General features: G+C 40.2%; 34 protein-coding genes and 2 pseudogenes (2 of these 36 running past the window's edge). 23 read left to right on the forward strand and 13 right to left on the reverse strand.

All coding sequences use genetic code 11. The features are described from left to right. Positions 1-904, forward strand: partial view of a LysR family transcriptional regulator gene (locus C2M33_RS06265; RefSeq protein ID WP_063705758.1) — the 3' portion only. 47 nt of this gene lie to the left of the window's left edge; only the last 904 of its 951 coding nucleotides appear in the window; its start codon lies beyond the left edge, outside the window; it ends in the stop codon at positions 902-904. Positions 905-921: 17 nt separating this feature from the next. On the opposite strand, the gene C2M33_RS06270 is transcribed toward C2M33_RS06265, so the two are convergent. From C2M33_RS06270 to C2M33_RS06280, 3 genes are all read right to left on the reverse strand, one after another. Further along, positions 922-2064, reverse strand: a complete 1143-nt coding sequence (locus tag C2M33_RS06270; protein WP_063705756.1) for a GGDEF domain-containing protein — start codon at positions 2062-2064, stop codon at positions 922-924. An 81-nt stretch (positions 2065-2145) separates the two neighbouring features. Then, positions 2146-3039: a TIGR01777 family oxidoreductase gene (locus C2M33_RS06275; protein ID WP_105174015.1), complete on the reverse strand. Its 894-nt coding sequence runs from the start codon at positions 3037-3039 to the stop codon at positions 2146-2148. A gap of 90 nt (positions 3040-3129) precedes the next feature. Then, entirely contained in the window at positions 3130-4428 is a 1299-nt protein-coding gene (locus C2M33_RS06280; protein ID WP_105174016.1) for a diguanylate cyclase domain-containing protein, read from the reverse strand. A 199-nt stretch (positions 4429-4627) separates the two neighbouring features. On the opposite strand from C2M33_RS06280, the gene C2M33_RS06285 reads away from it, so the two are divergent. From C2M33_RS06285 to C2M33_RS06300, 4 genes are all read left to right on the forward strand, one after another. Then, positions 4628-10942 (forward strand): M4 family metallopeptidase, encoded by a 6315-nt coding sequence (locus tag C2M33_RS06285; RefSeq protein ID WP_105174017.1) that lies wholly within the window; start codon positions 4628-4630, stop codon positions 10940-10942. Positions 10943-11103: 161 nt separating this feature from the next. Next, positions 11104-13122: a hybrid sensor histidine kinase/response regulator gene (locus C2M33_RS06290; RefSeq protein ID WP_063705747.1), complete on the forward strand. Its 2019-nt coding sequence runs from the start codon at positions 11104-11106 to the stop codon at positions 13120-13122. A gap of 121 nt (positions 13123-13243) precedes the next feature. After that, positions 13244-14512 (forward strand): ABC transporter substrate-binding protein, encoded by a 1269-nt coding sequence (locus C2M33_RS06295; protein ID WP_105174018.1) that lies wholly within the window; start codon positions 13244-13246, stop codon positions 14510-14512. A 9-nt stretch (positions 14513-14521) separates the two neighbouring features. Beyond that, complete coding sequence (locus tag C2M33_RS06300; protein WP_158685566.1) at positions 14522-16798, forward strand: ATP-binding protein; 2277 nt, start codon at positions 14522-14524, stop codon at positions 16796-16798. A 196-nt stretch (positions 16799-16994) separates the two neighbouring features. Here the strand turns inward: C2M33_RS06300 and C2M33_RS06305 are convergent, their stop codons facing one another. Further along, positions 16995-19217 (reverse strand): NADP-dependent isocitrate dehydrogenase, encoded by a 2223-nt coding sequence (locus C2M33_RS06305; protein ID WP_105174020.1) that lies wholly within the window; start codon positions 19215-19217, stop codon positions 16995-16997. A gap of 436 nt (positions 19218-19653) precedes the next feature. Further along, positions 19654-19869: a cold shock domain-containing protein CspD gene (cspD, locus tag C2M33_RS06310; RefSeq protein WP_036968098.1), complete on the reverse strand. Its 216-nt coding sequence runs from the start codon at positions 19867-19869 to the stop codon at positions 19654-19656. A 209-nt stretch (positions 19870-20078) separates the two neighbouring features. Between cspD and clpS the strand changes: the two genes are divergently transcribed. Together clpS and clpA are read left to right on the forward strand one after the other, a co-directional pair. After that, positions 20079-20387: an ATP-dependent Clp protease adapter ClpS gene (gene clpS / locus C2M33_RS06315; protein WP_161804337.1), complete on the forward strand. Its 309-nt coding sequence runs from the start codon at positions 20079-20081 to the stop codon at positions 20385-20387. Between the two features lie 71 nt (positions 20388-20458). Further along, positions 20459-22723 (forward strand): ATP-dependent Clp protease ATP-binding subunit ClpA, encoded by a 2265-nt coding sequence (gene clpA / locus C2M33_RS06320; protein ID WP_063705738.1) that lies wholly within the window; start codon positions 20459-20461, stop codon positions 22721-22723. 173 nt (positions 22724-22896) lie between these two features. Here the strand turns inward: clpA and infA are convergent, their stop codons facing one another. From infA to trxB, 4 genes and pseudogenes are all read right to left on the reverse strand, one after another. Next, positions 22897-23115: a translation initiation factor IF-1 gene (infA, locus tag C2M33_RS06325; protein WP_002962494.1), complete on the reverse strand. Its 219-nt coding sequence runs from the start codon at positions 23113-23115 to the stop codon at positions 22897-22899. 90 nt (positions 23116-23205) lie between these two features. After that, a pseudogene (locus C2M33_RS06330) lies at positions 23206-23909 on the reverse strand (arginyltransferase). Then, complete coding sequence (aat, locus tag C2M33_RS06335; protein WP_105174021.1) at positions 23902-24618, reverse strand: leucyl/phenylalanyl-tRNA--protein transferase; 717 nt, start codon at positions 24616-24618, stop codon at positions 23902-23904. Before aat ends, C2M33_RS06330 begins: the two are co-directional and overlap by 8 nt. Positions 24619-24723: 105 nt before the next feature. Further along, positions 24724-25674, reverse strand: a complete 951-nt coding sequence (trxB, locus tag C2M33_RS06340; RefSeq protein ID WP_105174022.1) for a thioredoxin-disulfide reductase — start codon at positions 25672-25674, stop codon at positions 24724-24726. 288 nt (positions 25675-25962) lie between these two features. Here trxB and pssA point away from each other — a divergent pair, with 288 nt between their 5' ends. Continuing rightward, positions 25963-27288 carry a CDP-diacylglycerol--serine O-phosphatidyltransferase gene (gene pssA, locus C2M33_RS06345; protein WP_105174023.1) on the forward strand — a complete coding sequence of 442 codons (1326 nt, stop codon included), beginning with the start codon at positions 25963-25965 and terminating at the stop codon, positions 27286-27288. Positions 27289-27348: 60 nt separating this feature from the next. Here pssA and C2M33_RS06350 read toward each other — a convergent pair whose 3' ends face one another. Continuing rightward, the gene (locus C2M33_RS06350; protein ID WP_063706185.1) at positions 27349-28092 is read right to left on the reverse strand and encodes a YciK family oxidoreductase; all 744 of its coding nucleotides are present in this window, start codon (positions 28090-28092) and stop codon (positions 27349-27351) included. A 228-nt stretch (positions 28093-28320) separates the two neighbouring features. On the opposite strand from C2M33_RS06350, the gene C2M33_RS06355 reads away from it, so the two are divergent. Next, positions 28321-30753: a VolA/Pla-1 family phospholipase gene (locus tag C2M33_RS06355; RefSeq protein WP_105174024.1), complete on the forward strand. Its 2433-nt coding sequence runs from the start codon at positions 28321-28323 to the stop codon at positions 30751-30753. Positions 30754-30867: 114 nt separating this feature from the next. Beyond that, positions 30868-31884 (forward strand): protease SohB, encoded by a 1017-nt coding sequence (gene sohB, locus C2M33_RS06360; RefSeq protein WP_105174025.1) that lies wholly within the window; start codon positions 30868-30870, stop codon positions 31882-31884. Between the two features lie 74 nt (positions 31885-31958). Here the strand turns inward: sohB and C2M33_RS06365 are convergent, their stop codons facing one another. After that, a complete protein-coding gene (locus C2M33_RS06365; protein WP_105174026.1) occupies positions 31959-33290 on the reverse strand; it encodes a dicarboxylate/amino acid:cation symporter in 1332 nt (443 codons plus the stop codon). A 192-nt stretch (positions 33291-33482) separates the two neighbouring features. Here C2M33_RS06365 and C2M33_RS06370 point away from each other — a divergent pair, with 192 nt between their 5' ends. From C2M33_RS06370 to C2M33_RS06385, 4 genes are all read left to right on the forward strand, one after another. Next, a complete protein-coding gene (locus C2M33_RS06370; RefSeq protein WP_105174027.1) occupies positions 33483-36908 on the forward strand; it encodes a hypothetical protein in 3426 nt (1141 codons plus the stop codon). A 308-nt stretch (positions 36909-37216) separates the two neighbouring features. After that, entirely contained in the window at positions 37217-39877 is a 2661-nt protein-coding gene (gene topA / locus C2M33_RS06375) for a type I DNA topoisomerase (protein WP_105174028.1), read from the forward strand. Positions 39878-40012: 135 nt separating this feature from the next. Next, positions 40013-40468, forward strand: a complete 456-nt coding sequence (locus C2M33_RS06380) for a carboxymuconolactone decarboxylase family protein (RefSeq protein ID WP_063705713.1) — start codon at positions 40013-40015, stop codon at positions 40466-40468. Positions 40469-40478: 10 nt separating this feature from the next. After that, positions 40479-40664, forward strand: a complete 186-nt coding sequence (locus C2M33_RS06385) for a YrhK family protein (RefSeq protein ID WP_063705710.1) — start codon at positions 40479-40481, stop codon at positions 40662-40664. Positions 40665-40729: 65 nt separating this feature from the next. Here C2M33_RS06385 and C2M33_RS06390 read toward each other — a convergent pair whose 3' ends face one another. Beyond that, complete coding sequence (locus C2M33_RS06390) at positions 40730-40972, reverse strand: hypothetical protein (RefSeq protein WP_063705707.1); 243 nt, start codon at positions 40970-40972, stop codon at positions 40730-40732. A 238-nt stretch (positions 40973-41210) separates the two neighbouring features. Between C2M33_RS06390 and C2M33_RS06395 the strand changes: the two genes are divergently transcribed. After that, positions 41211-41759: a TIGR00645 family protein gene (locus C2M33_RS06395; protein WP_063705705.1), complete on the forward strand. Its 549-nt coding sequence runs from the start codon at positions 41211-41213 to the stop codon at positions 41757-41759. Positions 41760-41982: 223 nt separating this feature from the next. Here the strand turns inward: C2M33_RS06395 and C2M33_RS06400 are convergent, their stop codons facing one another. Beyond that, complete coding sequence (locus C2M33_RS06400) at positions 41983-43608, reverse strand: alpha-glucosidase family protein (protein WP_105174029.1); 1626 nt, start codon at positions 43606-43608, stop codon at positions 41983-41985. 682 nt (positions 43609-44290) lie between these two features. On the opposite strand from C2M33_RS06400, the gene C2M33_RS06405 reads away from it, so the two are divergent. The 8 genes and pseudogenes from C2M33_RS06405 to C2M33_RS06440 all read left to right on the forward strand — a co-directional run. Then, positions 44291-47080: a TonB-dependent receptor gene (locus C2M33_RS06405; RefSeq protein ID WP_105174030.1), complete on the forward strand. Its 2790-nt coding sequence runs from the start codon at positions 44291-44293 to the stop codon at positions 47078-47080. Between the two features lie 105 nt (positions 47081-47185). Beyond that, complete coding sequence (locus C2M33_RS06410) at positions 47186-48682, forward strand: tryptophan halogenase family protein (protein ID WP_063705697.1); 1497 nt, start codon at positions 47186-47188, stop codon at positions 48680-48682. Between the two features lie 2 nt (positions 48683-48684). Then, on the forward strand, positions 48685-50535 hold the full coding sequence (locus C2M33_RS06415) for a glycoside hydrolase family 13 protein (protein ID WP_105174031.1): 1851 nt from the start codon (positions 48685-48687) through the stop codon (positions 50533-50535). 94 nt (positions 50536-50629) lie between these two features. Then, complete coding sequence (locus C2M33_RS06420) at positions 50630-52504, forward strand: alpha-amylase family glycosyl hydrolase (RefSeq protein WP_442793146.1); 1875 nt, start codon at positions 50630-50632, stop codon at positions 52502-52504. Further along, positions 52497-53981 (forward strand): MFS transporter, encoded by a 1485-nt coding sequence (locus C2M33_RS06425; RefSeq protein ID WP_105174033.1) that lies wholly within the window; start codon positions 52497-52499, stop codon positions 53979-53981. The genes C2M33_RS06420 and C2M33_RS06425 overlap by 8 nt, the downstream gene beginning before the upstream one ends. Before the next feature lie 12 nt (positions 53982-53993). Further along, positions 53994-56392: pseudogene (locus C2M33_RS06430) on the forward strand (glucan 1,4-alpha-glucosidase). Between the two features lie 56 nt (positions 56393-56448). Further along, a complete protein-coding gene (locus tag C2M33_RS06435) occupies positions 56449-57345 on the forward strand; it encodes a sialate O-acetylesterase (RefSeq protein ID WP_158685567.1) in 897 nt (298 codons plus the stop codon). 199 nt (positions 57346-57544) lie between these two features. Continuing rightward, positions 57545-57671, forward strand: partial view of a hypothetical protein gene (locus C2M33_RS06440; RefSeq protein ID WP_063705687.1) — the start only. Its footprint extends 278 nt past the window's final position; 127 of the gene's 405 nt are visible here — the first part of the coding sequence; its start codon is at positions 57545-57547; its stop codon lies off the right edge, out of view.

The raw sequence follows: 57671 nt of genomic DNA on the forward strand, positions 1-57671 counted from the left end.
TGTGGTAAAAACACGCTCAATTAGTGAGACAGCAAGGCAGTTACACTTAACGCAACCAACGGTTTCACAACAAATTAAACGCTTGCAAGAAACAGTGAATGAGCCATTAGTGATGGTTAACCAGCAGCGTATTCATATTACAGAAGCGGGTTTTGCGTTGTTTCAAACTTGTCAGCAGGTGTTTGGTCATTTTGATGATTATCAGGATTACTTAGCTGAGCTTAGAGGCGGGGAGCGCGGGCGCTGTAAAATTGCCATGGTTAACACCGCACAATATATCTTGCCCAAATTGCTTGGGCCGTACAGTAATTTACATCCTCATGTTGAGCTGCCGCTTGAAATAGGTAATCGTGCCGAGGTGCTTGCTCGATTTGAACGAGGCGAAGATGATATTTATGTATTTAGTCATCCCCCTTCATTAGAGCACGCAAAAGCAGGGCGGTTTTTGCAAAACCCATTAGTGTTTATTGCGCCAATAAACCATCTACTTGCGAGTAAAAGCCATGTCACTTTGCACGACATAGTGAGTGAACGTTTTTTACTTCGAGAGCCAGGCTCTGCTACGCGAATGCTTTTTGAAAGTGAATTACAAAGTAGAGGTTTTGTTTTAAGCAACACAGTACAAATGGCGAGTAACGAGGCAATACGTGTTGCAGTTGGCTCAGGAATGGGGCTCGGTGTTGTTTCTCGCCATGTATTGCCACCCCATGATACGAGCTTTTGCATGCTAGATGTAGAGGATGTGAATTTAGCCAGTCATTGGTATTTTGTGGTTCGCACCGATCGCCATTTGTCACATGCGGCGCGCAATTTTTTAAAATTTGCCCAACTTAACTTAGAGCAATGCTTAGATAAACAGTGGGTGACCAATGAGTTAAGTCAGCTAAATAAAAGTTTAAATTAAACTAACAAGCTGTCACGTTAAAATGCCATAGTAACAACTTGATTTCGGCCATTTAATTTTGCTTTGTATAAGCCTTTGTCGGCTTCTGCCAGTAATTCGTTAACATTATTTGTGCCCGATTTATGAGTTATGATGCCAACACTAATTGAGAGCTTTATTGAATGTTGCTGATATTGAAAGCTATCGTTGTGTATTGCTAAACGGATCCGTTCGGATAGGCTTTCGCCTTGGGTCTGACTGGTGCTTGGTAGTATGACTGCAAATTCTTCACCGCCGATTCTGGCGACTAAATCGTGTTCGCGAAGCTGGCTTTTAATCTTTTTAGCAACCCATTTGAGTGCTTCATCTCCGGTTTCATGACCATATTGATCATTTACTTTTTTAAAGAAATCGATATCAATCATCAAAGCACAGAGCTCTGTAAGATTACTATTAGCTTGCTCTAAGTAATTGTTGCTAATCATTATAAATGATCTGCGATTCAATAATCCTGTAAGCGGGTCACGATTGGCAAGATCGCTTAGTATCTGCTCTGATTCTAAAAACATCATTAATGGCCAAATCATAGCAGTTAGGGTGGTAATTATAATATGGCTTATCAAAATGACCGCGAGAATGTGGCTTAAATCAGTATTAATATCGCCCTTATAATCAGAAACTAAAAGCAAAAATTGTACTAACATAATCAAAGCATGAATTACAAAGCACAGTTTTAGTAAAGCCAGGTGTATGATGCGCTCAACTTGCAGCTTTCTGAGCGCAAATGCAGCGTAGCTAAAGCAAATAGCAATAATGGCCGTGCTGATTATTTGGTTTAATGGGGAGTCATGCACTGGCAGTAATATCAGCATGGATAGGATCAGCACAAAGGCGCAGGCTTTATGGTATTTCCTATCTGACTGACTATAAGCATGGATCCCTAAAATTGCAGCCAAAGGCGCTGAAATAATGAGTAAAGCTGCCAGATAATGGGTAATTAAAGGTAAGTCGATAAAAACACGAAGAGAAGCGGTGATTTGCGCAAATACAAAAAATAAACACGAACTACCCCAATATAAATAGCTCGGCTGTTGCCTTAAAAAATACAAAGACAGTAGAAACGCCCCAATAATCACATTCAATAAAATTGAAATGCTGATTATGGTGGGTAAATGCATCATGATTTTCCCTGAATAATCACTCGACTAAAATCAGATTAATTATTATGTATTAGTTGAGTATTATCAACCCGCACATTGTAACTATAATTTTAGACTTTCTAATGCTGGTTTTAACGTTGGGTAATGGAAGCGGTAATTATGACTAAGTAGTTTATTGGGAAGCACAAATTGACCATGAAGGAGTAGATCTGACATCTCGCCCATCATCAATTTTAAAACCCAGCTAGGCATACGTAACATGGCAGGACGCGATATCACATGTGCAAGAGTTTGACTAAACTCATTATTATCAACAGGATTTGGCGCAGTGGCATTGACAGGCCCGTGTATCTCTTGATGTGAAAGCACAAAAAGGATGAGTTGGATCATGTCGTCAATATGGATCCACGACATTCCTTGTTGACCATGGCCTACTGGTCCACCCAAGCCAAATTTAAAAGCAGGCAGCATTTTACCTAAAGCACCACCTTGCTTAGCTAATACGATACCTGTACGAAGTAGGCATACTCGAGTTTGGTCAGATTGTGCTTTCGTCGCTGCATGCTCCCAATCACGGCAAAGCACATGGCTAAATTCAGGATAAATATCATTAAAGCTTTCATCAATTGGCTGGTTTTCTTGGCGGCCATAAAAGCCAATCGCACTGCCAGAAATAAAGGTATGAGGTGGTGATTCACAGCGGCTAATCGCTTTAGATATCTGTAGGGTAAGATTAATTCTGCTATTTAACAAAGTGCGCTTTTGCGACTCGCTCCAACGTTTGTTGACAATTGGCTCTCCAGCTAGATTAATTACAGCGTCAACCTCTTCAAAATTCACCTCATCGAGTGACTTAACAGTGTGCACTTGATGAGTCAGAATAACAGCAGCTTGAATTGGGTTTCGTGTAAGTACAGTCACCTTGTGATGGTTTAATAAAAAAGGGCACAAATGCCTACCAATAAGACCCGTTCCGCCTGTCAATAAAAGATGCATAGTGTTGCCTTAAGTTAAAAGTGCTGTGTAAATTTTATACATAGTGATGAGGGTTTTTGCAAATATATACGGATAAAGCAGTAATTTAGATTAGTCTTCTTGAGTACTATTCTGGTAAAGATGATAACCATTTTTTGACGCTTGTTTAGCTTGGTACATTGCTTGATCAGCAAGCTTGAGCAGTTTTTGAGGATCTTGACTGTGATCAGGTGCTAGGGCTACACCAATACTAAGTGACACCGTAACTGTGTGTTGTTCGAATATAAAAGGGCTATCAAATCGTTCCATTAGATGGTTGAGCATGGCATTTATGTAGCAACGCTTGGCAATGTTGTGGGCAACAATAACGAATTCATCCCCTCCATAACGGTAAACATCATCATCAGCTCTAACTGATGAAGTAACCCGTTTTGCTGTTTCTTTAAGTACTAGGTCACCGATTAAATGACCATAGTTATCGTTGAGTTGCTTGAATTTATTAATATCAATAAAGATTACAGCCAGTTTATTATCTTCAGAACAAAGACTAGTAGCGTGTTTTAATGCAGGCTCTAGTTCCGTTCGATTTAAAACACCCGTCAAATGATCGTGACTTACTTGAAAATTTAATTTACTTGCTCGCTTATTAATTATGTTGCTCATACGTATGAAGCGTTTGAAAAGGTAACCTATTTCATCATGAGAATTAATCGTCATCATTTTTGCAGGAATGCCTTTTTCAAGCTGTTTGGTATTTTTTATTAATATTTTCATTGGCTTGAAAAGTTTAGAATTGATATAAAAAGCACAAAATACTAATAAGATAACAATTAATGGGATTTGCAAAGTGACGAACCGGGTAATAAACAACCTATTTCTTTGGTACTCAGCATTTTGCTGTTCTAGCTTGGCTTTCTCAGTATTTTGAAACTGTAGAATATGCCAACGGATTTGGTCCATATACTGTTTACCCTCATCAGTTAACACAATCGCTTTAGCTTCTTCAAGGGCATAAGGTGTGCCTTGCATTACAAGTGTCACTGTTAATGCCAACTCAGCTAATTTTTTGTTAACTAGTTCATCAATTAAAGCAAGCGTATTTTGTTGTTCGGGGTTGCTTAGGGTAAGTCTATTAACAGCCAAGAAATGTTTTTTTACTTGTTCAAGAGCCGAATAGTAGGGTTCTAAATAGTTGAGGTCTTGTGTTAATAAATAACCCCGCTGTCCAGTTTCGGCGTTCGTTATTTGATTGTAGAGCTTTTCTGATTCATCGAGCACATTATGAGTATGGATCACTGCTTCAAGCTTAGCCTGACCTTGTTTATCTAATGCATAGATAATGAAAGTATTGGCTACCACCACACAAAAAATTGTGGATAGCAGAAGGATAAATTTAGCTCTTAGCGACATTGAATGGGTAGGGGACTGTTTCAGTTATTAATAATAAAGTATTGATGGGTATTGAGTATTTTTCCAGTGTGAGTTTTAAGATATGTAGTCGAAATTTTGGTTAAATTATTAATGTGAGCTTAACAAATTGGTGCAGATTGTGTTTATTTTTGGTAATTTAGTCCCGATAATAAGTAAATAATGTATTTAAGGAACTATTATGCATAAGGGATTAATTGCAGGTGCTGCAGTTTTTAGTATGTTTAACGCATACTCTCTTCAAGCTGCAACAGTCGAAAGGGTCAGTCCCCTCAACCAACCACAACTTCAAAACCTGCTGTTAATAAATCAGAATCTTCAAAATAATCAAAAAAAAGGTTCTTATTTTGAAGAGGTAACTTTGCCTCACTTTAACTCGAGTAGTGTGTTAAGAAAAAACTCATCAAATAAAATTTTACAGCAATATTATTCTGGCATTCCAATTTGGGGCCAACAAATTCGTGTTCAAGCGCAGTCACAGCATATGAGTGGCTTTTTTGCGACTGATATCAATGAAACACAATTGCAATTAAGAGCGAATAATCAATTTGATTTAGAGACCGCTGTTTTAGCAGTACTTAAAGCCTCTAAACTGTCACTAGATTCTTCTTATAAGCTCGTAAAATCAGAGCGCTACATTTATGTTAAAAACGATCAAGCTCATTACGCATATTTAATTGAACTTGAAATTTTAAATGCAAAACATGAATCAAGGCCTTCAGCTATTATCAGTGAAAAGACTTATGAAGTGTTTAAAGCGTGGAATAATATCAAGCACACACAGGCGATGGGACCTGGTGGTAATGAGAAAGTTGGCCGTTATGAATATGGCGATGATTATCCCGCATTTGCTGTTTCCCAAGTAGGAGAAACATGTTTTTTAGAAAATGATAAAGTAAAAACTGTTTCGATGGAGTCAGGGAGCGAGCCTTCATCTGCGTTTTCATTCCCATGTGCTCGAAATACTCACAAAGAGGTTAATGGTGCCTATTCGCCTTTAAACGATGCCCATGCATTTGGTACCTCAGTGTTTGATATGTATGAGCAATGGTATAACACGGCACCACTGACTTTTAAGTTATTGTTGCGTGTTCACCAAGGTGATGGTTGGGAAAACGCGACTTGGAATGGCTCTGCGATGAGCTTTGGTGATGGTGCTGATAGTTTTTACCCGCTAGTTTCTTTAGATATCGTATCTCATGAAGTAAGTCATGGTGTTACTGAGCAAAATTCCAATTTATTTTATTATGACCAATCGGGAGGGATCAATGAATCTTTCTCAGACATGGCTGGTGAAACTGCTGAATACTTTGTCAGAGGTACTACAGATTGGTTGTCTGGTGCCGACATCACAAAAAATAGAACTGCATTGCGTTATTTTGAAACGCCGTCAAATGATGGTATTTCAATAGACCACGCATCACAGTTTTATTCTGGAATTGATGTTCATTACAGTAGTGGTGTATTCAACAGAGCATTTTATTTACTAGCAAATAAGCCAGAGTGGGATCCACGTAAAGCTTTTCAAATTATACTCTACGCAAACCAAAATTATTGGGTAAATTCGACGGACTTTATCGATGGTGCATGTGGTGCAATAAACAGTGCCATTGATTTAGGTTATGCGGCAAATGATGTTGTTGATGCATTCAATACGGTAGGTGTTGTATGTAATAATATTCAATTCATTGATAATGATAACGATGGAATGGATGACAATTGGGAGTTGTTATATTCACTCGATTCATCCGACCCTACAGATGCCTCAGGTGATCTAGATGAAGATGGATTGACCAACCTAGAAGAATACAGTTTAAATTCTTTGCCAAATGATTCTGATTCAGATGACGATGGTCTAACTGATTACCAAGAACATCATGTGTATCAAACGAGCTTAACTAACCCTGATTCTGATAACGATAAAATGACGGATGGTTGGGAAGTCAATTTCGCCTTAGATCCACTTGATAGTTCAGATGCACAAAGTGACTTAGATAATGATAGCTTCACTAACCTAATTGAATTTTTATTAGGTTCAGACCCAAGTGATGCTGATTCTACGCCAACAATACCTGCAACAATCTCATTTAACTTTAATGACAATCTTGTTCCTGAGAGTTTTAATTTTACAGACCCTTCTACGCCTTGGGAAACTTCACAAATAGATGAAAACTATAGTTTCTCTTTGGCTAATAATGACATTGACGATAGTCAAGCAACTAGTTTTGAATACAGCTTTGTAACAGACCAGACTAAATATTTAAGCTTTATTTATAAACTTTCTACAGAAGCTGGTTTTGATCATTTGTATGTTTACCTAAACGAGCAATTAATTGTTATTGATTCTGGTATCACCGATTGGCGCTCTTTCGAGCAGGTTATTCCTGTAGGCTTAAATACACTTAAATTCGCTTACATTAAAGATGGTTCTGTATCATCAGGCTTAGATACAGTTTTCATTGATAACATTTATATCAGTAATGAATTTGCTGATAATGATGGTGATTCAATACCCGACTCTTGGGAAGTTGCACACGGACTAGATCCTTCGAATCCAGAAGATGCATCATTGGATAATGATAATGACGGTTTGAGTAACCTCAATGAGTTTTTAAATCAGGGCGATCCTAATAACCTTGATACAGATGGAGACCAAATTCCAGACGGCTGGGAATACGAGCATGGTCTAAATTTAACAGACTCTACTGATGCAATGCTTGATAGTGACAATGATGGATTTAGTAACTACACCGAGTTTCAGTTACAAACAGACCCACAAGATGCAGCGTCATTTCCAGAGCAATTGAATCTAACTAGTTCATTTGAAGACTCTCAACTACCTCAATGGTTTAACCATTCATCACAGAACAACGCAGATTGGTACATTGATAATAGTTTTGCTACCGATGGTTCGCATAGCATTCGCTCTGGTAAAATCTCAGATAGTCAGATGAGCTCATTCAGTGCTACAGGTGTCTTCGTAGAAGCATACCTTGTATTTGACTATAAAATAGAATCTGAAGAATGTTGCGATTCTTTTGCGCTGAGAATTAATGGTTCAAATAGTGATATTGAGTGGATCGCTGGAACGAAGGAAGGGTCGGTAACTGTTAAAATCCCTGAAGGTATTAACGTTATTGAGTTTTCATATTCAAAAGATGGTTCAATATCTACAGGAGAGGATGCTGTTTGGCTAGATAATTTTAAGTTTATTTCTAAAACGAGCGATGCTGATACAGATAGTGATGGGCTGCCAGATTTTTGGGAAGTTGAAAATGGGCTTAATTTAACTGATGCTAATGATGCATCTTCTGACTACGATAATGACGCATTAACAGCTCTGCAAGAGTATGGTATTGGAACAGATCCTAGACATTCTGATAGTGATGGAGATGAACTTCCTGATGGTTATGAAGTAAATATACTTATGACCTCACCGATTAATGCAAATGTTACTGGTGCTGATTTAGATGAAGATGGTTATACAGACGTACAAGAGTATTATGCACAAAGCTCACCATCAGATTACGCTTCAACACCTTCAGCAATAAATAACCTTTTCGAAAGTTTTGAATATGGTGGGTTACCAAACCGCTTTACGGTGTTAGCAGCAAATAATGTTGACTGGATTTCAAGTGATAGTTGGTCTACAAACGGAGTGAATAGCCTTTCTTTCAATCCTAAGTTTGATGGCGAAGATTATACAGAAGTAAATGCAGGTTTTGCTATTGCTGGTTTGTTTGAGCAGGGTTTTATCACCGTTGACTATAGAGTTAACAAAAATGACCACTTTCAAGTTCAACTGAACAACGAAAATCTCCTTGTTCAATATAGTGAATCTCGTTTACTTATACCTGTCAATGATGGCTTCAACGTCATTAAAATTAATCTAGCTGATGCAGACTTTTACCGTTATGAACCATTTTATATTGATAGAGTCATGTGGATTTCAGAGGTTGATACTCGTTTAGATACCGACAATGATGGCATTCCAGATTTCTGGGAGTATCAATTTGGCTTAAATGTCCTTGACTCATTCGATGCAAGTCAAGATTTAGACAGAGATGGTTTGGCTAACATAACTGAATTTGAAATAGGGTCAAACCCAACAGCTGAAGATACTGATTCAGATGGTGTGGTTGATAGTGAGGATAGTCATCCAGATGATCCAAATTTAGGAGAAAATTTACCACCTGTTTTCTCTGATTTACCACCTGTGACAATTGAAGGTGTCTATGAAAACACATCTATTCCTAGAAGTCTTTATCCTGAGGTTACAGATAACAATAGAGCAGCAGTTGAGGTATACCCTTTATCTAGAACGCTAGTATATGGCGAGAATCAAGTAACTTGGGTCGCTGAAGATATTGCAGGGAATAGCGCAAGAGCTGTGCAAACATTCTTTGTTACTGATACGACGGCTCCAACCATCCGAAACGATGTCGTCGCTATGAACGGCGAATTTACTGAAGAACAATTGTTTGAAACCTTGCTAGAGCAGTTTATTGTTTTTGATAGGGTATCAGGAATCAAAGAAATAACTGTCGGATCAGGGCTAGATATAGAGTTTGAATCAGGGCGTTACTCTTTAGATATTACGGCAAGCGATAATGCTGGTAATACAGCCTCAGGCACAATAAACCTACATATAAATCCTCGTATTGATATTCAGCCTTATACCTATGCTTATCGAAATGCTCTGCCCGTCGTTGCGCTTAATGTAAGAGGTAAACCGCTATATGATTATTTGGGGTTAAATTTAAGTGCTGGAAATTATAGCCATTATGTTGGTGACTACAGTATTGAAGGGATCAAGAATGTAGTCTTCCCAAGTATCGTGGAATCGTCAATCGATTCAATTGAGCTTGAAGTATACGACGGCGGTTATACAGGGGAGTTTAGTAAATCTGAAATAATTCATTTAGATGAAGATGCTCCACGTACTATTAGTGCCACTTATAAACAAAATGGTAAGAAAATGGCAAGTTTGGTCAAAGGGAATAGCGCCGAACTTTATATACAAGTATATGGCTTTTCAGATTATGAAAGTTTAGAGCTAAAAGTAACATTATTATCTGCAGAACAAGTCATCAATGAAGTTGACGTGTATATGTATGACACATCAATTTGGAGTGGCTATTTTGGTATTGAAGATGCTTGGCAAGGAGACATTACCTTACAGTATGACATTTTACAAAATGGAGAGTCGGTTCTGACTAAAACTGAGACCGTGCCATTAATTAATAATGTTATCTTTGATGATGAAAGTGCGGACACCGATGGTGATAATATCCCTGATAGCATAGAGTGGATAGGCGACAGTGATGGTGATGGGATTGTTGATTTCTTAGATAATTCAGCAAACACCTCGAAGGGGGTACTCGCATCTGATTCTTATGTACATACGAACAATGTTTTCCATATCATCAGAGCAGGTGACGTTATTCGCACTCACAGTGAGCACTTCATAGAAAATATGAATGTATCTGAAGAGATGTTGCTTGATGCCTTCACCGAGATGAGGGTTGAAGACCCTCACTTCCAATTGAAGAGTGACATGATAAACATTAATGTTGAGCTCGCTCAGCGCACAGAATCAGTAGACCTTGCTTTACCAATGCTTGAAAACGCTTTATTGAGCGATGAGCTACAAGCACGCGTACTAACGTTAAGTGGTTGGAAATCGGTAGAGATAATTGCAAGCAGCGAGTTTAGTTCTGAGTGCAGTAATTGTTCAGTGATTAGAATTGAAGATGGCAGTGAATTTGACTTAGACGGCGTGAAAAATGGTTTTGTTGAGGTTGTCGCAAAACTTGCACAAGAAAGTCTTAATAGCGCACCAACATTATCTCTTATTATTCCAGAAACGATAGAAGAGCTGCATACTTTCGTTCTAGATGCGTCAGGCACATCAGATAGTGACGCAGATGAATTAACGTATCACTGGGCTATTTCGATACCCGAAGTTACTATCGAAAACCAGAGTGAAAGTATAGCAATCTTGAAAGTGTCTGAGCTTTTAGAGTCGAAGCAGGGAACAATTTCTTTAACCATTAACGATGGTTACGAGGAATTTGTTCATGAGCAATCTGTTTTATTCATGCATGTAAACCAATTGCCAACAATTGAACTTGCTAATAGTTATACAGTTAATGAGAATGCAGAAGGTGTGATTACTGTTTCTGCGACAGATAAAGAATCACAGTCATTAACTTACAATTGGACGCAAACGCAAGGGCTTCAAGCTGATATTCTTCAATCTACTTCTCAAACGTTAAAATTTAAATCTCCAACTGTCTCAGTGGATACGTTAATCAGATTCAAAGTAGTCGTTTCGGATGGAGAAGGAACAACAGAACAATCAATAGATGTTACTGTCAAAAATGTAACTACTAGTAGCAATGGTGATAAAACTGAGTCTAGTAGCGGTGGCGTTTTTGTATTTCTAATTGCTCTGTTACCTTTCGTTTATAGAAGGCGAGTATACAGACACTAAAAGAGCTAAGAAAAGCCCCTTTTTAAGGGGCTTTTTAATAAGTGAAAATCATTATTAATAATACAAATTCAATCTTAAATTATGATTCCTGCTGTTGTTATTTGAAATTCTTGGTATGCTTCTTTAGAGCAAAATAAAATTCGTATAACTAGGGAGCTAGGTTGAACTTTCTGCGCCAATTTCACGATATAGTATCAAACCAAGAAATTGATTTTTCTAGTAAAGTAGTCAAGTTACTGCAATTTGGTTTAGATGTTTTCGAACTCGAATTTGCGATTGTGAGTCAAGTTGATGACAAGCTCTATACGGTCATTCATGTGGTTGCACCTGATGATGCGATTGCTGTTGGAACGCAGTTTGATATTGAGGGAACCTATTGTACTCATACTCTTGAAGCGAACAAGGCTTTGTCGTTTCATCATGCATCAAAAAGCCATATTGCACAGCACCCTTGTTATGTAAATTTCCAACTTGAGTCATACATAGGTGCACCTATTTATGTTGGCAAAAAAGTATTTGGTACAGTTAACTTCTCTGCTCCGAATGTATCAGAGCCATTTAGTGAAGAGTCCCATGATTATGTTGAGCTATTTGCTCAGTGGTTAGGGAATGAATTGGCACGAAATGCTTCATCTGAACGGTTATTGAAAAAAAACTACATGCTGGCGCAAGTGGAAGAGGTCGCTCGAATTGGTTCATGGGAACTCGATTTGTTGGCCAGTAAATTGTACTGGAGCAAGCAAACGAAAGCTATCCACGAAGTCCCTGCAGATTATTCCCCTAATCTTGAAACGGCCATTGAGTTTTATAAAGAAGGTGAAAGTCGTGATGCAATACAACACGTAGTCCAAGAAGCAATCGAGCAGGGTAAAGATTGGAATATCGAAATTCAGCTCATCACAGCAAAAGGAAATCCTATATGGGTTTCAACGTATGGCGAAGCTGAATTTGAAAACGGGCAATGCATTCGTTTAATTGGTACTTTTCAAGATGTCACGAAAGAGGTGCTACTTCGTGAAGAGCTTAAAAAGCAAAAAGCGGATGCTGAACGTACACTTGAAGATCGCAGTATCTTGCTGGCTAAAATTAGCCATGAACTGCGCACGCCGTTAAATGGCATTACAGGCATGCTAACGACTTTACTTTATGAAAAGTCAGAGCAAAAGCGAGAAGAAAAACTCAAAGTTGCACTACGAAGTGCTGATATTTTGTTAAACATCATCAACGAAGTGCTCGACTTTTCTAAGATAAATCATGGTGAACTCAAATTAGAGCCTAGTCACTTTTTACTAAAAACAATCTTTGTTGATCTTGCGTCATTATATTTACCTTTATACCAGGAAAAGAATCTCAATTTTGACGTCGACATTGATATTAGTGATGAATGTTGGATTTATTGTGACAATACTCGACTCACTCAAATAGCCTCAAACTTACTGAGTAACGCGTTAAAGTTTACTGAGCAGGGTGAAATAAAGCTTAAGGTATCTGCTAAACATCATGATGGTGATGTGAGCCTTCATTTACAGGTTAGCGATACAGGAATAGGGATGACCGAGAGCTTTATGAAATCGCTATTTTCACCCTTTACACAAGAGGTTACAAAAGAGCGTAAGCAAGGCGGAACAGGCCTTGGGCTCGCTATTGTCAAAGAACTGATTGATTATATGGGTGGCACAATACAGGTCAGTAGCGAATATCAAAAAGGCAGTTGTTTTGATATTCAACTACCTCTAAAGCTCGGGCAGCCACAATCACATGATGCGCTACTTACCTGTGATATCGACTTTTCAACCTTGCCTCTATCAATACTGGTTGTTGATGACAATCAAATAAATCGATTTGTTTTGAAAGCGCATCTTGAGAAATTAGGTTTAACGGCCGATTATGCCTGCGATGGGATTGATGCGATAAATAAGTGTAAGCAAAACAATTACAATCTAATTTTTATGGATTGTGTAATGCCTGAAATGGATGGTATTGAAGCAACCCGTATTTTAAGAGAGGAGCAAATCTGCCCAACGGATAAAACCTATATCATCGCTTTAACAGCCAACACCTCTGCAGATGATAAGGCAGCCTGCAAACAAGCTGGAATGGATTTATTTGTTTCAAAGCCTGTTAAAAACACGGCCATTGAACAAGCAATAGCAACTGCAAAAGAGCATTTTTCAATGTAAGCATTCGTGTTGTATGGCTGCTCAGGATAGAAAAATTATAGCAAGGTAAATTAGTACTTATTTTAGGCAATTTCGAAATTTAACCTATACTTTTAATGGGTTTAAAATGTTGGATTGCTAAATGGACTACTCTGATAACCGCCGTGATTTTCTTAAGACATTAGGTGTTGGTGCTGTGGCTTCAACACTTGCTTTCAAGGCTCCTTATGTGTTCGCGAAGAACACGCCTACAATTAGGGTAATGGGCACCCACGTAACTCTACAAGAAGAGCTCAGGCAAAAAGCGATGCTTGAGCTGGGTATTAATATTGAATTTACCCCCATGGGCAGTGCTGCGGTGCTGCAAAAAGCAGCGTCAGATCCAAGTAGTTTCGATTTATATGAGCAATGGTCAGATTCAATAAATATTCTCTGGCAAGCAGGTGCAATTCAGCCTATCGAAACAGAACGGCTTACCTATTGGCAGGAAATTAATCCACTTTCTAAAACGGGAAAAATTGTACCTGATGCTAAATTAGGCGCTGGTGACTCACCCAACAAACTTCTATACGTACAAGCAGATGGTTCGCTTGCGACTACACCAAGCAATGCAATAAGTTTTATGCCTTATGTACACAATGTTGACTCGTTTGGCTACAACACACAATTTATAAAACAGGGTACTCCTTACGAAACAGAGTCTTGGTCTTGGTTACTCGATGAAAAGAATAAAGGTAAGGTCGCCCTTGTTAATGCGCCAACAATCGGTATTTTTGATGCTGCACTGGCTGCCGAAGCGCAGGGGCTGATGACATTTAAAGATATGGGCAATATGAGTATTAGCGAAATTGACCAGCTGTTTGCAATTTTATTGCAAAAGAAAAGGCAGGGTCACTTCGCTGGCTTTTGGACTTCGGTACCGCAATCCGTCGATTTTATGAAAATGAAGCGCGTCACGATTCAAAGCATGTTTTCGCCCGGTGTCAGCGCTTGCAAAGGGCAAGGTATACCCGTTGTGTATGCCTCTCCAAAAGAAGGCTATCGTGCTTGGCATGGGGTAATGTGCTTATCTGCAAATGCACAGGGGCATGTTAAAGATGCTGCCTATGAATACATGAATTGGTGGCTTTCTGGCTATCCAGGCGCGTTTATAGCAAGACAAGGCTATTACATCTCAAACCCAGAGCGGAGTCAGCCTCTTATGTCAAAAGCTGAATGGCAATATTGGTATGAAGGGCAAGAAGCATCCATCGATTTACGCGGAACAGACGGAAAAATATCTGTGCAAGCGGGTCAAGTCCGCGATGGAGGCAGCTATATCAAGCGCTTTTCAAATATAGCGGTATGGAATACGGTGATGCCTAACTATGATTACAGTTTAGATAAATGGTATGAGTTATTGAACTCATAAGGAATTACTTTGCTAACAATTGTTTCTAGGTCTTTGGCGGCCAAGGTGTTATTAGCATTGACGCTTGTATTACTTGCAATGGGGGCGAGCTACTTTGTCTTGAACAAGCGATTGCAAAGAATTGAAGCATCCTTTAACGATATAAGCCGTATCAGTAATTATGCTGTGGCTATTCTTCGAATAAATAAAGATATCGTTGAAATGCAGCGGGATATCTCTGTTTATGGATTCTCAGGTAGTAAAACGGTATTTAGTAAAATCATAGAGAACTTTGAAAGTATAAAAACACGCTTAGAAAGTGTTGATTTGAAAAGTGATGAACTTGAAAGCCAAGTGTATTTAAATTCAATGACACAACTGATTTCACGGTACGGTGAAAATTTAGATGTGCTTGCCAAGCGTTATGAAATCAAAACAGAACTTACTGACGTTGAGTTACCGCAAATCTATTTAGCTGCCATCAATGAATTAAATGGCCTTAAATTAACGGCGACTAACACTGAAGAAATACTGGTTATCACCGAGCATCTCAATGTATGGCATGAATTGCATCGTGATGCTTCCTTGTTTCTTGCCAAAAAGGATTATTCTAAAAGAGCTGCGGTTAATAAGGCACTAGCTATCTTATCAAATAAAACGTCAACCAATACAGAATTAAGCAAAAACCGTGACTATGCAAAAACATATCAGCAGGCTTTTTCGAAAGGCGTGCAGGCTAACCGAAACTATTTAAGTTTGGTTAATGTTGTTATGGCTGGCGATGCCATTGAGTTCAGTACCCTTGCCGATAAACTCAGGGAGCAATCTTTAGCAAAATTACAAAAGATTAAAAGGGAAGCGCAAGAAACAGTCATAAAAACAGATCAAACTCTGCGTTTTCTTGCTGTTGGCGTGGTTATTTATATTATCGCGCTTGCCATCTTTTTCCACCTGCATATATCGCGTGCAATCACACGTTTAACTGCAAGTTTTCAATACTTCTTAGCTGGTGATTTATCAGCACCCATTTATGATTTAAAGCGCAACGATGAAATTGGTGTGCTTGCAACTGCAGCAGATAGATTTCGGGTGTTAAGCCAAGATCTTACCCAAGCGAAGAAAACGGCAGAACACACCACCAAAGTTAAGTCAGAATTTCTGGCAAACATGAGTCATGAAATTCGCACTCCAATGAATGGCATTTTAGGAATGGCAAGGCAGCTTGGGCGTACCAAGCTGACACATGAACAAATGAAGATGCTTAATATTATTCAATCTTCAGGGACTGGACTATTGGTCATTATTAATGACATTTTAGATATCAGTAAAATTGAAGCATCTAAAATTGAACTTGCACCAATACCAATTCACTTAAATTCATTGTTAGATGAGCTAAAGCATCTATTTGCAGAGCAAGCAAAAAGCAAGCATATCAAATTACATATTTCTGTTGCAGATGAACTGCTGCATTGTATTTTTCTTGCTGATGAAACACGCTTAAAACAAGTGCTTATCAACCTGTTAGGGAATGCAATAAAGTTCACTGAAAAAGGCAGTGTGACGCTCAACGTAAAAATTAACGAGCTTGGTAGCGATAATCTGAGCATCAAATTTAGCGTGATTGATACAGGAATAGGTATCGCAAAAGAAAATCTCGGTAAGCTATTTGAAGCGTTTTCTCAAGCAGATACCTCAATTACACGGCGCTTCGGTGGCACAGGACTTGGCCTTGCTATCTCAAGTAAATTACTAAATTTAATGGATGCTCCTTTGCAAGTTAAGAGTGAGGTTGGGCAGGGGTCTCGTTTTTATTTTGAACTAAAAACTACACAGGTTATTGAGCAATCTGAGTTTGAAGTCGTAAATAAGCAAGAAACCGAAGAGAAACAACTAGACTTTTCATCACTAAATGTACTGGTCGTCGAAGACAATGACATTAATCAGGTTGTTATCGAAGCGATGTTAAATGAGTTTGGTATAAGCTCAATAAAAATAGCAGGGGATGGTGAGCAGGCCGTTGCGCTATGTAAGGAACATAGTGAGGAAAACAACCTGCAAAATAACTTTGATATTATTTTTATGGATATGCAGATGCCGGTACTTGATGGCCCACAAGCAACAATATGCATAAGAAAAATGCCAGCATATAAAGATACCCCTATTATTGCCTTAACCGCCAATGTACTTGAAGCGGATAAACGGCGATGTTTTGCAGCAGGAATGAATGATTTTGTTGCTAAGCCGATTGATTACCAATGCGTGAAAACGGCTTTGCTAAAGTGGTGTGAAAATGAATGCCATAAGTGAGAGGTATGCTAGCAATTCTCAATAATACTTAATCGTTTTGAGAGATAAAACCTGTCGCTATTTAAGCTAAAACTTCTGATTTAGAATAATAAAATTCAATTCATGAATCGCTTAAGCAAAAAAAAGAGCTACCTCTTTCGTGTTCAACACACGTAGAGGTAGCCCTTTTGTTAGCTAATGAATTAGGTTTAAGGAATTAAACCAGCTTAGCTAGAATGTCATTAAATGTTGAGCTTGGGCGCATTGCTTTAAATGCTAACTCATCATTTGGCTGGTAATAACCACCAACGCTCATAGCTGGACCTTGTGCATCGTTTAATTCAGTAACGATTTGGTCTTTTTGAGACTCAAGATCAGCTGCGATTTGTGTGAATTGTGCTTTTAATTCCGCATCATCATTTTGTGCAGCCAGTTCTTGTGCCCAGAATAATGAAAGGAAGAAGTGTGAACCACGGTTATCAATCTCTTTCACTTTACGTGAAGGTGATTTGTTTTCAGCTAGGAAAGTACCTGTTGCTTTATCAAGTGTATCAGCAAGTACTTGTGCTTTCTTATTACCAGTATTAACCGCTAGGTGCTCTAAAGAAGCCGCTAGTGCTAAGAATTCACCTAATGAATCCCAACGTAAGTGGTTTTCTTTTTCGAATTGTTGAACGTGTTTAGGCGCTGAACCACCTGCACCAGTTTCGAATAAACCACCACCATTCATAAGTGGTACGATTGAAAGCATTTTCGCACTTGTACCAAGCTCAAGGATTGGGAATAAGTCAGTTAGGTAGTCACGTAAAACGTTACCCGTTACTGAAATTGTGTCTTTACCTTCTTTGATGCGCTCTAAAGAGAATTTAGTTGCTTCAATTGGTGCTAAGATGTGGATCTCAAGACCGTCAGTATCATGTTGTGGTAAATACGCGTTTACTTTTTTGATTAACTCGGCATCGTGTGCACGGTTTTCGTCTAACCAGAAAACTGCTGGCGTGCCAGTTGCGCGAGCGCGGTTAACAGCAAGTTTAACCCAATCTTGAATTGGTGCGTCTTTCACCTGACACATACGCCAGATATCACCTTGCTCAACAGCATGCTCAAGTAAAGTTGTACCAGCGGTGTCTACTACACGGATAGTACCCGCAGCGGCTACTTCAAACGTTTTGTCGTGTGAACCGTACTCTTCAGCTTTTTGTGCCATAAGACCAACGTTAGGTACGCTACCCATAGTTGTTGGATCGAATGCACCGTTTTCTTTACAGAAATCGATAGTTGCTTGGTAAACGCCTGAGTAACAACGATCTGGAATTACAAAGCTCGTGTCTTGTAATTTACCTTCGCTATTCCACATTTGACCGCTAGAACGGATTGCAGCAGGCATTGATGCATCAATAATCACATCGCTTGGTACGTGAAGGTTGGTGATACCACGGTCAGAATCAACCATTGCGATAGCAGGGTTGTTGTCATATACCGCTTGAATATCAGCTTCAATTTCAGCTTTTTTAGCTGCATCTAGGCTTTCAATTTTTGCAAATACATCACCAAAGCCGTTGTTTACATCAACATCTAGTTCTTTGAAAAGATCAGCGTGTTTCGTGAATACGTCTTTGAAGAATACTTTTACAGCGTGACCGAAGATGATTGGATCTGACACTTTCATCATGGTTGCTTTCATATGTAATGAGAACAACACACCTTTGTCTTTCGCTGCTTGAATTTCTTGAGCAAGGAAAGCTTGCAGCTTAGCAGCACTCATGCGCGAAGCGTCAATTACTTCACCCGCTAGTAATGGTGTACTTGCTTTAAGAACAGTGATATCACCGTTTTCAGCAACATGCTCGATACGTACGTCAGTTGCTTCTGCAACCGTTACTGATTGCTCAGAACCGAAGAAGTCACCGTCTTCCATGCTTGCAACGTAAGACTGAGAATCTTTGCTCCATGCACCCATTGAGTGTGGATTGTTACGTGCATATTCTTTTACTGAACCAGGAGCACGGCGGTCTGAGTTACCTTCACGAAGTACAGGGTTTACTGCAGAACCTTTGATTTTGTCGTAAGTTGCTTTAACTTTCTTTTCTTCATCAGTTTTTGGCTCTGATGGGTAATCAGGTAATGCGTAACCTTTTTCTTGTAACTCTTTAATTACCGCACGTAACTGAGGAATAGAAGCACTGATGTTAGGTAATTTGATAATGTTAGCTTCAGGTGTCTTAGCCATATCACCTAATTCAGCAAGTGCGTCATCAATACGTTGATCTTCAGTTAGGTACTCAGGGAAGTTCGCAATTACACGGCCCGCTAATGAAATGTCGCGAGTTTCAACTTCAACACCCGCCGCGTTGGTGTACGCTTGGATGATTGGTAACAATGAATACGTCGCTAGAGCTGGCGCTTCATCTGTTTTAGTATAGATAATTTTTGATGTCATCATCATTCCTAGATAGTTGGCGTAATGTTTGGTAATGACTGCTAACAGTAACCCTTAATTAGCCATATTCAACAATGCAATAGATAGCTTTGAATTACCAAGTTTAAGCTCCTTGATAAAACAACAGCAAGCAGTCTGTTAGCTGTTGCAACTCAATACGTCGTATTAAAATAACCACAGCTGACAGACTGTAAAATTCTTATAGCTCATTTGAGCTAATTATGAAATTAGCCAAAAGCCGTACGTCAAAAAATGACGAAAAAGCTAAATTTGAGCAACAAGAGTGTAACAAGCTTGGCTCTAAAGGGCTAATAACAATTAAACAATTGGGGTAAAGAAATGGAATTTCAAGAGAATAATAAGGATATATTTAGTGAGGTAAGAGTAAGCGAGGAACTTAACAAGGTCGCTCGCTTGATACTCGAATAGGTTTTACCTAAGAGATTTCATCGTTAGGCGCAATATTCGTTGCGTGTAACCCTTTTGGACCTTGTTGCAATTCGAATGTTACATCTTGACCAGCTTTAAGTGTTTTATAACCGTCCATTACAATCGTTGAGTAATGAGCGAAGATATCAGTCTCGCTGCCGTCTTCTACGATGAAGCCAAAACCTTTGGCATTGTTGAACCATTTGACTTTTCCACAAGCCATACTTCTACATCCTTCTATAAGTTGACTAATTTAGTTATTCTAAACCGTGTAATTTGCTAGACTGACTAATGATTAATCAATCTATATTTGACTGTAGTTTATTTAGCCAGTCAGTCAAGTGTTTTAGACTATTTTTTAACAATTTATTTATTTTTTTATTCAAGTTTGCTTGAGTTCTAAAGACAAGACTATATTTAATTATGAGTGGCATGAAAGATTCTGGTGTTATTGAAACGGTTCGCGATAGTGAAAAGCAAAAATTGCAACCACCGCGAAAATATAAAGTCATTTTGAATAATGATGATTACACGCCTATGGACTTTGTGATAGAAGTACTAATGACGTTTTTTAATATGGATAGCGATAGAGCAACAGATGTGATGCTTCAAGTTCATCATAATGGTAAAGCGATATGCGGTGTTTACAGCGCTGATGTAGCACATACCAAAGCTGAACAAGTTAATCGTTACGCGCGAGACAACGAGCATCCACTGCTATGTAGTTGTGAGCAGGAATAAATACCAAGGTAGGGTGAACCAATTAGCCCGTCACAACGGTATATAAATATTATCTCAGTAAGGGGTTGCCAATGCTAAACAAAGACTTAGAACTAACCTTGAATGCGGCGTTTCGCGAAGCGAGAACACGTCGTCATGAATTTATGACTGTCGAGCATCTTTTACTTGCACTGCTCGATAACCCTTCTGCTGGAGAAGCGCTAAACGCCTGTGGCGTAGATATGAGCGCATTAAAAGTCGAATTATCAGATTTTATTGATGAAACAACGCCTGTTATTCCAGATCTTGAGGAAGACAGAGAAACTCAGCCAACGTTAGGCTTTCAGCGTGTTCTACAGCGCGCAGTATTTCACGTGCAGTCATCGGGCAAAAACGAAGTAACAGGCGTAAATGTACTGGTTGCTATTTTTTCTGAGCAAGAAAGCCAAGCTGTTTATTTACTTAAAAAATCAGACGTTAATCGTTTAGATATTGTTAACTTTATTTCACATGGTATCTCAAAAGCAGATGATGACATCGGCGGTGAGGACCACGATGACATACATGAAGAAGTGCAAGAAGTACAAGGCGAAGAGCCAACTAAACTTGAAAACTTTACGACTAACCTGAATCAGCAAGCTATCGATGGCAATATCGACCCATTGGTAGGCCGTGATAACGAAGTTGAGCGCACTGTACAAGTGTTATGTCGCCGTAAGAAAAACAACCCGCTCTTAGTGGGTGAAGCAGGGGTGGGTAAAACCGCGATTGCAGAAGGCCTTGCTTATCGTATCGTAAACAAAGAAGTACCTGAAGTGATTGCTGATGCCGTGGTTTATTCACTCGACATGGGCGCATTATTGGCGGGTACTAAATACCGTGGTGATTTTGAAAAACGTTTCAAATCGCTACTTAAAGAGTTACAAGCTAAACCAGGTTCAATTTTATTTATTGATGAAATTCATACCATCATAGGTGCCGGTGCGGCATCCGGTGGCGTAATGGATGCTTCGAACCTAATTAAACCATTACTTTCAAGTGGTAAGCTACGTTGCATGGGCTCAACAACATACAATGAGTTTAAGAATATCTTTGAAAAAGACCGTGCGTTAGTACGTCGTTTCCAAAAAATCGATGTACTTGAGCCGAGTGTGGCTGATACCACGAAAATTCTTAACGGCTTAAAAGAGCGTTATGAAGAGCACCATGGTATTCGTTACACTCAAAAAGCATTAAAGGCTGCTGCTGAGCTTAGTGCTAAATATATCAATGAACGCCATTTACCGGACAAGGCAATTGATGTCATCGATGAAGCTGGGGCGAATCAACGTTTACAGCCAGCATCGAAACGTAAGAAAACCATTGGTGTGGCTGATATTGAGTTGATCGTCTCTAAAATGGCGCGTATTCCTCAGCAAAGTGTTTCATCAAGCGATAAAGAAACATTGAAGAATCTTGATCGCAACTTGAAGATGCTGGTGTTTGGACAAGATCAATCGATTGATGCACTGACTTCGGCAATTCGTTTATCGCGCTCAGGCCTTGCTAACGAAGACAAGCCAGTAGGTTCATTCTTATTTGCGGGCCCAACAGGGGTTGGTAAAACAGAGGTGACTAAGCAACTTGCTAAGTGTATGGGTGTTGAGTTTATTCGTTTTGATATGTCTGAGTATGTTGAACGCCATGCGGTGAGTCGTTTAATTGGTGCACCTCCAGGTTATGTTGGTTTTGAACAAGGTGGCTTACTAACTGAAGCGGTAATTAAGAATCCGCATGCGGTTGTACTACTAGACGAAATCGAAAAAGCGCATTCAGATATTTATAACATCCTATTGCAAGTAATGGATCACGGTACACTGACTGATAATAATGGCCGGAAAGCTGATTTCAGAAACGTGGTATTAGTGATGACGACAAATGCGGGTGTACAAGAAACGGTTCGTAAGTCGATTGGATTTACAGAGCAAGACCATTCACACGATGCGATGAGTGAAATCAATAAAGTGTTTTCACCAGAGTTTAGAAACCGCTTAGATAACATCATTTGGTTTAACCACCTTGAGAAAGAAGTTATCTTGCAAGTGGTTGATAAATTCATTGTTGAATTACAAGCTCAACTTGATAAGAAATCAGTTAACTTTGAGCTTACTTCTAAAGCAAGAGAGTGGTTGGCAGATAAAGGCTATGATAAAGCAATGGGTGCACGTCCGATGGCACGTGTTATTCAAGAGGAGCTTAAAAAGCCACTAGCAAACGCAATCTTGTTTGGTGAACTCGCTGATGGCGGTTCGGTTAAAGTATCTGTGAAAGATAAGAAAATTCACTTTGATTTTGAGACTAGCTTAGAAACGGCTTAAGCTGTTTTTACTGAAAACAAAAAGCCCAGCAATTGCTGGGCTTTTTGTTTATTAAATGGAATTAAAACTAAGTTAGTTTGAACATCATTTAACAAACGCTTTTAGCTCTTTGTAATAAACACATCTGCTCATTCAAAGCAGCAAAAAGCTAAATCTCTCGTTAACGCACTAACTTAGCGAGCACGGAATACGATGCGACCTTTCGATAAATCGTAAGGAGTCATTTCTACGGTTACTTTGTCGCCAGTTAAGATGCGGATGTAGTTTTTGCGCATTTTACCAGAGATATGAGCCACAACTACGTGACCATTTTCTAGCTCAACTCGGAACATTGTATTTGGTAAAGTATCAAGGACCGTACCTTGCATTTCGATTACGTCTTCTTTCGCCATGTTTAGCGTAACACCTCTTTAATAGTTAAACGCTGCAGATTTTGCCGAAAATACAGCAATAAGTAAAGCTACAGGGCTTAATTTTGTAAATTAAATCGCCAACCACTCATCGCCAATATGCTTTTGTGCAGGCAAAAATTGGGTTTTATATTTCATTTTGTTGCATTCGTCGATTTGATATCCCAAATAGACAAATTGTTTTGCTTGTTGTTTAGCAAACTGAATTTGCTCCATGATCATGATGCTCCCAATACTGTAGTGTTCATAATCTGGGTCAAAAAATGTGTAAATCGCTGAGATAGCGTTATGCATGCAATCGGTTACTGCAACGGCGACTAACTTATCGTCATCTCGTAACTCAATAAATGTGACAGGTAACCACTGGCAAAACAAAAAACTTTCGTATTGGCTCTGATCAGGTGGGACATGGAGCCATCTTGATGCCTTTGGGTGATATATTTGCAGTATAACGGGTAGTATTCTGCGCGCTCGTATTCACTATAACTAACGGTGAAAACTTTTTTTGCTTTATTTAATTTGCGCTTTTGCGATTTAGAAGGAGTAAATTGTTGGGCTAATACGCGCACTGAATTACACGCATTACAAATAGGGCAATGAGGACGATAGATTTGGTCGCCACTGCGTCTAAAACCCAGCGCTAATAATTGCTCAAATTTATCAGGGCAATAGCAACTTGGATCGAGTATAACAAGTAGCTGTTCCTGACGATCGGGTAAGTAACTGCAATCAAATTGCTGGCTTAAACCAAGCCTAGCGGGTAAGTGCTCAGTCATAAATATTAATCAACTCTTGCGGTTGCCACATGTCTTTTTTAGGCACAAAACTGTGCGCTAACTTAAGTCTAGTTAAAAATTCTCCGCGTGGGATAACTTTTGCACCTAAAGTGATTAAATATGGGTTTTCTAGTTGGCAATCAATAAAATACGCTTGATGTTTCTTTAGCCAATTGACTAACGCCCACATCGCCAGTTTTGAGCCGTTACTAATATTATGAAACATTGACTCACCACAAAATATACCGTTTTGCATGATGCCATACAGACCTGCAACGAGTTCATCTTCGTGCCATATTTCAAGGCTGTGTGCGACACCTTGATGGTGTGCTTCGATGTAGGCATGCATCATTTGCTCTGTGATCCACGTCCCTTCAGCATCAATACGTTGTTCACGACACGCATTGATAACGTGGGCAAATGCGTGATTTATGGTGACACGTACAGGAAAACGCTTTAAATACTTTTTTAAACTGCGGCTGACATGAAATTCATCGAGTTCAATAATACCGCGCATACTCGGTGACCACCACATGATGGGCTCATAATCACTAAACCAAGGAAAAACGCCGGTTTGGTAGGCATTTTTAATTCGTTCTACTGATAAATCTCCGCCAATTGCCAACAGGCCATCGGGCTCATCAAGGGCGAGTTCTGGGTCTGGAAAATCAACACTCTCGGGCGAGAGTTGGTAAAGTTGCTTGATCATATCAGCGGTATCATTGTTATTTACTCTGATTTTAACAAAATTTTAGCTATAAAAAAGGGGCTGTTTTGCAACAGCCCCTAGTATTTAGTGCTTTAGATCAACTAACTATAGGTTATCTAAGAAACGTTCTGCATCAAGTGCAGCCATACAACCCGTACCCGCAGAAGTAATTGCTTGACGGTAGATGTGATCACACACATCACCTGCAGCAAACACCCCAGGTACACTTGTTTGTGTTGCGTTACCGTTTAAGCCAGACTCAACAACTAAATAGCCATCTTTCATTTCAAGCTGGCCTTCAAACATATCAGTGTTAGGCTTATGGCCGATTGCAATGAACACACCGGCAAGATCTAGGTTTTCTGTCTCTTCAGTATCAGTTGCTTTGATACGGATGCCTGTTACACCCATTTCGTCACCAAGCACTTCATCCAAAGTACGGTTGTAATGAAGAACAACATTACCGTTTGTCGCTTTTTCGTTTAAACGATCAGCTAAGATTTTTTCACTACGGAAGCTATCACGACGGTGGATAACATGCACTTCATCTGCAATGTTTGATAAATAAAGAGCCTCTTCAACAGCAGTGTTACCACCACCTACAACGGCTACTTTTTGACCGCGGTAGAAGAAACCATCACAGGTAGCACAAGCAGAAACACCACGACCTTGGAAGTTAGTCTCTGATTCTAAACCTAAGTATTTAGCTGACGCGCCGGTTGCGATAATTAATGCATCACATGTATACGTGCCAGAGTCACCTGTTAAAGTGAAAGGGCGTTTTGTTACATCAACTTTATTAATGTGGTCAAAAACGATTTCTGTTTCGAAACGCTCAGCGTGTTCTTTCATACGCTCCATTAACGCAGGGCCAGTTAAACCATGCGCATCGCCTGGCCAGTTTTCAACTTCAGTGGTTGTCGTTAATTGACCACCTTGTTGAATACCAGTAATAAGAACCGGGTTAAGGTTGGCACGTGCTGCGTATACCGCCGCTGTGTACCCCGCAGGGCCAGAACCTAAGATTAATAGTTTACAGTGTTTTGCGTCACTCATGGTTTTTCCTAAAAACGTTTCAATACGATGTCTATGCGCCCGATTCTAAGAAAAACAAGGCGGATGTAAACAAAAGCGCTGATTATTTTTTTAGTCAAATCGCTAAGCTGTCAAATAATCCTTACTGATTATAATTTAAATGCTTCTTTTTGCTTATAAAGTGAGCTGTTCGTGAATTGTTATGTGATCTAAGTACGGTAATTCATGACCAAGCAATAATTTTTTGATATGTTTTAGCTAATTTTGATATTAGCTCGCGGTATGAGCTAACTAAACGAACAGGCAATTATGGTATTTTGGCAGGAAAAGCCCGCTTTTGGGCTGACTACAGAAGACGTTCAAGTCTTAACAAATGCAAAAGAGTATCGCACTGAACTATTGCGTCTAATTGGTTCAGCAAAAAATAGAATTTATATTACCGCTTTGTATTTACAAGATGATGAAGCTGGCCGTGAAATTTTAACTGCATTACATCAAGCCTCGCTTGCTAACCCTGAGTTAGAAGTTAAAGTGCTGGTCGATTTCCACCGTGCTCAACGAGGTTTGATTGGCGCAGCAAAATCTGATGGCAATGCCAGCATGTATTGTGATTTTCAAGAGCAGTATCAATCAAATGTGAAAGTACATGGTGTTCCTGTTAAAGCGAAAGAGCTTTTCGGGGTACTGCATCTAAAAGGCTTTGTGATTGATGATACATTATTATACAGCGGCGCGAGTTTAAATAATGTATATCTGCAGCAAGATGACCGTTATCGCTTAGACCGTTATTTTTTAGTTCATCAAGCAGGCTTATGTAACTCGGTTATCGATTTTATCGAAACCCATCTTTTAAGTTCAGCGGCGGTCCCACGGATTGATACGCGACCACTTATTAAATTTAATGATATTAAAGTCGCCCAAAAACAATTGATGCGTGAATTAAAATCGGCAAGTTATGAAAGTGCTGCAGAAGCGAGTGCTGGTGAGCTGGGTGTGCGCTTATTCTTAGGTTTAGGTCGCCGAAGTAATAAACTGAATCGTTTAATCAAATCGTTATTTGATACCACAGAGCAAGAACTTGTTCTTTATACCCCTTACTTTAACTTTCCAGCGCCTTTAATGCGCTCATTACGTCGTTTATTAAAACAGGGTAAGCAAGTAACTATTGTGGTAGGGGATAAAACAGCAAACGATTTTTATCTGCCGCCAAGTGAACCATTTAGTAAGATTGGTGCATTACCTTATTTATACGAAACGATTTTGTATAAATTTTTAAAGTCACAGAAACGCCATATCAATAATGGTAATTTGAATGTTTATCTTTGGAAGCATGAAAGTAATTCTTTTCACTTAAAAGGGATCTGCGCTGATAAACGTTTGCATTTATTAAGTGGCCATAATTTAAATCCGCGTGCATGGGGCTTAGATATTGAAAACGGTATTTTAATTGACGACCCTAAGCAGCACATTCTTGAGCAAATTGAACAAGAGAAGCAGGCTATTTTACAGCATTGTCGTCGCTTAACTGGTCCACAAGACTTAGAAACGATGGATGATTATCCTGCACCGGTTAAAAAGCTGTTGGGGCAGGCCAAACGTGTAAAAGTTGATTTTATTATCAAACGTTTTATTTAATCGAAAATTAAAAAAGCAGCGAAAGCTGCTTTTTTTGTATTTAGATGTTAGCTATCTACTTTACTTCTGTTGAGCATCTAAAGACTGACCGTTCACTTCTTTAGAGTCGTCGCTCATCAAGTATAAATAAGTCGGCATTAAATCTTCAGGTGTTGCTAACTTATCTCTATCTTCACCAGGGTATGCTGATGCACGCATCGATGTGCGAGTAGCACCTGGGTTAATACAGTTTACGCGAATATTAGTTTTACCCACTTCACAAGCCCAAGTTTGCATCATGCCTTCAACAGCAAATTTTGAGATTGCATATGCACCCCAGTGTTCGCGGCCTTTGCGACCAACACCTGATGAAGTAAAAATAACAGATGCACTATCTGATTTACGAAGCAGTGGAAACATGAATTTAGTGATCATAGCTTGTGCGGTTACATTCACTTTCATGATGTTTTCAAATGTTGATACACAGAAGTGCTCAAGCGGACCTAATGAACCTAAGATACCTGCGTTATTAAGTAATCCATCTAACTTACCAAACTGCATTTCGATGGTTGCAGCTAGATCACGGTAGTTTTGTTTAGTGGCACCTTTTAAATCCATCGGCACTATGGCCGGTTGTGGGTAGCCCGCGTTTACGATTTCGTCATAAACACATTCAAGTTTATTGGTTGTTTTTCCTAATAAAATAACAGTGGCACCATGCTTTGCATAAGTTAATGCGGCAACACGACCAATGCCGTCACCAGCACCTGTTATTAAAATTACTTTGTCTTTTAGCGCATTCTCTGCGGCTGTATAAGTATGCATAAACGTACCATCGATTAGATTTTTCATCATTTTACCATAGCAAAAAGCCAAGTTATCGAATTTATTGCAAATTAAGGTGGCGAAAATTGAAACTTTACGTTAACTTTAACTGGTCTAATGTCTTATTAATAATCTAATTACATTAAATTAACTTAGAATAAAGGTAGTAGAATAACTACTTTTAACCCTGAACACACAATAACAATAAGATTTGCGCGGAGCGAAATTATGAAAAAACTGCTACTCTCACTAGCCATTGCGTCAGCCATTACTGGCTGTGGTGGAGGAGAAACATTAGAAGATGTTAAAAATGATAATCCTCCTGTTCTCCCAACCGCGACAGTAAAATTTGACCCAGCGAACAGTGTAATCTCAGTACCGAATGATTTACTGATGAGTGGTACCCTTGATGGTACTTTAAACATACCGGGTGAATTAGACGACAACAATGTCAGCGTTGAACGCGCAGCCTATGCCGATCCACAACTAGCACTGGGCGCGCTTGATGGCTGGTCAACACAAACTCCGTTTAAAATCGATTTAACTTTCCCTGCGGGGATCTCTCTTGATATGACATCTGCTGCTTCACCAGGCGCTGTGCGTATTTTTGAAGTTGTAATGGGTGCAAGCCAAACAGATGAAACTTGCTCGCAAGTCCCAGCAGGTATTGCTTGTAAACTAGTGTCTGAATTAACCTTTGGCGTAGACTTCGTCACTCAAGGTTCTGGTGATGCAGTAGCTGTGATCCCACTTAAACCATTTAAAGCTGGCAGCACTTACATTAATGTTTTGACAACATCATTAATGGACTCAGAAGGTCGTTCAATCGAGCCATCTTCAACATATGCGCTAGTGAGCGAAGAGACTACGCTTATTACTGATTCGCAAAAGTCACTTCAAGCAGTTATCAATAGCTATGAAGATGCAGTGACATCGGGCGGTGCCATCACAAAAGATGAAATTATCTATTCTGCTGCGATGACTATGCAATCTGCAGGTCAAGTGCTTGGCACAGTAAAGCAACTTCTTGCCGCAAGTTTAACGCAAGATGCACTACCAACGCCGATGGTGCAAATTCCTGAGCAACCAGTTATTACAGTTGAGCAAGTATTCGCATCGCAAGGTATTACCGGTGTGTCACCTGTATTTGGTGGTGTGCAATATCAAAAGGGTAGCGTGATGTTACCTATGTATTTAGCCACACCAACCGGCAAAACGGTTGCCGATTTATCTGCAACGTATTGGCAAGGTCTCTGTGACAGTGGTGTAGCTGTATTAGGTTATGCAGCAGCAGCGGGTGATTCATTCCCAACAGACCCTATTAGCGAAACTGATGGCCTTTGTATGGCGTTAAGTGGTGGCAAGTTACGAGATTTAGGCTTAGATCAAACTAAACACCTAACTAAGTACAACACAATTCCAAAAACACAAAGTATCGCTAATGTGCCAGTGCAAATTACTAAACCAATTTTACCTGTGATCAATGCAGTGCGAGCTCAGCTTGGCTTAGACGCATTAAGCATGCCTGAGACAGGCTGGCCTGTTGTTATTCTTCAGCACGGTATTACTTCTAAAAAAGAAGATATGCTAGCAATTACAGCGCAGCTAACAATGCAAGGCTTTGCAACAGCAGCAATCGATCACCCTATGCATGGTGAGCGTGGTGTTGATGTAGACGGCGACGGTACTGACGACTTTAATGCTTCTACAGGTTCTGTATTAAGCTACATGAATTTACAGTCGTTATTAGTAGCGCGTGATAGCTTACGTCAATCAGTTGCAGATTTACTTGGTTTACGCTTAGGTCTTAACTTTACAGGTGCTGCTGATTTAAATGCGCAAGATGTATCATTCTTAGGTCATTCATTAGGCTCGGTAGTTGCTCCAGCATTTGTTGCTGTGACTAATGCACCGCTTGCTGACCAAGTTGATCCAATGTTCAACGTGAAAAGTGTGGCACTTGCCAGTGGTGGCGGTGGTATCGCAAGCTTCTTAATTGAGTCAAATACATTTGGTCCATTTGTACAAGGATCTGTATTACTTGCTGCGGGTATTGATGAGTCAGCTGAGTTTGGTGCCTATACTCAAAATGAAGCATTATCAAACTGTGGTGCGCTTGCTGCTAATCAAACCGCGTTCGTTACATGTGCCTATAAAGAATATATTGGCGCGTTAACGGTTGCGGGTGAAACTGCAAAACTTGCAAATATTCAAAGTGTGATCACTCAGTTTGCTTTTGCTGCGCAAACAGCCCTTGATAGTGGTGATCCATCTAACTATGCATCATCTGTTGCAGCGCTTGGCACGCCAGTGTACATGAGTGTAGTGGTTGGCGATGGTGCTAACAACAATGCTGATATGGTTATTCCACCAACAGTATCAAGCAACCCAATTGCTGGTAGCTTACCTCTTGCTAACCTAATGGGTTTATCAACCGTTGCTGAAACACAAGGCCCGACAGCTGATGCAATGAGCTATGTGGTTAAATTCACTAAAGGCCATCACAGCTCAGTGTTAACACCTGTTGCAACCGCTGATTCTGGTGCGACTGCTGAAGAAAGTGCTGCGGCAACTGCAGAAATGCAATTGCAAATCGCGACGTTCTTAGCAAGCCGTGGTCAATATCTTCAGGTTACCAACCCAGAAGTTGTTACAGAATAATCGAAACCTTACTAATTAAGTAAAACCAATTAAGTAAAAAGCCACTTTATGTGGCTTTTTTTTACTTTAAAGCGTGGTAAATTGTGCCGATGCATTAATAAATGGAGAGTTTGATTGGAATTTTTATATGAATATGGGTTATTTTTTGCAAAGACCCTCACATTTGTCATCGCACTTGCGGTGATTGTAGCCATTATCATGGGCGCTGCAGTAAAACCCAAAGCAAAGAAAGGGGAGATAACAATTGATGATTTGAGTGAGCAACTTGATGACTTAAAACAAAGCTTTATAGCAAATACCCTTTCCAAAAAAGAGCTCAAGGCTCACCAAAAACAGCAAAAATCTGAAGCAAAAAAACAGCACAACGACGAGCCAAAATCACGTTTGTATGTAATTGATTTTAATGGCAGTGTTGATGCCCACGAAGTAGAAAGTCTACGAGAAGAAATTACCGCTATTTTAACCATCGCTGACAAAGAAAAAGATCGCGTGCTGGTACGCCTTGAAAGCGGCGGCGGTGTGGTTCATGGCTATGGTCTGGCGGCATCTCAACTACAACGCTTACGCAATGCTGGCATTCATTTAACTGTTGCGATTGATAAGGTTGCGGCAAGTGGGGGCTATATGATGGCCTGTGTGGCCAATGAGATAGTGGCGGCACCTTTTGCAATTGTTGGCTCGATTGGCGTAATTGCGCAAATTCCTAACTTTCATAAAATTTTGAAAAAGAATGATGTGGACTTTGAGCAAATTACAGCAGGTGAGTACAAGCGTACGTTAACTATTTTTGGTGAAAATACCGAAAAAGGCCGTGAAAAATTCAAAGAAGAAATTGAACAAACCCATGGTTTATTTAAAACCTTTGTTAGTGAGCAGCGTCCGTCTCTTGATATTGATACTGTTGCAACCGGTGAGCATTGGTTTGCTACACAAGCATTTGATAAAGGCTTAGTTGATAAGATTGATACCAGTGATGATATTTTATTGAGCCAAGCGAAAGAGCGTCAAATCTATAAAGTCAAGTATCGTATTAAGAAGAATTTAAGCGATAAGCTTGCCGTAGGTTTAAGTTCAGGGATAAGTAAAGCGGGTGTTAGTTTAATGTCTCGCTTAAAAGGCTTAAACCCATAACCAATGAGCAAAAGAAAAATGCCAATAAAAAACCCGCTAAATTAGCGGGTTTTTTATTGGCTGCAGATAAGTCATTACTTAATTGACTTATGATAGTCTTCTAAATCTTTAGCGGCATTTGGGTCGTTAAATACGTCCTCATCAAATTCACCTTCAGATTTTGCGACCACGCAGGTCACCATACAGTCACCTGTTACGTTAACAGCTGTTCGTGTCATATCAAGTAAGCGGTCAACACCAATGATGATTGCAATTCCTTCTACAGGCAAGCCTACTTGGTTTAACACCATGGCTAACATAATAAGGCCGACACCTGGCACACCTGCAGTACCAACAGAGGCAAGTGTTGCAGTTAAAATAACCATTAAGTAATCAGAAATTGTTAAATCAACCGAAAATACCTGTGCGATGAACACGGTCGCAACACCTTGCATAATTGCTGTGCCGTCCATGTTAATGGTTGCGCCTAAAGGTACAGTAAACGAAGCAACCGAATTATGTGCGCCTAATTTCTTGCTTGCCGTTTCAAGGGTAATAGGCATAGTTGCACTTGAGCTAGATGTACTAAATGCAAAAAGACAGGCGTTTTTCATCTTCTTTAAGAACATCACAGGGTTAAGACCGGTGAACATTTTTAACAGCACACTGTAATTAACAAAACCGTGGAATAACAACGCGAATACCACTACACCAAAGTATAAAGCAAGGCTTTTAATTAGTTTTAGGTCAATGGTAGTGAATAGTTTAGCCATTAAGAAGAAAACACCATAAGGTGCAATGTTCATCAGTAGGGTAACAAGTTTTAAGATTACTGTGTTTAAGTCTTCGAATACATTTGCAACACGTTGACCTGCTTTACCACTTAGGGCCATAGCAACACCAAACAGTAATGCAAACACAATAACCTGTAGCATGTTACCACTTGCCATAGCGTCAATAGGGTTTGTTGGGAACATACCAATAATGACCTGTGCAAGGGTTGGTGCTTCTTTTGCACTGTAGTTAGCATCAGAAGGTAAGTTAATGCCCTCACCAGGATTAACTAATAAGGCTAAAGTAATAGCAACAGTAATGGCGATTGCTGTTGTCGCTAAATAAAGCAAAATAGACTTACCACCTAAACGGCCTAATTTTTTAGGGTCACTTAAGCTACAAGTACCACAGACTAATGATACAAAAACCAGTGGCACGACAAGCATTTTTAAGCTTGCTATAAAAATTTGACCACCAACATGGAAAATACCATCAACAAAAAATGCTTTAATTGGTAAAGAGAATAACCCTAGTGGAATAAGGAAATCGTCTTCACCCGCTAAAATGGCTTGGAAGATAAAACCAACGATTACACCTAGTACCATACCTACCATGATACGAGATGTAAGGCTTAAAGATCGTACTTTTGACATACACCCAGACTATTTTTTTATAAATTTTGTCATAGACTACCAGCATGAAGATTTTTATACAGAAAAATTCGATAAATAGTGAAATAAATTCGTTGCCTTTAAAGGAAAAAAATTATGATCTTCGTTTAATTTTTAGGTTAATATTAGGTAAACAATCAAATAAGTAAAAAATAGCTAACTAGGGAGAGGTCGATGCCTTTATTGCGATGGCTAAGTGTTTTAGTTTTCATCTCATTGTTAGCCGCCTGTGGCGGTGGTGGATCATTAGACAGTGATTCATCAGACGGAGATGATGGCACAACCGTAGAGACAAACTATGTTGTGTCTGTTCAGGGTTACAGCCAATCAACGACGGAAACAGCGAATGCAGTTACAGTAGACGCACCGTTAACCATTTCGGCAACACTCACTAACAATGATGAAGCCGTAGTTGGTGCTGTAATTAACTTTAGCCTCAATGGCGATATCGGTTTACTAGATCCTGTTTCTGGTACCGACCTAACCGATACAGACGGTGTGGCATCTATTACGTTAACTGCGGGCGATACTGCTGGTGCGGGGATTGTTACTGCAACATATGTAATCGACAGTGAAACCTACACTGATACCTTTGGATTTACTTCCGATGGCTCTGAAACCGATGACTCAAGTGTCAGTGGTAGTGTGACTCTTAGCTTGAACATCGTAGATAGTTCAGGCCAGCCATTCTCCCTTGATAACCCAGTAAGCAAAGATAACAAGGGTACGGTTACAGCGACTTTACTTGATGATGATACGCCACTGGATGGGCAACTTATTTCATTTACTACGAACTATACAGGTAAAATCACGCCTGTATTGGGGACTGCTTTAACGGACGAAAACGGTGAGGCATACGTTACACTTAGTAGTGGTGACTCTAAAGGCGCAGGACAAGTTGTGGCTACTTACACAGATGAAAGTGGTAACAGCATTACAAAAGTAGCTGGGTTTATTTCAAATGGTGATGATGCGCCTGTCGAAAGTGCTGAAGCTGAACTTGATATTAAATTACTTCAAGGTTGTGCGACTGATTGGGATGCTAATCGCAGCACAACATCTCTTGAAACTACTTACTTAACGTCAGGTTGTACGGTTGTAAATCAGTTCTCATCTGACGAACTAATCGATGTCATGGTAAAAGTAACTGATACAAGCTCGGGCGACGGTATCGACGGTATTATTGCTGAGCTTTCGACTGATCTTGGTGGTTTATTACCAGAATCAGGTAAAGCGCTAACTGATAACTTTGGTTTTGCCATTTTAAAATTACAGCCTGGCGCAAATAGTGGTGCGGGCGAGGTTACTGTGACTGCTAAGTCTGTGACTTCTTCAAAAGCATTTGAAATTGCAACAGCTGAGTTGAGCGTTGAAATTTCAAATGGTCTATATAACAAGCTAGATGGCTCAGGTAATGTTATTGATGACGAATTTGTGCCGCTTGCTGCAGGTGCGACAACTGTCATCACGGTTACAATTTACGATGCATCAGGTGATTTATATGTTTCGCCTCTTGATGTTGAGTTCACTTCAGGGTGTGTTGAGTCAGATTTATCTGTAATGGATGAAACCGCAACCAGTATTAGCGGCATTGCAACAGCAACTTACAGAAGTAACGGCTGTAACACTTCGCAGGGCGATACAGTAACGGCGACAGTATTAACTGGTGGTACGCCAAAAGTGGTATCAGTAAATGTGCCTGTATCGGCTGCTGAAGTAAGCGCAATCGAATTTGTTGAAGCGTCTGCTAATGTGCTTGCATTAAAAGGCACGGGTGGTGTGTCACGCCAAGAAACAAGCCAACTAACATTTAAACTTACCGATGCAATTGGTAATGTTGCAAAACAAAAACGCTTAGATTTCCGCTTAAGTTCGACCAATGGTGGTATTTCTCTCTCTGAAGTAACTGATGCAAGCGGTTACTCGCATGCTAGTGTGTCAACTGACTCAGAAGGCTTAGCGCGCATCCAAATTAACTCTGGTTTTGTGCCGCAAGCAGTGCGTGTACAAGCTTGTTATATTCCTGATGATCAAATCCCAACGGATCAAAACAACAATGTGACATGTTGGAAAGAGCTTTATGACGAATGTCTTCTAGATGAAGCAGACCGTGATAGCAATGTATCATGTCCGACAGGGGAACTTTCGTTAGTTGCACTTGATGAGCAAGTAACCAGCGTGTCAGATCTTGTTTCAATCAGCTCTGGCTTACCTGATGGTAATAGCTTTACTGCTGGCCCAGAAATCATCAACATTGAAGCATTAAATTACATTGGTGATACTACGGATATTTCGGTTTATGTTGCAGATCACTTTAATAACCCAGTACCAGATGGCACGTCGGTTTATTTAACGACTGAAGGTGGCGCTGTAGGGACATTAGATGGTGAGGAGTTTAATCCTCAACTTGAATGTAATACTGTTGATGGTGCGTGCGTTGCACAGTGGCGTTCACAAAATCCGATTCCATTTAGCGAAGATAAATGGGGCAACAAAATTAATAGCACTAATCCAAAAACAAGTGCAATTAACTGCGACCTTTATTTTGGTGTGGCAGCACCTTGTATGGCGGGCATTTTAAATGCCGCGTTTGATGACGATGGTGTACCGCTCGGTGGTCGTGCAACAGTGCTTGTGACAGCCAAAGGTCAAGAGTCATTTATCGACATTAATGGTAATGGTCGTTTTGACAAAAATGAATATTATAGTGGTTATGACTTACCAGAAGCCTTTGTTGATCATAATGAAAATGGTGTTTATGATGGCTTAGCAGCAATTTATGATCCTGTTACAGCAACGATTACAAAGGCTGCTGAAAACTGCCAAGAAGGTGATGCAAGCGACCCATGTAGCGCAACGAACACAAATGCAGGTCACACTGAAGAGAACTTCGATATTGACTTAAATGAGATGCATACACTTGCTGATGGTAAGTATAACGGCCTTGAGTGTTCTGAAGATGCGACAGAGCCAGATGAAGATGCAACATTTGAAAGTTTATGTACAAAAGAGCTAATTGATGTTCGTGATTCGTTTGAGATCATTATGTCAGGGAGCTTTGCATACAGTCGCTTCGTGGTAACAAAAGATGAGCTTCGAAATCGCTTTGCTGAAGCACTCGCTGAAACAACAGAGGACGATCCAACTGTATTTACAGATAATGCAATGCAACTTGCTGTGGATATTGAGAACTGTAGTACAATTTATCGACAAGCAGATACTCAGTCAGGTGCAATTATCGCTCGTTTAGAAGCGACAGCAAATACTGACTACTGTGATTTAGGCTCTATTAACATTACTACCGCTGATTCGGGAAATCAGTTAGCAGCACTGAGCTTTGAGATTTATTTCTCTGATATATATAACAACCCAATGCCTTCAGGCACCGCGGTTGCAATTAGTGCAGATAATGGTGATTACAGTGGTACATCTGGTTTTGATATAGGTAATACAAGCCGAACAACAGCGACTGGGGTTGCCCTTACGATTAGCCGTGAAGCTGAAGCAAATAAGAAAACAGATGGTTATTTAACTGTTGAATTCACAACAGGCAAAGACAATGTTTCAACTGCTTCAATAGCAATAAGTGACGATGGCTAATAAGTAGTTATTTGTTTAAATTTAAAAAAATGCCAACCAGAAGGTTGGCATTTTTGTTGCTGTTCTATATATTCCCCTTGAAATTACCGCAAAACACCACATTGACTAAATTAGCAACAAAAATTGTTTAATTATTCACTCAATGAAGAAAAGTTTCGATTAAAAGCTTGTAACAATTGGTGTTTGTAGATATACCTATAAATATTCGTGCTCCAATGTTAAAAAATCATACTTATTTGTTTAATGTGATGGATATACATTTATAAGGGCAAAAAACTTTTAAAATATTCGGTCAGAAATAGGCAACTATGGGCAAATCACTTGTAATTGTAGAGTCTCCAGCAAAGGCAAAAACAATTAATAAATACTTAGGTAACGATTTCATCGTAAAGTCCAGCGTTGGACATGTGCGTGATCTACCAACTTCAGGTTCGGGCAAAACGAAAACTGCAGCAACAAAAACGCCTGCAGAAGTTCGAAAAATGTCACCAGAAGAAAAAGCTGCCTATAAAAAGCAACGCGATTATAAAAATCTTGTTGCCCGTATGGGTATTGATCCTGAAAAAGGTTGGGAACCGCATTACGAAGTCTTACCGGGCAAAGAGAAAGTTGTTCAAGAATTAAAAAAACTTGCTGAAAACGCCGATAAAATCTATCTCGCAACCGATTTGGATAGAGAAGGGGAAGCGATTGCATGGCACCTCGAACAAATTATCGGTGGCGAGCCTGAAAAGTATAAGCGAGTTGTTTTTAACGAAATAACTAAAAATGCAATTCAACAGGCATTCGAAACACCCGGTGAACTAAACACTGACATGGTCTACGCACAGCAAGCGCGTCGTTTCCTTGACCGTGTAGTGGGCTTTATGGTGTCGCCATTACTGTGGGCTAAAGTTGCTCGTGGTTTATCAGCAGGTCGCGTGCAATCGGTAGCAGTGCGTTTGCTTGTTGAGCGAGAGCGTGAAATTAAAGCATTTATTCCAGAAGAGTTTTGGGATGTGCATGCCGATGTAAAAAATAGCGAAGCTGCACTTCGCTTAGAAGTGACTAAACACGCTGATAAGGCTTTTAAGCCTGTAAATGAAGCACAGGCAATGTCTGCCGTTAATGAACTTGAAAAAGCCCAGTACAAGGTCATTAGCGTTGAAGAAAAGCCAAGTAAAAGTAAACCAAGTGCACCATTTATTACCTCAACCATGCAACAGGCAGCAAGTACACGCCTAGGTTATGGTGTTAAGAAGACCATGATGTTGGCACAACGCTTATATGAAGCGGGTCACATTACTTATATGCGTACCGACTCAACAAACCTATCGAAAGATGCTGTTGAAATGTGTCGTGATTACGTGACAGAGCAATTTGGTGAAAAGTATTTACCAAAAGCCCCAATTAGTTATAGCTCTAAAGGCAATGCGCAAGAGGCGCACGAAGCGATTCGTCCTTCAAGCGTTACCGTGCTCTCTGGTCATTTAGACGGCGTTGAAGCGGATGCTAAAAAACTGTATGAACTTATTTGGCGTCAGTTTGTTGCTTGCCAAATGGTACCCGCTGAATATGACCTAACCACATTAACGGTAGGCGCAGGTGATTATCAGTTAAAAGCAAAAGGTCGTGTACTTCGCTTTGATGGTTGGACAAAGGTTCAGCCAGCTGTTCGTAAAAAGAATGAAGAAGACCAGTCGCTGCCTGCGGTTAAAGAGGGTGAAGTACTCACATTAGTGGAGTTAGACCCTAAACAGCACTTTACAAAACCACCGGCACGTTTTAGTGAAGCAAGCTTAGTTAAAGAATTAGAAAAACGTGGTATTGGTCGCCCTTCTACGTATGCATCAATCATTTCAACGATTCAAGACCGTGGTTATGTACGCGTTGAAAATCGCCGTTTCTTCGCTGAAAAAATGGGTGAGATTGTTACAGACCGCTTAGTCGAAAACTTTGAAGATCTGATGAACTTTGATTTTACCGCTAAGATGGAAGGTCGTCTGGATGATATCGCAGAAGGTGAGCGCGTATGGACACAAGTACTCGATAAATTTTATGCAGACTTTTCAACTCAGTTGGAAATTGCTTCAGGTGATGAAGAGCAAGGGGGGATGCGTCAAAACCAAATGGTTGAGACAGATATCGATTGTCCAACTTGCGGCCGTAAAATGGGTATTCGTACCGCCTCAACGGGCGTGTTCTTAGGTTGTACGGGGTATAACTTGCCACCTAAAGAGCGTTGTACAACAACCATGAATTTGGTGCCTGGTGATGAAGCGATTGCTGCCGATGTTGAAGACGTTGAAACAGAATCATTGATGCAAATGAAGCGTTGCCCAATCTGTGAAACGGCAATGGATTCATACTTAATTGACGAAACGCGTAAATTGCATGTGTGTGGTAATAACCCAGCTTGTAAGGGTTATATCGTTGAACAAGGTACCTTTAAAATTAAAGGTTACGACGGCCCAATTATCGAATGTGATAAATGTGGCTCAGATATGCAGTTAAAATCAGGTCGTTTTGGCAAGTACTTCGGCTGTAGTAATGAAGAATGTAAAAATACACGTAAATTACTTAAAAACGGTGAAGCCGCGCCGCCAAAAGAAGACCCAGTTCATTTACCAGAACTTGAGTGTGAAAAGTCAGAGGCATATTTTGTACTGCGTGATGGTGCGTCAGGTATTTTCTTAGCGGCAAATACCTTCCCTAAATCACGTGAGACACGCGCACCTAAAGTGGAAGAGCTGAAGCGCTTTAAAGACCGTATCTCTGAAAAGTTTTATTATCTAGCTGATGCGCCAACACAAGATCCTGATGGCAACCCATCAATTGTTCGTTACAGCCGCAAAAATAAAGAGCAGTATGTAATGAGTGAAGTTGATGGCAAAGCGACAGGTTGGACCGCTCACTATCAAAGTGGTAAGTGGGTAGAAGAGAGTAAAAAGAAAGCGCCAGCTAAGAAAAAAGCCCCGGCTAAGAAGTAAATTTACCTTCATATCGAAAGGGATTGCAGTTGCAATCCCTTTTTTGTTTTTATCTCCTGCGAATGTCGTTTTTTACCAATCTTTGCTTTTAGGCTGTTGTTATTGTGTCATCAACATCAAGACAGGAGATTTAAAATGCAAACACGTTTATCACAACAGCAAGTATATTCACTTAACCCAGGCCTCGTTAAACACTTAACAGGACTGAGCACACTGCCAGAAGGTACAAATATAACCGCGAAGCTTGCTGATTTAGTCAGACTCAGAGTATCGCAAATTAATGGCTGTGGTTTTTGTCAGCATATGCACTCAGCAGAACTCAGAAGCCATGGTGAACGTCAACAGCGACTAGATGTACTGGCAGCGTGGCGAGAAGTACCAGTATTCTCACAAGAAGAAGTAGCAGCACTCGCCTGGGCTGAGTCATTAACAAATATCATTGATAAGCATGTTGAAAATGATGTGTACAATCAAGTGTCAGCTATCTTTAGCGAAAATGATATCGTGGCCCTAACGACGGTTGTGTTAGAGATAAACAGCTGGAATCGCATAGTTAAAGCGTTTCACTTTATCCCTGAATTAACAGAATGAGGAAAGGAATATGAAGTTTACACTTGCCCTTAAGGTCAACGCGTTAGTCAATATCACATCAGCATGTGCGTTTTTCTTCGGCAGTACTTTATTTTTACCCTCATTTATAGAGTACGCCACAGTCGGTGTGGTGTTGTTCATGATAGGTTCGTTATTATTTTTATTAAGTGCTGTGGCGGATTTTAATAGCCATTAAAATAAAAAACCGGAGCGCACATCATTGTGTCATTCCGGTTTTTTCTCATTCTTTCAAACGTTTAATTAGATTTGTACGTCTGTAACTTTTTTATAGCCTTCAGCTTCAAGCTCATCGTTTACACATTTTAAAACGTATGGCTTTAATTCTTCGTTGCTGATGTCATCATCTTTCGCCCAGTTTAAACACATTTCAGTGTATTCTTTGATCATTTCAGCAGATGCTTCAGGTGCTTCGTTAGCGATTGCATTTGTTGCAGACACACTTAAAACAGGTGCCAAAATTAGTGCTAGCAATGCTTTTTTCATTTAATTATTCCTAATCAACAAAATTAATTATTACCGGCTAAATTGCACAGTAATGGTGCGCAATGTGTATCTCACTTTGCTTGAGTGAATTTATAAACTAAATCTCTAAAAAAGATAACGAAATTTTTTTATCGTAAAGATAAGCAAAAAATCAGCGTTGTTTTAACCTACAATGCTGGTAAAAGCGTTTTGTTTCCACGTATTATCTCGTTAATTTTAAAGGAAAGAGATTTTAGTTATGTCTGAACACGTGACTCATTCAAAAGTAAAGAAAGTACCAACCAAACTAGAGCAAATTGTTGAGAGTTTTATTTTTCGTTCGCGTTGGTTATTAGCGCCATTCTTTATTGGCTTATTAGTCGCAGTGGTATTACTGCTGCTAAAGTTCTTTAAATATTTATACAGCATGGCCTTAAATACGTTTACAGCGTCAAACCAAGAGCTTTTGGTTGGTATTTTAACCTTAGTTGATACTGCACTTTTAGCAGGGCTCTTGCTGATCATTATTTTTAGTGGTTACGAAAACTTTGTTTCAAAGTTGAATATAGAAAACCACGAAGACAGGCCTGTGTGGATGGGGAAGGTTGGTTTCTCAGGTCTTAAGATGAAATTAATAAGCGCCATTGTTGCCATCTCTGCTGTAGAGCTTTTAAAAGTGTTTATTAGCTCAAACAACCATTCAACAGATGAGCTACTCTGGAAGGTGTTAATACATGTCACGTTTGTGGTGTCGGGCGTGTTATTTGCACTAACCGATTACATTAATAGTAAAACCATGAACCACTAATACCAATCCGCTTAATTAAGTAGTCTATTTTGAGGCGATAAAACCTCGTTGATAACAAGGCAAAAATTTAGTTATTTAGTTGTTCTAAATGAGGAATTTTTAACGCAGTTAGCGACAGGTTTAATCCCTCAAAATGATTAAGTATTATTGCGGGTTGGTATAATACCACGATTAGGAATAAAAAAGCCCTGCATTGCAGGGCTTGGTTTTTAACAACTGATGATTAATTCAGGGTTGCATAAAAACAACCGAACCCGGGCAGAGTGACTGTATTATTGTTTAAATCAGCTGTGTGATGAGAAATCTCAGTATGCTGTGAAGACACAGAATCAGAGAGTGTTAGCTCGCTAGTATCAGCACTTAAATTGAAAGCGCAAAGCATTTTAACGTCGCCAAGTGTTCTATAAAAAGCAAGCACTGGCTCTTGCGTGTTCAAAAACTCAATATCGCCTTCAAGCAGTACGTCTTTATCTTTACGCCATGCCATAAACTCACGATACGCATTCAGGATTGAATCTTTATCTTGATCTTGTGCGCTAACAGCAACGGCTTTGTGTGCATCGCCTACAGGTAACCAAGGTTTTACTGTAGAGAAGCCTGCTTGTTCAGGATCCGTTGCATCCCATGGCATTGGTGTACGACAACCGTCACGGCCTTTAAAGTTTGGCCAGAATGTAATGCCGTATGGGTCTTGTAAGTCTTCAAATGCGACTTCAGCTTCACCTAAACCAAGCTCTTCACCTTGGTACATACACACGCTGCCACGTAAAGACGCTAACAGGGCTGTAAGCATTTTACATTGCTGCGGATTGATAGTGTTATCTTTACTCCAGCGGCTAGCAACACGCTCTACGTCGTGGTTACTGAATGCCCAACATGGCCAGCCTTCAGTCATGCGTTGCTCAAGAGTACTCACTGTTGTACGAATATATTCAGCGCTATAGTCGTTAGTCAGTAGCTCGAAGCTATAACCCATGTGAAGTTTGTCACCACCTGATGTGTACTCAGCCATGGTTGCAAGTGAATCTTCAGATGAAATCTCACCTAATGCAACTGTGCCAGGGTACTTGTTTAGTAGGGCACGAATGTCCTGCATAAAACTCAGGTTCTCAGGTTGCGTATTATTGTAGTAGTGATACTGGAACGCATATGGATTGTCTTCGCTAAAGCCACGGCCTTGACGCTTTTCAGGTGGCTTAGCAGGATTATCACGTAATTGGGCATCGTGATAGCAAAAGTTAATTGCATCTAAACGGAAGCCATCAACGCCTTTTTTAAGCCAAAACTCAACATTGTCTAATACAGCTTTGCGAACTTCAGGATTATGGAAGTTTAAATCTGGCTGCTCAGCAAAGAAGTTATGTAAGTAATATTGACCACGGCGCGGTTCCCATTGCCATGCAGGGCCACCAAAAATAGATAACCAGTTATTTGGTTGTGTACCGTCTGGTTTAGCATCTGCCCACACGTACCAATCGGCTTTGTCGTTGGTTTTGTCTTCACGGCTATCAAGGAACCATTGATGTTGATCTGAGGTATGGCTCAATACCTGATCAATAATGATCTTGATATCACGTTGGTGCGCTTGCGCGATAAGTTCATCAAAATCATCAAGATTACCAAACAATGGGTCGATATCACGATAGTCACTGATGTCATAACCAAAGTCTTTCATTGGTGATTTAAAGAAAGGTGAAACCCAAATAGCATCAACACCTAGGCTTTTAATATAATCAATGCGATCAATGATACCTTTGATATCACCAATGCCATCGCCATTGGTGTCTTGGAAACTGCGCGGATAAACTTGATAAATAACCGCACCTTTATACCACTGCTTTTGAGCCATGTTTTTCTCCATCGTGACACTCAGTGTGTGTAAACTGTTAGGCAACCACTACTGTATATGTTGCCGGAATGTCAAAAGCATACGTGAAGGGTGAGATACTGTAAAAACTCTGCATACGTATGCACGCCAAATTCATCGTTGACCTCAGTAAAATTTATTAGCTTGATTTAAAATTAAACAACACGAATTTAGCATCTTAAAATTTACCAATTAGCAATATAGCCGTCGCATTACAATGCAAAATGCCAGCTTGGTGCATAATATAGCTGGCTTACACCACAATGGTGCAATGCTATTATTGGTAAGACCAATTATCATTGGTATAGCCTTGTACCTATTGCTGTTGCGTTAAGTCGCCAATATACCGAGATAAATGACTTAGCACCTATCTATGTAGCCAAAATAGGAGCAAAAATATAGCGAAATTGTTTCATTACTATTAATTTACACTGTAAAATTGATAAATCATTTATATTCAATTGCTTAGCTAGTGCTTTTGTAAAGATGTTGTTAATTTTTGTAATGTTCGACTACGCTGAATACGTATGCATAAATTTGTTAAGAAAATAATCAGAGCGTTAATATTCAATTCGACAACAAAATCAGTCAGCGAATAACAGCTATTATGTAAATGAATAACTGCAACACGTTGGCATTACAATTTGGGTAATGGGAAAACATCATGTCTATGTTCAAACCAAGTATATTAACTCTGGCTTTAACAGCCGCAGGTTTAAATAGCTTTGTAGCGTATGCTGCAGAAGAAGACCAAAAAGCAAAAAACGATAACGTTGAAGTTATCGAAGTAAAAGGTTTTCGTGGCAGTGTTGTAGAATCTATTAATACTAAACGCTTCACGCCTGAAGTCGTTGAATCAATCTCAGCAGAAGATATCGGTAAATTACCTGATTCATCAATTGCAGAATCAATCGCACGCCTTCCTGGTTTAACAGCACAACGTCTAGACGGTCGAGCTAGCCGTGTAAGTGTTCGTGGTTTCAGTGAAAACGAAAGTGCAACAACATTCAACGGTCGTGAGCAAGTATCAATCGGCGACAACCGTGGCGTTGAATTTGACCTTTACCCATCAGAAATTATGAGTGGCGTAACGGTATACAAAACACCGAGCGCAGGCATTGATGCTGAAGGTATCGCGGGTGTTATCGACATGCAAACTGTTAAACCTTTAAGTAAAGGTGAACAAGTTATCATGTTCAACGGTCAATACGAGCAAACGGGTTTTGATAAATTAAACCCAGACGGTGACGATAAAGGTTTCCGTGGTACGTTCTCATACATTGATCAATTTGCTGATGACACTATCGGTGTTGCATTTGCTTACAACACAATGAGCTCTCCAAACCAAGAAAAACGTTGGAACTCTTGGGGCTATCCAGAGTTTACTGGTGATGACGGCAATACTTATTCAATTTTAGGTGGTGCTAAACCATTCGTTCGTTCATCGACCCTTGAGCGTGATTCAGCAATGCTAGTAATTGAAGCTGCGCCGAATGACCGTCTAAACATGACATTTGATGCCTTATATGTAGATTTCTCTGATGAGAAAATCTTACGTGGTATTGAAGTACCATTTGCTTGGGGCCAAGGTTCAATCGACCCAAGCTCAGCAGTAGTTGATGCTGACTCTGGTTTTATCACTAGCGCAGTAACAGAAGGACAACGTGTTGTTGTTCGTAATGACTACGAAGAACGTAACGCTGAGCTAACTCAGTTTGGTTTCAATGCAAAATATGACATCAGCGATGATTGGTCAGTTGAATTTGATGTAAGCCGCTCTGAAGTTGAACGTCAAATCTGGAGTATCGAAAGCTACTCAGGTACAGGCCGTGGTGATGCAAATGGTGTTGCTGACACAATTGGTTATGAATTTGACGGTGGTAACACAGGCGCGCAATTCAGCCACAACCTTGATTACAGTGATTACGACCTAATTCAACTGGGTGGTCCATTATCATGGGGTGCGAGTGCTGCTCTTAACGATAAATACGGCTTAACAGGTACTGAGTATCAAAACACAGCACAAGATGGCTTTATCAATGCACCAGAAATCAATGATGAACTAAGCACATTGAAACTTGCTGCAAGCAAAGTACTTGATAACGCTTATATCAGCCGTGTGTCATTTGGTATGTCTTACCGTGACCGTGAGAAGAGCAAAGTGTCTGAAGGTTACTTCATGACATTAAAAGATTTCTCATTATCTAACCCGGGTATGTTATCAATCCCTGAGCAATACCGTTTAGGCACAGCGAGCCTTGACTTCATTGGTATGGGCAACATGGTTGCTTACGATACAAACGGTCTAGTAAACGATGGTTATTATAACCTTCTTCAAGAAAGCTTAACTGATTCAAAACACAAGACACAGTCTTGGACTGTACAAGAAGAAGTGACAGCGTTCTTTGCGCAAGCTGATATTAATGCTGAAATTGGTTCAATTCCTGTAACAGGTAACGTTGGTGTTCGTTATGTGAAAACTGAACAGTCTTCACAGGGCTATGCTGCTAACACAGTGGATGGTTTAGTTGTTGTATCTCCAACAGATGTAAGCCATGACTACAGCCATTTATTACCAAGCATCAACTTATCGTTTGCAATTGATGAAGAGCAAACTGTTCGTTTTGGTGCAGCGAAAACGATTTCTCGTGCTCGCTTAGACGAAATGAACGCGTCAGTTAATGCGTCTTACAACCAGCAACCAGATAACAATGGTAACTACTGGAGTGTATCAGGCGGTAACCCAGAACTTGAGCCTAAAGAAGCAACAGGTTTTGATTTAAGCTATGAAAACTACTTCCATGAAGAAGGTTACTTTGCAGCTGCTGTATTCTATAAAGATATCACTCAGTGGATTTTCGATGGTTCTTACGAAATCGACATGAGCGGCGTAGCTGACCCATCGACTGGTGAGATCCCTGCAACTTCAACAGGTACGGGTTCTGGTAAAGTAAATGGTGGCTCTGGTGACCTATGGGGTTATGAGCTTTCATTAACACTACCATTCACTATGTTTAGTGAATCACTTGATGGTTTTGGTTTAATTGCAAGCCACACTGCTGTTGAGCAAGATATTACTGACCAAAATGGTAACGATTATGAGCTTCCTGGTCTATCTGACCAAATCGATAGCTTAACAGTTTACTTTGAGCGTAACGGTTTCCAAGCACGTACAAGCATGCGTAAACGTAGCGACTTTAAAGGTGACGTATACGGTCTAGGTTTTGCGACTACACAAGTTGACATTAAAGGCGAAACAATTTGGGATGCTCAAATTGGTTATGACTTTAGCGAAGGCGGTGTAGAAAGCCTTGACGGTTTATCTGTAACTTTCCAAGTACAGAACATCACAGAAGAGCCGTTCACTTCACTACAAGGTGATAACTCACTTCAAGTACGTGATTACCAAGACTACGGTCGTACATTCCTGTTAGGCTTCAGCTACAAGCTGTAATTAGCTAAAACAGCGATAGAAAATTGCCCTTGTGATTTGTTTTACAAGGGCTTTTTTATATCAGTGAGCTACACTCAATGAATTAAATTTAGTGTTAGGTGTACTATGGAATCAAAAAAAATAACCAAGGTAGTGATTGCCGGTGGTGGCACAGCAGGGTGGATAACCGCTGCGTTACTTAATAAAGTGCTGGGTAAAGTGATTGAGATCACCTTGGTTGAGTCAGCAGAAATTGGCACTGTTGGTGTAGGTGAAGCGAGCATTCCACCTATTTTGCATCTAAATGGTGCGCTTGGCATTTCTGAAAAAGAATTTATTAAGGCTACTGGTGCAACGATTAAACTCGGTATCGAGTTTGAGAATTGGCGCAGCCAAGGCCACCGCTACATGCATGCCTTTGGTGAGATAGGTAAAGATTTTCCGTTTTGTGAATTTTACCATTTTTGGTTAAAAGCACATCAAGCTAACAATGCACCTGACTTTTGGGATTTTTCACTTAACTATCAAGCTGCCAAAGCACATAAGTTTGCCCACCTTAAACACATTCCTAACACCCAGTTAGCGGGCTTACATTATGCTTACCATTTTGATGCCACTCGATATGGCGAATTCTTAAAAGGATTAGCGCAATCACGGGGAGTAAATCGCATTGAAGGCAAAATTGAATCGGTTAATCAATGTCATCAGAGCGGGCATATTCGCTCTTTGCTGCTTACAAATGGCGAGCATATTGATGGCGACTTATTTATTGATTGCACCGGTTTACGTGCTTTATTGATAGAACAAACTCTTAATACTGGCTTTGAAGATTGGTCACATTGGTTACCATGTGATAGTGCGATTGCGGTGCAAAGTGAATCAGCTGCTGATGCAATTCCTTATACACGTTCAATTGCAAGAGAGTCAGGCTGGCAGTGGCAAATACCATTACAGCATCGTGTAGGAAACGGCATTGTATATTCTTCTCGTTTCTTATCAGATGAAGCGGCAAAGCAACAGCTCTTAGAAAACCTACCTGCTAAACCACTGACAGAGCCCCGCGTTATTAAGTTTAAAACAGGTCGTCGCTTAAAGCAGTGGCATAAAAATGTGGTATCGGTTGGCTTATCGAGCGGATTTTTAGAGCCATTAGAATCGACCAGTATTCATTTAATTCAAAGTGCAGCTATTCGTTTAATTAAGTTTTTTCCTCATCAAGGTATTAAACAAAGCCTTGTGGATGAATTTAATCAACAAAGTAAAACAGAATTTGAGCGAATTCGTGACTTTATTATTCTTCATTACAAGATTACTGAGCGTGATGACAGTGCGTTTTGGCGTTTTTGTAAAGGCATGGATATTCCAAGCAGTCTTAAAAAGAAAATTGAGCTATTTAAAACCAGTGGCAAACTCATTAGAGAAGACGATGAGCTATTCGCCGAAGTTGCGTGGCAGCAAGTGATGATAGGCCAAGGGCTAATTGCAGAGGATTACCATCCATTAACTGATGCGTTATCAGATGAGCAATTAAATGAGTTATTTAGCAATTTAAAAACCTTGATTAACAGCACTGTCGAGCAGCTGCCGAGCCATAGTCAATTCTTAGAAAAAGTACAAAATTAATTATGAAAAAAACACAATCATTTTTAGCGCTAACGACCGCATTTACACTTTTTAACTCAACAGCAAGTTTTGCTATTACTGCGTCACCAGAAAACTGGTGGGTAGGGATGCAAAATGACTCATTACAAGTCATGTTTTACGATAACAATATTGCTAACAAAACGTGGCAAATGATGCCCTATAAAGGTGTTGAGTTTAAAGGGGTGACAACAACGAATAATCCTAACTACGCATTTTTAGATTTAAATATCAGTGACAATGCAAAGGCGGGAACACTGACTTTTAAAGCTAAAGATGGCACAGAATTTACTTACCCATTAAATACCCGTGATAAGCAAAGTGCCAATCGTCATGGATTTACAAATAAAGATACGCTTTATTTAATCAACCCTGATCGCTTTGTAAATGGCGACCCAAGTAATGACACCGTTGCTGGAATGCAAGAGCCAGCAAACCCAAGTTTTAAAGGAGGCCGACATGGTGGTGATATTCAAGGTGTTATTAATAGTCTAGATTATCTTGAGGACCTCGGTGTGACGCAACTTTGGTTAACGCCGGTGCTTGAAAATGACATGCCAGACTATTCATATCATGGCTACGCCATAACTGATTTTTACAAAGTTGATCCTCGTATGGGCAGTAATGCGCTTTATAAAACCTTGTCGGCAGAAGCGAAAGATCATGGTATCGGTTTAGTGATGGACATGGTACTTAACCACTTTGGTTCATCACATCAGTGGATGGCTGACATGCCAACAGCTGATTGGGTTAACTTTGATGGCAAGTTTGAAAACGGTAAAAATGCCACTAGTCACGCCAGACAAACAATTCAAGACCCTCATGCGAGCCAATACGACAAACGTCAATTTAATGATGGTTGGTTTGTTGAGTCGATGCCTGATTTAAATCAGCGCCAGCCGTTACTATCAACGTATTTGATTCAGAATGCCATTTGGTGGATTGAATACGCCAACTTAAGCGGCATTCGTGTAGACACGTATTCATACTCAGATAAAGCATTTTTAGCCGATTGGACGAAAGCGATTATGACCGAGTATCCAAACTTTAATATTGTTGGTGAAGAGTGGACAACCAACCCTGCAATTGCATCTTATTGGCAGCGCGGCAAAGTCAATCAAGATGGTTATACCTCTGATTTACCAAGTGTGATGGACTTTTCATTACAAGAGGCGTTGATCCAAGCACTTAACGAAGAGGAAAGCTGGAATACTGGGTGGGTAAAAGTATATCAATCGCTGGCGAATGACTTTTTATATGCCGATACAGATAACATTTTAGTGTTTGCTGATAACCATGACATGAGCCGTGTTTACACTGAGCTGGGTCAAGACCTCGCAAAAACTAAATTAGCCATGACGCTGCTGTTAACAACTCGCGGTATTCCACAAATTTATTACGGCACTGAGCTGCTGCTCGATAACACACCTAGTAATGATCACGGTGATATTCGCATTGACTTTCCAGGTGGGTTTAAAGGTCAAAAAGCGAATGCTTTCACAGGCAAGGGGCTTTCAGCTGATCAGCAAGAGATGTTAGCTAGCATGAAAAAACTGCTTAAGCTTCGTCAAGAAAAACCAGCGTTAAGCGAAGGTCGTTTAATGCATTTTTCACCTAAGCAAGGCGTTTATAGCTATGTGAGAGAGCACAATGGCCAAACTGTATTGGTTGTTCTTAATAAAAACCAACAAGCCATTGATTGGGATTTAAGCTACATGCAAGAAGTGTTGAAAGGCAACAATAAAGGACGCGATTTAATCAGCGAAAAACGCGTTGATCTTACGGCGCCAATCCGCTTAAAAGCTATGCAAGCACGCTTAATCGAACTTGAATAATTGCAACTAATAGGCTGAATACGTATGCATTTACTGTCCGTATGCAGCCCTTAACATTAGTATGAACTGATATTTACAGAAAAATGAAGTAATGATGACAACATACAAACTAACTGCGTTAGTAGTGGCTTCGGTTTTAGGTTTAACTGCCTGTGGTAACGATGCGCCAGTACAGCAGAACACGCAACAGCAGCAATCAGAATCTAGCCAAGCAGCTATCTCTAAGCCTGTGGTATACCAAGTATTCACTCGATTATTTGGTAACACTAACACCACTAATAAACCGTGGGGCACATTAGAAGAAAATGGGGTAGGTAAATTCGCTGATTTTAATGATGCTGCACTACAAGGCATTAAAGAGCTAGGTACAACACATGTTTGGTACACTGGTGTACCGCGTCATGCTTTAGTAACTGACTATACCGAATACGGTTTGTCACAAGATGATCCTGATGTTGTCAAAGGCCGTGCAGGCTCGCCTTATGCTGTGAAGGATTATTATGATGTTAATCCTGATTTAGCAATTAACCCTGAGCGCCGCTTAGAGGAGTTTGTAGAGCTAATCAATCGTACTCATGAGCACGGTATGAAAGTTGTTATTGATATTGTGCCAAACCACGTAGCGCGTAACTATGAGTCGGTCGCCAAGCCTGAAGGCGTAAAGGATTTTGGTGCTGATGATGACACGACGAAAACCTATGCTCGCGATAATAACTTTTACTATGTAACAGGGCAGTCATTTCAAGTTCCTACCAGCGATAGCTACCAAGTGTTAGGTGGTAACCCGCATCCTCTTGCTGATAATCAGTTTGCCGAAACCCCAGCAAAATGGACGGGTAATGGGGCACGCGCTGCTAAACCTGACATCAATGATTGGTACGAAACAGTTAAAATCAATTACGGTGTGAAACCAGATGGCAGCTACGACTTCCCAACACTACCGGATGATTACGCTGATAAAGATTACCGCGCCCACTACGCATTTTGGCAAGATAAAGATCTACCAAATAGCTGGTATAAATTCCGCGATATCGCGCTTTATTGGTTAGATAAAGGTGTTGATGGTTTCCGTTATGATATGGCCGAGATGGTGCCTGTTGAGTTTTGGAGCTTTTTGAACTCATCAATCAAGATGCAAAAAAGCGATACCTTTATTTTGGCAGAGGTTTATAACCCAACGCTTTATCGCCCTTATATCCAGCAAGGTAAGATGGATTACCTTTACGACAAAGTCGGTTTTTACGACACGGTTAAAGCTGTGATGCAAGGCAAGCAATCAGCGGATACTATTTTCGATATCCAAAGCCAAGTGGCTGATATTGAAGAGCACATGCTGCACTTTTTAGAAAACCATGATGAGCAACGTATTGCTAGCCCAGATTTCGCTGGTAGTAGTGAAAAAGGTAAGCCAGCGATGGTGGTATCTACATTGATGTCGCGCTCGCCAACCTTACTTTATTTTGGTCAAGCTGTCGGTGAAGATGGCTCTGAGGACGGTGGTTTTGGCGACCCAACGCGTACCAGCATTTTCGATTATATGGGTGTACCTGCGCATCAAGCATGGATGAATAATGGTAAATTCGATGGCGGTGCGCTTTCAAAGCAGCAAGCTGATCTTCGCGCTTACTACACCAAGTTAATGTCGTTAAACACACTGCCCGCCATTGTTGGTGGTGACATGCAAGCGGTTGAATTGACAGGCTCAGAGCAAGTGATTGCCTTTACGCGTAAGCTAGGTCAACAACTGGTGCTTGTAGTAAGTAACTTTTCAGAAAACCCACAAAATGTTGAGCTTACTCTTAACCAAACGTTATTACCTAAACTTAACCACAGTGGTTTAACGTTAACTGATAACCTCGAAAATCATGCTGACATTGTGATTCCTGAGGCATCATCAAAGGCGCCAATTCAATTACAACTGAACGGCTTAAGCAGTGCAGTATTTACCTTAAAGGCTGACTATGAATAATAACAAACCAACGCTAAGCTTTTGGCAAATATGGAATATGTGTTTTGGATTCCTAGGTATCCAATTTGGCTTTGCATTACAAAACGGTAATGTAAGCCGTATTTTTCAAACCCTAGGTGCCAATGTTGATGATATTCCAATCCTTTGGGTTGCAGCGCCATTAACTGGTCTTATCGTACAACCGATCATCGGTTATTGGAGTGATAAAACATGGAATAAGCTAGGTCGTCGTCGTCCGTTCTTTTTCTATGGGGCTATTTTAACGACGTTATCGTTGTTCATTATGCCTAACTCACCAAGCCTGTGGATTGCGGCGGGTATGTTATGGATTATGGATGCGTCAATTAACGTGACTATGGAGCCATTCCGTGCTCTTGTCAGTGATAACCTACCGAAAAAGCAACGTGCAACTGGTTATGCAATGCAAAGCTTCTTCATTGGTGTAGGTGCGGTTGTCGCCTCTGCATTACCTTGGATGATGACTAACTGGTTCGATATTGCTAATACAGCACCTGCTGGGCAAATCCCAGATTCTGTAAAATTCTCGTTTTATTTTGGTGCCGTTGTACTTGTTATTGCTGTTCTTTGGACTGTATTTACTACTAAAGAGTATTCGCCAGAAGAGCTTGAAAGCTTTCATGAGCTAGAGAAAAGTGATGACGCAAGTGATATTCAAAGTGATGTAAACTTTAACAAAGGCGCTGCAATCTTTACGGTACTTGGTCTTGTCGTGCTTGGTATTGTTACGGGGTTATCGCTTGAAAAAGAGCTGTATTTACTTGCTGGCGGCTTGATTAGCTTTGGTGTTATTCAATTTATTGCCGGGGCTTTAAAGGCTAAAAACGCAACTAATGGTGGTTTTTACCAAGTTGTGAATGATGTATTCACAATGCCTGAGGCTATGAAGCAATTGGCTTGGGTACAATTTTTTAGCTGGTTTTCATTGTTTGCAATGTGGATTTATACCACGTCGGCAGTAACCAGTTTCCACTATGGCAGCAGTGACACAAGCTCACTTGCTTATAACAACGGCGCTGATTGGGTTGGTGTATTATTTGCCGCTTACAATGGTTTTGCTGCCATTGCTGCAATGTGTATTCCGGTTATCGTTAAAAAGGTGGGACTAAAAATGGCCCACGCTATCAACCTAGTGCTAGGTGCATTGGGTTTGGTCAGCTTCATTATTATCAAAGATCCAAGTTTACTGATCTGGCCAATGATTGGGGTTGGTTTTGCTTGGGCGTCAATTCTATCTTTACCATACGCAATGTTAAGTACCTCAGTACCAAGTAAAAAAATGGGTGTGTATATGGGGATTTTTAACTTCTTTATTGTTATTCCGCAGCTTTTAGCGGCAAGCGTATTAGGCCTAATTTTACGTCACTTTTTTGATAATCAACCGATTTATGCGTTAGTGCTAGGTGCAGTGTCATTCGTACTAGCAGCGGTCGCTGTACTGCGCGTTAAGCAACAATAATAAGGACACACCATGAAAAAATTTAATCTCATTACAGCAAGCTTGTTAGCGTTAGGTTTAACAGCTTGTAGTTCAGAAAAAACAGTTAATACAGCAGTTGAGCAGGTGTCTGCACCTGGAGCACCGGGTGTTGAGCCTTTTTGGGCATACTCTGGCAAAACGGGGATTGGTACCTCTTACGAGCAATACCAAGACGGCCACTATAGCGACGCAGCTGCTACCGGCAAAGTATCAAAAGTTTGGTTTTCAATCGCGAAAGGCATGATCACAGAAACTATGTTTGGTTTAATTCACCAGGCGCAAATCAAAGATATGCAGTTTGTTGTAGTCGGTAAAGACTTTACCGTTACAGAGAACGATGATCTTGATGTAAGTATTGATTATTTATACAAAGACGACGCAGGTCGCCCATTATCGCTTGCTTACAAAGTCGTAAGTAAAGATAAGCAAGGTCGTTTCACCTTAGAAAAACATATCTTTACAGATCCAAACGGCCAAACTTTGTTTGTTCGTAGCGTATTTAATACCGACCTTGAAGGTGTTAAAGCCTACGTTAATGTGAACCCTTACATCGATAACAATGGTTTAGACGATTTCGCAAAAGTGACGGACAAGGGGCTAGTGGCTTGGCAAGATGATAACTTTTTATCTTTACAAGCCGCTCAACCATTTAAGCAAGCAAGTGTTGGTTTTACGGGTGTCAGTGATGGCTTAAAAGAGTTACAAGCATCGCAATCACTATCAACGACTTACCAAAATACCGGTGATAAGCCGGGCAATGTAAGCTTACTTGCAGAGCTTGGCGAAGTATCAAAAAACACTACTTTTGATTTAGCGTTAAGTTTTGGTAACTCTGAAGCTGCAAGCTTAAAAGAAGGTCAAGCAAGTTTAAACCAAGGCTACCAAAAAGTGCTTGCTGCATATAACGGTGAGGGTGCTGCAATTGGTTGGCAAGACTACTTAGCAAGCCTTGAACCTTTGAGCACATTAACTAACAGCACCGCAGATAATGGTAAGTTGCTTTATACCAGCGCTATGGTGTTAAAAGCGCAAGAAGATAAAACGCATGCTGGTGCTTTAATTGCATCACTGTCTAACCCTTGGGGTGAAACAGTGTCGGCTAAAACAGGCTCTACCGGTTATAAAGCGGTTTGGGTACGTGATTTCTATCAAGTTGCGATGGCATTTATGGCCATGGGTGATACACGTACCGCAAAAACAGCGTTTGAATATCTAGAAAAAGTACAAGTAACAGATAACACGCCAGGCAATGGTGGTGACACGGGTTGGTTCTTACAAAAGACGCACGTTGATGGTGAGCTTGAGTGGGTAGGTGTTCAGCTTGACCAAACAGCAATGCCAATTATGTTAGCGTGGAAACTACATCAAGCTGGCGTACTTAGCGATCAAGAGCTAACAGATTGGTATGGCAAAATGTTAAAGCCAGCGGCTGATTTCTTGGTTGATGGTGGCCTTGCGAAAATTCTTTGGAATGACACGCAAATCACACCGCCAGCAACGCAACAAGAGCGCTGGGAAGAACAAAATGGTTTTTCTCCATCAACAACTGCTGCGGTTGTTGCAGGCCTAGTGACGGCTGCTGATATTGCTAAAAAAGCAGGTGACACTAAAAATGCAGAGCGTTACCTAGCAACGGCTAAAACCTACAACAGTGAAATAGAAAGCACGATGTTTACGACTCAAGGTAACCTTAAGTCTGAAAATAGCGATGGTGAATATTTCATTCGTATTGGTCAAGACAAAGATCCAAACTCATCAACCACACTTAATGCCAATAATGGCCGTGAAGGTTTTGACAAAAAGCAGATCCTTGATGGTGGTTTCTTAGAGCTTGTTCGCTATGGTGTGCGTGATGCACTTGCGCCAAGCATTGTAAAAACATTACCAGAGTATGATGATGAAACCTTAGTTGATAACCTACAAGTACGTTACACCTTTAATTTTGCTGATGGCTCGGGCTCATTCCCAGGCTATCGCCGTTATGGTAACGATGGTTACGGTGAAGACCAAATGACAGGTAACAACTACGCTGAAGGTGGTAACAACACCCCGGGTCAACGTGGTCGTGTATGGCCGTTTTTCACAGGTGAGCGTGGTCACTATGAAATCGCTGCTGCAAACGCAACCAACAGCCTAGATGCGATGAAGCAACAAGCGATTAAAGACACCTATGTAAAAGGTATGGAAGCATTTGCCAATGAAGGCATGATGTTACCTGAACAAGTTTGGGATGGCGTAGGTAACAATAAAGCAGGCTATCAGCTAGGTGAGGGGACAAATTCAGCCACACCACTTGCTGGACTCATGCTGAATACATCAAGTTACTCCGTTCAGTGAGCGATAAACATGTGTGGGATCATTACCCAGTTGTTGAAGATGTATTGAAGTAAAACGTAATTGACATGCCCAATATTTATTGGGCATGTTGCTTTTGGAGCAAGGGAAAATGATGTTAAAAAAACTAGCCTTATATGCTTTACTCGCAATGAGTACGCAAAGTAAAGCGGATGACTATTTGCTTTACTTTATGGGCGGCCAATCAAATATGGAAGGATTTGGCTTTAATAAAGACCTACCAGCGCAGTATAAAAAACCAGTTGAAAATACCTTACTCTTTTTTGGTAACCCGGTTGCTGATGATGCATTAAATGGCGGTAAAGGTGTTTGGACTAATTTAATGCCGGGCTTTGGTACAGGCGCAAGATCGACAGAGCATTCGATTATTTTATCTGACAGGTTTGGTCCTGAATTGAGTTTTGGTAAACGCTTATCTGAGATCACTGATAAGAAAATAGCCATTATCAAATATGCACGTGGTGGCTCATCTATTGCGCTTGGGGCATCTGGCTTTGGTACATGGGGGCAGAACTATGCTGACAACACCAAGATCAATCAATGGGATAACTTTCAAACTACAGTAAGAACTGCATTAGCTAACAATGATATAGATGGTGATGGTGAAGCAGATACTTTAGTACCAGCAGGGATCATTTGGATGCAGGGTGAGGCCGATGCCTATCATGAACAAGCATCTAAGGTTTATTTCGCTAATTTAACAAGCCTAATGAATGATATGAAAATGACATTTGGCAATAAAGAGTTACCAATCATTCTTGGCAGAATCGAAGACTCTGGTAAAACACCAGAAACACGCATGATGCCATATATAGAGAGTGTATGGGATGCTCAGAAAAAGTTTGTTAAATCAAATGCTAATGCTCATTTAGTCGCCTTTGATGAACCTGTCGAATTCATTGAAGATAAGTGGCACTATAAAAGTAATTACTATATAAAACTAGGTAACCTTTTTGCAGAAAAAGCAGCCGACACATTAGCTAAGTAGATTTCTTTTAAATAACTACTTAAATAATTAAGCCGCCGAACTAATCTAGGCGGTTTTTTTGTTTTGCACTTTTTTACAATTTAATTGTGATTTCCCTATATAGGTACGTTAAGATTGCTTATCTTTAGTTCAGTTAACAAAAGCCATTATTATTTGGCGGAGTTAGAAGCCGATCAATCAATGCAGGGAAGGTACAAATATGTATAGGGTTTTATCTACTTTATTGAGTGTTAGCTTATTGTGTTCTTGTGCAATAAATACAAACGTGGGTGAATATGTGCTTGGTGATGTTGAAACTTCAGTACGAGGTCACAATGTTGAAGTAT

Source organism: Pseudoalteromonas sp. T1lg122, from assembly GCF_002964825.1.
Lineage (GTDB): Bacteria > Pseudomonadota > Gammaproteobacteria > Enterobacterales > Alteromonadaceae > Pseudoalteromonas > Pseudoalteromonas gelatinilytica.

What these genes read in the sequence shown, in the direction of transcription:
- trxB (WP_105174022.1), bottom strand. Translation starts at nt 25,674, where the DNA reads ATGAGTGACGCAAAACACTGTAAACTATTAATCTTAGGTTCTGGCCCT.
- C2M33_RS06405 (WP_105174030.1), top strand. Translation starts at nt 44,291, where the DNA reads ATGTCTATGTTCAAACCAAGTATATTAACTCTGGCTTTAACAGCCGCA.
- clpS (WP_161804337.1), top strand. Translation starts at nt 20,079, where the DNA reads ATGAAAGATTCTGGTGTTATTGAAACGGTTCGCGATAGTGAAAAGCAA.
- C2M33_RS06395 (WP_063705705.1), top strand. Translation starts at nt 41,211, where the DNA reads ATGTCTGAACACGTGACTCATTCAAAAGTAAAGAAAGTACCAACCAAA.
- C2M33_RS06355 (WP_105174024.1), top strand. Translation starts at nt 28,321, where the DNA reads ATGAAAAAACTGCTACTCTCACTAGCCATTGCGTCAGCCATTACTGGC.
- C2M33_RS06400 (WP_105174029.1), bottom strand. Translation starts at nt 43,608, where the DNA reads ATGGCTCAAAAGCAGTGGTATAAAGGTGCGGTTATTTATCAAGTTTAT.
- C2M33_RS06435 (WP_158685567.1), top strand. Translation starts at nt 56,449, where the DNA reads ATGATGTTAAAAAAACTAGCCTTATATGCTTTACTCGCAATGAGTACG.
- C2M33_RS06295 (WP_105174018.1), top strand. Translation starts at nt 13,244, where the DNA reads ATGGACTACTCTGATAACCGCCGTGATTTTCTTAAGACATTAGGTGTT.
- C2M33_RS06305 (WP_105174020.1), bottom strand. Translation starts at nt 19,217, where the DNA reads ATGACATCAAAAATTATCTATACTAAAACAGATGAAGCGCCAGCTCTA.
- C2M33_RS06285 (WP_105174017.1), top strand. Translation starts at nt 4,628, where the DNA reads ATGCATAAGGGATTAATTGCAGGTGCTGCAGTTTTTAGTATGTTTAAC.
- C2M33_RS06385 (WP_063705710.1), top strand. Translation starts at nt 40,479, where the DNA reads ATGAAGTTTACACTTGCCCTTAAGGTCAACGCGTTAGTCAATATCACA.
- topA (WP_105174028.1), top strand. Translation starts at nt 37,217, where the DNA reads ATGGGCAAATCACTTGTAATTGTAGAGTCTCCAGCAAAGGCAAAAACA.
- C2M33_RS06280 (WP_105174016.1), bottom strand. Translation starts at nt 4,428, where the DNA reads ATGTCGCTAAGAGCTAAATTTATCCTTCTGCTATCCACAATTTTTTGT.
- C2M33_RS06370 (WP_105174027.1), top strand. Translation starts at nt 33,483, where the DNA reads ATGCCTTTATTGCGATGGCTAAGTGTTTTAGTTTTCATCTCATTGTTA.
- C2M33_RS06390 (WP_063705707.1), bottom strand. Translation starts at nt 40,972, where the DNA reads ATGAAAAAAGCATTGCTAGCACTAATTTTGGCACCTGTTTTAAGTGTG.
- C2M33_RS06275 (WP_105174015.1), bottom strand. Translation starts at nt 3,039, where the DNA reads ATGCATCTTTTATTGACAGGCGGAACGGGTCTTATTGGTAGGCATTTG.
- infA (WP_002962494.1), bottom strand. Translation starts at nt 23,115, where the DNA reads ATGGCGAAAGAAGACGTAATCGAAATGCAAGGTACGGTCCTTGATACT.
- C2M33_RS06270 (WP_063705756.1), bottom strand. Translation starts at nt 2,064, where the DNA reads ATGATGCATTTACCCACCATAATCAGCATTTCAATTTTATTGAATGTG.
- aat (WP_105174021.1), bottom strand. Translation starts at nt 24,618, where the DNA reads ATGATCAAGCAACTTTACCAACTCTCGCCCGAGAGTGTTGATTTTCCA.
- C2M33_RS06425 (WP_105174033.1), top strand. Translation starts at nt 52,497, where the DNA reads ATGAATAATAACAAACCAACGCTAAGCTTTTGGCAAATATGGAATATG.
- cspD (WP_036968098.1), bottom strand. Translation starts at nt 19,869, where the DNA reads ATGGCTTGTGGAAAAGTCAAATGGTTCAACAATGCCAAAGGTTTTGGC.
- C2M33_RS06415 (WP_105174031.1), top strand. Translation starts at nt 48,685, where the DNA reads ATGAAAAAAACACAATCATTTTTAGCGCTAACGACCGCATTTACACTT.
- C2M33_RS06365 (WP_105174026.1), bottom strand. Translation starts at nt 33,290, where the DNA reads ATGTCAAAAGTACGATCTTTAAGCCTTACATCTCGTATCATGGTAGGT.
- C2M33_RS06420 (WP_442793146.1), top strand. Translation starts at nt 50,630, where the DNA reads ATGACAACATACAAACTAACTGCGTTAGTAGTGGCTTCGGTTTTAGGT.
- clpA (WP_063705738.1), top strand. Translation starts at nt 20,459, where the DNA reads ATGCTAAACAAAGACTTAGAACTAACCTTGAATGCGGCGTTTCGCGAA.
- C2M33_RS06410 (WP_063705697.1), top strand. Translation starts at nt 47,186, where the DNA reads ATGGAATCAAAAAAAATAACCAAGGTAGTGATTGCCGGTGGTGGCACA.
- C2M33_RS06350 (WP_063706185.1), bottom strand. Translation starts at nt 28,092, where the DNA reads ATGCATACTTATACAGCCGCAGAGAATGCGCTAAAAGACAAAGTAATT.
- C2M33_RS06380 (WP_063705713.1), top strand. Translation starts at nt 40,013, where the DNA reads ATGCAAACACGTTTATCACAACAGCAAGTATATTCACTTAACCCAGGC.
- pssA (WP_105174023.1), top strand. Translation starts at nt 25,963, where the DNA reads ATGGTATTTTGGCAGGAAAAGCCCGCTTTTGGGCTGACTACAGAAGAC.